Here is a 57,671-nt window from a genome sequence, read left to right as displayed (position 1 = left end):
GATGAATACGAATGAGCTGCATTCGGATATCGGACAGTTTGATGGTCTTTATTATTCGACTGAAGACGGGGCGCCGTTTGAACACTGGCTCGCTCTGAAGATGGAATTTGCGACTGGCTACGATTATGAAACGTACGAGTCGCTCCGTCCGATGAGTTTTACGAACTGGGTGACGACGGATCTGCTGGACCATCCGGCGGATTCTTCCGATATGGAAGATGTGGTGACGGTCGATCCGAATAAAATTCATCTTGAAGGTGTGATGGCGGATGTCGGGCAGTTCGCGTCTTATCATATATACCCGTATTATCCGGACTTTTTGAACTATGAACCGGAGTATGTGGAATTCGAGGACCACCGTGGTGAGAAGAATAACTATGCAGGGTATTTGCACGATCTGCATCAGGCGCATGATATGCCGGTGCTCGTGGCCGAGTTCGGACTGCCGGCGTCCCGCGGAATGACGCACAGAAATCCTTTCGGCTGGAATCAGGGCTTTATTTCCGAAACGGAGCAGGGTGAATATGTGACTGCGCTGTTTGAGGATATTCTGCATGAGGGGATGATGGGCGGCCTTGTGTTTACGTGGCAGGATGAATGGTTCAAGCGCACGTGGAACACGATGGATTATGATAATCCGGATGCCCGGCCGTACTGGTCGAATGCACAGACGAACGAGGAGCAGTTCGGGATACTCAGCTTTGATACGCATAAGATTGGTGTGGATGGTGACGCTGATGATTGGGAAGACGATGCGCTGTATGAAGGTGAGTCTGAGCTGAGGAATTTCATGATGGATTACGATGAGCGGTATATGTATTTCAAGGTGGAACATGACCCTGGGTTTGACGGGGAGATTGAGATATCGCTGGATATCGTGCCCGGGCAGGGGAATCATAATGTCGGCGACGTTGAAAGTATGGACGGCATCGATTTTGTGATTCGGATTAATGATGATACTTCCCGGGTTGTCGTTGATGATTATTATGATTTCTTTAAGGTCCAGTACGGCCATACGCTTGAGATGATTGATGTAGAAGGCGGTCAGCCAGAGAAGGACTCCGGTGAGTTCAATGAAATTCATTACGCTTTGAATAAAGCCCTCTATCTGCCCGATAGGGATGAGACGATTCCGTTTGAGTCGTATGAGACGGGATTATTGCGTGAAGGTGTGGCGAATCCTGAAGCGGAAGATTATGATTCATTGAACGACTATTATTGGAACCGTGAAGAAGGCGTGCTTGAAATTCGGATTCCGTGGATGCTGATTGGTGCAAGGGACCCGTCTGCGCGTGAATTCGTCGGAGATATTGTGGCGGACGGACTGGATTCGAGTGTGCATGTGGACGGTGTGAAGGCAGGCGTTTTGTTGACAGCGGACGGTAAGGTTGTGGACAGTTTTCCTGCAGTTGAGGACGGGAAGCTCGGTAGTTTGACCATGTATGAATGGGAAAAATGGGATCTCCCTGAATACGAGGAGCGCCTGAAGCAGTCTTACGATATATTTAAAGAAGCATTTGGCAAGGTGGAGTAATTGTTGGGCCCCCATTTCACTGCGGTGAAGTGGGGGATTTGATTTTCATCGGAGTTTGGATCGTGAATCGAAGCGGTGATAGAGTTTTAATGGAGCTTCGATTTGAATTCGAGGCGGTGATAATTCTTCCATCGCATGCTCGCGTGGTTTGCGACCATGTGTTAGTTGGAATCTTATAGGCACTCGTCGCGCCCGCGAGTTCCTGCAGCAACCAATTCGCCACTCCACGACTCAAATCAAAGCTTTCTCCAAACCATCCAGCCCATCTAATACATCAGATTATTCAGAAATGTAAGCCTTTTCATAAAATAGTATTTTATTTATATTACAAGTATGTTACAATAATTACGTTATACGGACATGAATATATATTATCTATCTAGGAGCAATAATTATGATTAACCGGAAAATAGTATGGTTAACTACACTGATATTTACTTTGATATTGGCCGGCTGCAGTGAGGCAGAAGGCGATGTTAAAATTTCTGAAAATAAAACCCATCAGACTTACGGTCATGATGTAAATAAAATAGCGGGTATCGCACTTGATGGCGATTCGGATGTACTGAAGATTGACGATGACAGTGCAGCGCCGGCAACAATGGAGTTCAACCCGGTCACAATAGTAAACGGGGAACAGGTCAATTCCAGTCAGAAAGTGGTCACTTTCATGGAAGAACTGAATTCAGCGAAAAGTGCTGTGGGAGAAATTTGGAACGAAGATTTCCCGAGTCTCTACACAAATTACCTCAATCATGCCTATATCATACAGAATGAAAATATGACATTGACCGAGGCACAGACTGAAGATATTGCCACACGGCTCGAAATTTTGCATAACGAATATGCGGAACTTGAGAAGCATCTGAAAGATCTGGAAGTGCCGAAGTCCATGGCGGAGAACAATATGAGTGATGTTGAAACGGTGATTGATGAAATTTCGAGGGCAGTGGAAAACCGTACGCTCGCCTTAATTGAATTCAAGTCAATTTACGAAGACGATGATTTCGGGAAACACGAGGAGTTGCTTTCAATCCACGTTGAAAACAGTGAAAAATATATTCACCGGGCAGATGAGAGCATCGATGATCTCATTACAGCCGTCAACGAAAAATAAAGAGCAAAGCTGTTCATTCAGCTTTGCTCTTTTATGTTTTAATTACTGTAAAAGGGTAATCCCGGTTACAGTGAATGAAAAACCGATATTTTATTTTTCGTCTTTTTTGTCGTCCTTCTTGTCTTTCTTATCGTCGTCATTGCCGCCTTTGTCAAATTTGTCTACAACACTGTCGCCTTTTTCTTTAATGTTGTCCCAATTTTCACCTGCGTTAGATGCTGCATCTTTCGCTTTGTCAAAAAATCCTTTGTCTGCCATAATAAAACTCTCCTTTTCAGTTAGTGTTTTATCTTGCTTACAGTGTCAATTTACCCAGCATATATAGGTATAAACATATAACGCACGAAATAATTTAAATTTCTTCACCTTTTGATAATCTGTCTGTATTTCAAAGGCATGATGATGTTTATTCGAATCATCAAAAGGGTAATCAGAATTATGTATCATAAAATAAGGAGAGATGTTTTGTGAGTAAAAAAGTAGCGGTTTTAATGGCTGACTATGTAGAAGAGATTGAATATACAAGTCCGAAAGAGGCAATCGAAGCGAAAGGCTATACAACAGAAGTCATTTCGCCGGACGGCAAAGAGATAAATGGTAAAAACGGTGACAAATTTACAGCGGATAAGAGCGTCGCAGATGCCAAAGCAGAAGATTACGCAGCAATTTTGATCCCGGGCGGATTTTCACCGGACGTACTGCGCGGCAATCCGGACAATGCTGAATTTGCCAAACACTTCCTTGAAAATAAAAAGCCGACATTCTCAATTTGTCACGGCCCGCAGTTCTTAGTCGACACTGAACTGTTGAGAGGTTACGACATCACAAGCGTTGCCAACGTCAAAAAAGACTTGGAAAACGCAGGCGCAATTTATCATGATGAGTCAGTAATCGTGTCCGATAACCTGATCACAAGCCGTACACCAAAAGACCTGGAAGACTTCAACAACGCAATCCAGGAAGCTTTAACTGAATAATAAAAACCGTCCCCTGTTCTTAGGAGCAGGGGATTTTCTGTGTGGAAAGAGATGTACTGGATTCCATCGGAGCCTGGATTCTGATTCGAAGCGGTGATGGAACTCTATCGGAGCCTGGATTCTGATTCGAAGCGTTGATAGATCTCCCTCGGAGCCTCGTTTCCCTTTCGAAGCGGTGATGGAACTCTATCGGAGCCTCGTTTCCCTTTCGAAGCGGTGATGGAACTCCATCGGAGCCTGGATTCTGATTCGAAGCGGTGTTGGGAAAAAATACATTTAAAAATGTTGTTATTAGAACGAAAACATTCCCAAATACACAAAAACCCCGATATCCTCACAAAAGGACATCGGGGTTTATTTTATGAAAACTATTGAACTGTGATGGTGCGGGCATGGGCATGCGGGTTTTCGAACTGGTCAAAGACGGCGTATGCGATCGTGTAATCGCCGGGCGACTCGGTGTCGACTTCGCCGGAAATGTAGGCGGTGTGTGTGATGTCGATGCCGTCCGTGTCGAGAATCTGGATGCCCTCCTTCGGATCGAACTCGGAGCCGGCGCTGATTGACGTGTCGTCCATGTTTTTGAACTGGACGCTGGTCGTCTCGCCGCTGCCGCTGTCGTCACCGGAAGATTCGCCGCTCAGCTGCTCTTCAGTCGGCGGTACGAGCGGGAGGGGGTCGGTCGGTGCATCGGAGACGGTGATTTGTCTCGTGTACTCGAACCAGCCGTTGCCGCTGTTTTCAACGCGATAATTGACGGTGTAGTTGCCGGGGTTCGAAGTGTCGACGTTGTTGTCGGACAACTGGATGTTATCCGTGATATTGCCGTCGGTATTATCCAGTGCGTAGACGCCGGCCATCGGATCGAAACTATCCCCGACCTGGATATTTATGCTGTCCATCCCTCTGATGGTCGGGGTGGAGCTGGAATACGCAGCGACTTCTTCTTCCATCGTCGGGCCGTCGTAGTCGGCATATTCCGGATCGCCCTGACCGCCGCCGTCCGCCTCGTCTGAAATGCCGGTTTCGTACGCCGGGTCATCTTCAAGCATATCCGATGTGATCGGTGCCACGGGCAACAGCCCTGCCATCAGTTTCACTATTAAACTTCCATTCATTGGCTCACCTCATTAGTGCTTTGGGTAGTATATCTAAAAGAGTGTATTGATCTAATGTGTTGATGTAGTTGTTCAATGCGTCATTTAAAACATACTGCAGTCCGCAGACCGGTGTCAGTACACATTCATTGTCGGGTCGGAAACATTCGGCGATATAGAAATTATCTTCCGTGTTTCTGACGATCTGTCCGACATTCAATTCTTCTGGTTTATATTTTAACATAATCCCTCCGCCGCGACCACGCACAGTATGGATGTAGTCGAGCTTCGCAAGGTTATGTACCACCTTGGTCAGGTGATTTCTCGATATATTATAATACTCGGATATTTCATCTATCTGAACTTTTTCATCAGGGTCTCTCGTGCCGAGATACATCAGCACTCTCAATGAATAATCAGTATACATTGTCAACTTCATTTTATTCACCTCATACTATATATATTACCATGAAACGGCCGGATTTCGAATCATTAATAAACTATGACATCTTTGTGAAAATTGTTACAATTGCTTGATATTCACACTTTTACCCTTTATCATTAAAGGTGTATTAAATATATATCTTAAACAAAGGAGCGTTTTCATGGAACCTCATAAAAAAGAGATTATTAAAGCGACGGTACCGGCGTTGGAGCAGCACGGTACAACAATTACAAAAGTTTTCTATCAGACAATGTTCAAAAAACATCCGGAATTACTGGATATGTTCAACCAGACGAACCAGAAAGTCGGCGACCAGCCGAAAGCACTTGCATTCACAGTACTGCAGGCGGCGCGTCACATTGACAATCTTGAAGCGATCGTACCGGCGGTCATCGGCATTGCGCACAAGCACCGCGCACTCAATGTCTTACCTGAACACTACCCGATCGTCGGTGAAAACCTGCTGATCGGTATCAAAGAAGTATTGGGCGACGCGGCAACACCTGAAATTATGGACGCATGGGAAGAGTACTACGGTGAAATTGCGCAGATCTTCATTGACGTTGAAAACGGCATGTACCAGACTGCCGACTGGGACGGATTCGTTCCGTTCGAAGTGGTGAAAAAAGATCATCTATCCGACGATATCGTCCGTTACACAGTGAAGAACGACACTGTTGAATACGATCTGCGGGCCGGTCAGTACATCACTGTTAAAGTGGACCCGACCGATTATCCGAACGAAGCGCTCCGCCACTATTCAATCTGCTCGATCAACACTGACGAAGGCCTTCAGTTTGCAGTCAAGAAAGAAGGTGCGGGCGAGAAGTCCGGCGTCGTTTCACACTATATGCATGACGATGTCAAAGTCGGCGACACGCTTGAACTGAGCGCACCGGCAGGGGACTTCCTGTTGAATCATGAAGCGGATAAATTCCTGTTCGTTGCAGGGGGCGTCGGCGCAACGCCTGTGATGGCGATGATCGAAGAGGCGATGGCTGCCGAAAAGGACTCGAAGTTTATTTACAGCGTACAGAATGAAGGCATGCACCCGTTCAAAGATGAGATGAAGGCTTTCGGTGAGGAAATTGATGTGAAAATAAAGTACTCGGATACTGAAGGTTACTTGACTCACGAGGATTTCGAAGGGCTTGAGGACCGCAGTGTCTATATTTGCGGATCGATGCACTTCATGAACGCGATGATCAAAGTGTTGTCGGAAGTCGGTTTCAAAGAGGAGAATATCCACTTCGAACCGTTCGGTCCGAAGATGAGTGTCATCGGCGAAACAGTTTCAGCATCAAATTAATATTATACAAGTTTTATATGTTTTGGCCCCGGGCAGACTTCATTCCGCCGAGGGGTCTTTTATTTTGTGTGAAATGGGGTATAGAAGGGGGAGACTTTACTTTGGAGGGGCTTCTATGACATACGTTTGGCTCGTGGCGGGGTTCGTGCTGCTGATAAAAGGTGCGGACTGGTTTGTGGACAGTGCCTCGACGATTGCTAAAAAATTGAGTATTTCACCGATTATTATCGGTTTGACCATAATTGCGTTCGGGACGAGTGCGCCTGAAGCGGTGGTCAGTATTATTGCGGCGCTTGAGGGCAACGGGGATATGGTTGCCGGTAATGTGGTCGGCAGTAACATTATTAATATTACTTTAGTGCTCGGCCTGACGGTGGTCGTCGCGCCGATTGTCGTTGAGAAGGAAGTGGCGAACAGGGATATTATATTTGCGCTTGGTGCATCTGTTTTGATGCTCCTTCTGATCAGTGAAAGATGGTTCGGCGCTGAAGGCGGCAGTGTCATCAGCCGTCTGGACGGTGTAATCATTCTCGGTGGACTTTTATTTTATATGTTCTACATATTTAAGAAAGCGAAGCGTGCGAAGTCGATTACGATGGATGACACGGCGAAATCCGATAGTACCGAGGAAGGTCAGAAGTTTGGCTGGACGAGATTGATTGTTGTTTTGATCATTGGACTCGTAGGCATTGTGCTCGGCGGGGAACTCGTCGTATCCAGCGCCACCGAAATCGCGGTTGCGCTCGGCATGAGTCAGGCGCTGGTCGGTCTGACCATCATCGCGCTCGGGACGTCGCTGCCGGAGCTCGTCACTTCAGTGATGGCCGCGTTCAAAGGTGAAACCGAAATGGCGATGGGCAACCTGATCGGCAGTAATATATTCAACATACTGCTTGTGACGGGACTTGCTTCTTCCATTATGCCTTTGGATGTGACCGGTGTGATTGTCTTTGATATCATCCTTATGATTCTGATTACGGTCATGCTGTTCATCTTTGCAAGAACCGGCTACCGTCTCAGACGTACGGAAGGTATTGTGCTTGTTGCGATTTACCTGGTTTATTTCGTTTATATTATATTGAGAGGGTAGGCGAGGTTTATTTAAATCCATCGTTGCTTGCGATAGATTCCGATTCTTTGACACTTGACAGTTAATTATTTAATTCAAGAAATTTAATAAACCTGACATGAGAAAAAATCAAATCTCCTGTTTTTCGGCATATATATATGAGGGGTTCTTTTTACCTTCTAAAATATATTGCCGGGACAGGAGGTTTTTATTTTGAGAAATAAAACTTTGGAACATCAGTGGCTGCATATATTGTGCGCGCGGGGCGGCGGTGATGATAAAGATGTGCAGAATTTGAAGCGTCTCGCCGCGGGTTATGCGGGGGAGTGTGAGTTCGACGACTGGCTGTCGAGCTACGGCCGCCCGCACTGGAAAATTTTCAAGGATATCTGGATCGACGCGGGCGGCACCACACAGATTGATACGCTGCTTGTGACGGGCGAGGGTGTGTATGTATTTGATGTGAAGAATTATTCGGGCGCGCTAGAGTATGTGGACGGGAAATGGTTCAGCGGCGGGAAGCGTCTGAATAAGGATATTTTTATTCAGCTGAAGCGGTCGATGGAGAAAGTGAACTTGATGCATTACCGCATGGGGCGGCCGGGCGGATTGCACAGTTCAATCGTATTTATCAATGAGCATAATGATGTGAAGATTGTGGATGAAGTCGATGTAGATGTGATGATGCGCAATGATATTAAACGGAAAATCCATAAAATTGCGGACGAGGAAAACTGGAATGGCAGTCTGGATATAGAACAGGTGGCTCGTGGTGTGGAGACGTTTATTATTCCATGTCCTTATAAACCACGGGAGCTTGAGGATGCTGAGTTTGAGCGGTTGCACGGTGGTATACGCTGCGTGAAATGTTCGGGATTTGATGTGGGGGTGCACCGGTATCACGTTCAGTGCGGGTGCGGCCATGTCGAGTCGAAGGAGAAGGCGGTGCTCCGGACCATTTGTGAGTACGGCGTGCTGCGGCATGATAGGGAGTTGAAGCTGGAAGGAGTATACCAGTTTTTGGGCGGGGTGATTTCAAAAAAGCATTTGAGTAAGGTTTTAAGAAGGTATTTCAAATTGATTTCCACTGGGCGTCATGCGAAATATGAAAATCCGCGTTCAGAATTTGATTTTGTATTTAATCAATATGATTTTTATTATGATCGTTTGATTTTAAAGAGGAATTGATTCTTAACGGAGCTTCGATTCTATTTCGAAGCGTTGTTGGGACTCTATCGGAGCTTCGATTCTATTTCGAAGCGGCGTTGGGACTCTATTGGAGTTTCGATTCCATATCGAGGCTCCGATAAGAAATAACACCTATAATAAAAACACATAACAACACCCTTAACCACACAAAAACCCCGGTCGCCTGACCGGGGTTACCTCTTACATATATTATTCGATGCCTTTATTCCATTTGGCAGCTAGCAGTGTGTTGTTCAGCACCATTGTGATTGTCAGTGGACCGACACCGCCTGGAACTGGTGTGATGTAGCTTGCGACTTTTTCTGCGGAGTCGTAGTCGACATCACCTTTCAGTTTACCGTCTACCATTGTGTTACCCACGTCGATAACGACTGCGCCTTCTTTCAGGTCGGAACCGGTGACGAGCCCCGGCTGGCCGACAGCTGAAACGACAACGTCGAAGTCTTTCAGTTTAGCAACCATGTCTTTTGTGCGTGAGTGCATCAATGTCACAGTTGCGTTCTGGTCTGTGAGTAATTTAGCGACCGGCTGGCCAACGATGTGTGAGCGGCCGATGACAGCAACTTCTTTACCTTCTAATGAACCAGTGTGCTTCAGAAGTTCCATGATTCCAAGTGGCGTACATGGAACGAATGTGCGCTGACCTGTGTACAGGCGACCGATGTTGATCGGGCTGAATCCGTCCACGTCTTTTTCCGGTGAGATTACTTCAAGTACTTTGTTCTCATCCACCTGATCCGGCAGTGGCACCTGTACAAGAATACCGTGTACATCGTCATCATTATTCAGACGTTCAACTTCAGCAAGCACCTCTTCTTCAGTCGCACTTTCTTCCATATGAACAATGCCTGAAGTCATGCCGACTTTTTCAGCCGCTTTGTTTTTAGATTTAACATAACTTAATGAAGCACCGTCGTTACCGACGATGACTACAGTCAAGTTTGGAGTGATTCCTTTTGATTTCAAATTCTCTACTTCTTCTGCAAGTCCTGCGCGATAATCTTTGGCGATTTCGCGGCCGTTTAAAATTTCAGCAGTCATAAAAATTTTCCTCCTAAGGTTTACTTTCTCTTCATGTATATTATGTACGATTGTGAGGAAAATTTCAATCAAATCAAATTCACGAACTTTCACCTTGATAAACACCAGTCATCGTTCGTATATACAAACATTAAAAATAAAAGTAATTAAAACGTTCGTGATTTATGTTGAATTTGAATACTTTAATTGATAAAATAAAAGAGAACATTCGACTTTAACAACTTTAACAGTATACAGGAGGATGAATGATGGTCGTTGGCATTATTATGGGCAGTTCTTCGGACTGGCCGACTATGAAACTTGCAGCAGAAATGCTGGACGAATTTGGTATTGAGTATGAAGCGAAAGTTGTCAGCGCACACCGCACACCGAAAGACATGATGAAGTACGCAGAGAACGCACAACAGAACGGAATAAAGGTCATCATCGCCGGCGCAGGCGGGGCCGCGCACCTGCCGGGCATGGTCGCGAGCATGACGAACGTCCCGGTCATCGGGGTTCCGATTGAATCGAAATCGCTGAAAGGGATGGATTCTTTATTATCCATCGTACAGATGCCGGGCGGTATCCCGGTCGCGACCGTTTCGATCGGGGACGCCGGCGCGAAAAATGCCGGCATTCTCGCAGCTAAAATGCTTGCAATTTCAAATGAAGATGTCAATCTGAAACTGACAGAATATACGAAATCATTAGAGGACAAAGTGGAGGCTATGCAGAATGACCTTAACTGACAGAATTTATCCGGATCAGACGATCGGCATCATCGGCGGCGGCCAGCTTGGTAAAATGCTGGCACAGTCGGCGCTCCGCATGGGCTACAAAGTGGCGGTGCTCGACCCGTCGACGGACGCACCGGCAAGTGCGACGAGCCATCTGTTCATCAATGCAGCATTCGATGACGAAGAGGCGCTGAAAGCACTCGGGGACGCATCGGATGTTATCACTTACGAATTTGAAAATATCGACGGCCCGCTGCTGAAAGAAATGGTCGACAAGTATTACGTGCCTCAGGGAGCGGACACATTGCTCACGCTGCAAAACCGTGAGGACGAAAAAGACGCCATCAGAAACTCGGGCGCAAAAGTCGTCCCGTTTGAAACAGTTGAAAACGACGAAGATGTCAAAACATTCGCAGCACACGAAAATTACCCGGTCATCGTGAAAACGGCCACCGGCGGCTATGACGGCAAGGGCCAGTATCTCATCGAGTCGGAAGCGGACCTCGAAAAAGAGACCATTCCATACGGCGACACGCAGTTTATTGCCGAGAAGTATTTGGACCTTGAGCGTGAAGTGTCACTGACGGTCGCGAGAAACGCCGGCGGAGACGAAGTCATCTTCCCGCTGCAGGAAAATCTGCACAGAAATCAGATTTTATACCGGACGATCGCACCGTCACGGGTCGACTACCAGAAACAGGCGGAAGAAGAAGTTTCCAGGATTATGAATAAACTTCATTTCACCGGCGTGTTCACAGTCGAATTTTTCATCGACAAAGCAGGCGGATTGTATGTCAACGAAATTGCACCGCGGCCGCATAACTCGGCGCACCATACGATCGAGTCATGCAACATTTCCCAGTTTGATGCGCATATTCTCGCAGTGACGAATCAGCCGCTGCCGGAAATCACGCAGCACAAGCCAGCGATCATGATGAATCTGCTCGGCCAGGACCTTGACCGACTGGATGACGATTTGTTCGACCATCCTGAGTGGAACGTGCATCTGTACGGCAAGACGGCAAGAAAGCCCGAACGTAAAATGGGGCATGTCACAATGCTCACCGACGATGTTGAAGCAGCTTTGATTCAATTAAAAATGGATTTTGAAAAGGAGTAGGCGACATGGAACTGCTATATGAAGGCAAATCGAAACGCATGTTTGAAGTCGAAGATCCTTTTGTTCTGAAAGTCGAGTACAAAGATGAAGTGACCGCAGCAGACGGCAGAAAACGTGAAGCGGCGCCGGGGAAAGGGCGCCTCAGCAACATCATTACATCAGAAATGTTTGTACGGCTTGAAAAGATGGGGATGCCTTCCCATTTTATCGAGCGCACCGGCGACACGACGCAGCTGGTCAGGAAAGTCGAAATTATTCCGCTGGAAGTGGTGGTACGCAACCTTGCTGCCGGCAACATTACAAAAAGACTCGGATTTGAAAAAGGCAGGGAGTTCGCACCGCCGTTACTCGAAATTTATTTGAAGGATGATGAACTGGGCGACCCGCTCATCAACCGTGCGCATGCGATTCAGATGGATATTGCGACCGACAAGGAAGTGAGCGAGCTCAAAAAACGGGCGCATCAGCTGAATGTCGCACTCATCGACATAATGGAAGAGATGGGGCTGCAGCTTGTGGATTTCAAAGTGGAGTTCGGCAGGGATACACGGGGCAACATTTTGCTGGCGGATGAAATTTCGCCGGATACGTGCCGCATATGGGACCCGAAAACCGGAGAGAATTTTGACAAGGACGTGTTCCGCGAAGGGACCGGCTCAGTAGTGGATACTTATAAGAAATTTTATGAAAAAATGGAGGCAGTAAAATAATGAATAAGTTTGTTGAACCGACGGAGCAGGACATTAAAACCGAGAAATTGTATCAGAGCATGGGACTTACGGACGCGGAGTACGAAAAAGTCAATGAAATCATGGGCAGAGCGCCGAACTACACGGAAACGGGCATTTTCGCCGCAATGTGGAGCGAGCACTGTTCATACAAACATTCAAAACCATTTTTAAAGCAGTTCCCGTCTGAAGGCAAGCAGGTACTGATGGGGCCGGGCGAAGGTGCGGGCGTTGTCGATATTGGTGACGATCAGGCGCTGGTATTCAAGGCGGAATCCCATAACCACCCGTCAGCTGTCGATCCGTACAACGGTGCAGCAACAGGGGTCGGCGGCATCGTCCGCGACATCGTCTCCATGGGTGCGAGACCGATCGGTCTCCTGAACTCACTGCGTTTCGGTGAGCTGACAAACCCGAACAACAGAAGATTATTAGAAGGTGTCCGCGCAGGCATGAGCGACTACGGCAACACAATCGGCATCCCGACGGTTTCCGGTGAAGCGGAATTCGATGGCCATTATGACGGCAACCCGCTCGTCAACGCAATGTGTGTCGGTCTGATCGACCATGACAAGATCCAAAAAGGGACGGCGAAAGGCGCTGGCAATAAAGTGATCTACGTCGGTTTAAAAACGGGCCGTGACGGGATTCTCGGCGCGTCATTCGCATCGGAAGAACTATCCGACGACTCAGATGTGGCCCCACCGTCCGCACAGATCGGTAATCCGGAAGCAGGTAAAAGGCTGATGGAAGCGACATTGGCTGCGATTGATATGCCTGAACTTGTCGGTATCCAGGATATGGGTGCAGCCGGCCTCACATCATCCAGTTCCGAAATGGCGGCAAAAGGCAACTCCGGCATTACGATGTATCTTGATAAAGTCCCGGTGACAGAATCGGACATTTCCCCTTATGAAATGATGCTTTCGGAAACGCAGGAGCGTATGCTTCTGGTCGTTGAAGACGGCAGTGAGCAGAAGTTTTTAGACCTGTTCGATGAGATGGAACTTCCGAACGCGGTCATCGGTGAAGTGACGGATTCCGACCGTCTCCTTCTATATTATAATGACGAACTGTATGCAGATATTCCGGTTCAGCCGTTATCAGAAGAAGCACCGGTCTACATCCTCGAAGGCGAGAAGCCGGAACAGGATGAAGCAAAAAATGACTATACCGATGAAAATCTGGAAGAAGCATTCAAATCACTATTGGAACACCCGACGCTTGCAGGAAAAGAATCCATTTACGAAGCATTTGATGCAGAGAAGAACGGCAATACGGTTCAAAAATCAGGCTTCGGCGCAGGGATCGTCCAGATTGAAGGGACGGACAAAGCGGTCACGATGACGATCGACGGCAAGAGCCGTTACGTTTACGCAGACCCTTACAACGGCGGCAAGGAAGTCGTGGCACAGGCCTACCGCAACATCATTGCAACAGGGGCCGAGCCGCTCGCGATGACGGACTGCCTGAACTACGGTTCGCCTGAAAAGCCTCAGATCTACAATCAGCTGGATGCATCGACGAAAGGGATGGCGGAAGCATGCCGTGCGCTCGGTACGCCGGTCGTTTCAGGTAACGTGAGTCTGTATAACGAAACGAAAACAGCAAGTGTACTGCCGACACCGGTCATCGGTATGGTCGGCCTGATCGAAGACATCAACAAAGTTAAAGAAGATAAAGTGGCTGAAGGCGACGCAGTGTATCTTGTCGGCGACCTGAAAGCGCAGTTCCAGGGTTCACAGCTTGAAAAACTGATCGACGGTAAAATCCGTCATGCAGAACGCGAAATCGACCTCGACACTGAATTCAAGCGCGGCAGCATGCTGAAAGATTTATATGTAAACGGCGAGATCCACAAAATAGCACCGCTTGGCCGGGGCGGTCTGATCGTGAAACTTGCACAGCTCGCAAGCTTCCATGACTTAGGCGCTGACATCGATATCGACGTGCGCGGAGATCTTCTTTTCTCTGAAAGTGCATCGAATTACATCGTCGTCGCACCGGCAGGCATGAATATCGACGGTGCAAAAGAGATCGGTAAACTCACAGGAAAAACTTTCAAAGTACAGGCACAGAACTTTAATGCACAATACGATATTGAAGAAATCAATGCGACTTTGAAGGGGGCAATTCCGGAATGCATGAATTCGACGGACTAAAGGAAGAGTGCGGGCTGTTCGGCATCTGGGGACACCCGGAGGCGAGCGAACTGACGTATATGGCGATGCACAGTCTGCAGCACCGCGGCCAGCAGGGCGCGGGCATCGTAAGTTCGAGCGGCGAGTACCTGTTCGGCGCACGCGGCATGGGATTACTGACTGAGGCACTATCCAAGGAACAGCTGGATTCGCTCAAGCCGTTCCCGTATGCCATCGGCCATACGCGTTACGCATCGAGCGGAGGCAGCGAACTTTCAAACGTCCAGCCGTTCCTGTTCAAAAGCCATACCGGTGACCTCGGTCTTGCGCATAATGGCAACCTGGTCAACGCGATGAATTTGCGTCGGGCACTCGAGGACCAGGGATCGATTTTCCAGACGACTTCGGACTCTGAAGTGTTCGCACATCTCCTCCGCCGTGAAAAAGGCGCGGGCGAAGAAGGGTTGGAAAAGCGTAAAAGTAGAATAAAGAAAACCTTGAAACAATTGAAAGGCGCCTTCGCTTTTATGATCATGCATGAGGACAGTCTCACGGTGGCGCTCGATGACCACGGTGTGCGTCCTCTGATGCTCGGTAAAAAGGACGGCTCATACTGCGTGGCGAGTGAAACGTGTGCGTTTACAGCAATCGGCGCGGAGTATATCCGCGATATCGAGGCGGGTGAGCTGATTACGATTACGGATGACGGCATCGACTTTGACTATTATACGGATCAAACGTATCCGCATATGTGCTCGATGGAATATATTTATTTCGCACGTGCGGATTCCGAGTTCAGAAATACGTCGACTTACCGGATCCGTAAGGAGCTTGGCCGTGCGCTGGCTGACGAGATGGATGTCGAGGCGGATATCGTCATCGGTGTGCCGGATTCCTCACTTGCTGCTGCGAAAGGGTTCAGCGAGAGAATCGGTATCCCGCAGGAGCAGGGGCTCTTAAAAAACCGTTACGTCGGTCGGACGTTTACGGCGCCCGGCCAGGAAGCGCGGGAACGTGCGGTGCGGATGAAGCTGTCACCGGTACGGGATATTGTTGAAGGCAAGCGGCTGATCGTCATCGATGATTCGATCGTGCGCGGCACGACGAGCCGTTTTATTGTGAAAGCGTTGAAAAAGGCGGGGGCTGCCGAAGTGCACATGGGTGTATCCTCACCGCCGCTTAAAAACCCGTGTTATTACGGGATCGACGTTTCGACGCATGCGGAAATCATCGCAAGCAGAAAATCGCGCGATGAGATCCGGGACGAAATCGGTGCGGACTCACTGACATATCTGTCTGTTGATAAAATGCATGACGTCTATCATCAGTTCGGCTCCAAAGGCCAGTGTGATGCATGCTTTACAGGTAATTATCCGATTGATATCGAAGAGGCGATACTGCCTCAGGAAAAAGATCTCAAACAAAAAGGAGTGTAGTGATGAGCGAGCAATATAAAAAGGCCGGTGTGGATATTGAAGCGGGCTATGCGGCAGTCGAGCAGATGAAAAGCCACGTCAAGAAGACGGTGCGTCCTGAAGTGCTGGGCGGTCTCGGCGGTTTCGGCGCGGGATTCGATCTGTCACAACTTGGTTTGAAACAGCCCGTGCTCGTGTCCGGCACCGACGGTGTCGGTACGAAGCTGAAACTGGCAATTGATCATGACAAACACGATACCATCGGTATCGATGCTGTTGCGATGTGTGTCAATGATATTTTGACGACGGGTGCGGAACCACTCTACTTCCTGGACTACATCGCAGTCGATAAAGTGGTGCCGGAACGTGTGGCGGATATCGTCAAAGGCGTGTCCGACGGCTGTATGGACGCAGGCTGCGCACTGATCGGCGGCGAGACGGCCGAGATGGGCAGCATGTACGGCGAAGGTGAATATGACATCGCAGGATTTGCGGTCGGTGCGGTCGAAAAGGATCTGTACATCGACGGTTCGACTGCAAAACCGGGTGATAAGATCATCGGCCTGCCGTCGAGCGGCGTGCACTCGAACGGCTACAGCCTTGTGCGCAAGCTGATTGCGGATAACAATATCGACGTTGAAGCGGAGACTCTGGACGGCGATAAGCTGATCGACCTGCTGCTTGAACCGACGCGTATATATGTGCGCCAGGTGCAGAGTCTGATGGAAAAGGTCGACGTCAGGGCGATGAGCCATATTACAGGCGGCGGTTTCATCGAAAACATTCCGCGTGCGCTTCCTGAAGCACTCGGCGCAGCAGTCACGACTGAAAACATCAAGCTGCCGAAAATCATCGATTGGCTGATGACGCTCGGCAACATAGAGGCCGAAGAAGCATACAATGTCTTCAATATGGGCATCGGTTTTATTCTTGTAGTGGATGCGTCGGATACAGACCAGGCGGTCAGCCATCTCCATTCGATCGGTGAGAAAGCGGTGCTGATCGGTGAAGTGACGGATAATAAAGGGATCACTATACATGACTAAGACGCGTGTGGCCGTGTTCGCGTCAGGCGGCGGCACAAATTTTGAAAATCTGGTGAACCAGCAGGAAGAGGCGGGCATTGAAATTGTTGTGCTCATTTCGGATTATAATCCTGCGTATGCCATTCAGCGTGCAATCAATAGAGGGATCGACTACATCGTTGTCGAGCGTGAAAAGTATGATTCGAGAGCGGATTTCGAGCAGGATATGTTGAGTGTTTTGAGGATGTACCGGGTCGAGTATATTCTGCTCGCGGGATATATGCGCATTTTGTCGGCGGACTTTATCAGCGAGTATCCGCAGCGGATCATCAATATTCACCCGTCGATGCTGCCGGATTTCAAAGGGGCAAACGGCATCGAGGATGCATTTAATGCAGGTGTCACTCAGACGGGTGTCACGGTGCATTTCGTGGATGCGGGCATCGATACGGGCGAGGTCATCGCGCAGGTGCCGGTGGATATTGACCCGGATGATACTTTGGCAGATCTGGAATATAAGATTCACAGTATAGAACATCAGCTTTATCCACAGGCAGTGAAAATGGTTTTAGTTAAAGCAGAGGAGGACAAACAGTGAAAGCATTGATCAGTGTTTCCAATAAGGCAGGTTTGGAGAATTTTGTTAAAGGTTTGATCGACGCAGGCTATGAAATTTATTCGACGGGCGGGACTTACGATAAGATTAAAAGTTTCGGCTATGAAGTGCGCGGTGTGAGCGATCTGACGCAGTTTGAGGAAATTATGGACGGGCGTGTGAAAACATTGCACCCGAAAGTGCACGGCGGCATATTGGCGGACCGTGATAACGCGTCGCACGTAAAAGATATGCAAGCGAATGATATCGAGGCGATCGATCTGGTTGTCGTGAACTTGTATCCATTCAAGGAGACGGTTGCGAAGGACGGTGTGACGGAAGCGGAAGCGGTGGAAAATATCGATATCGGCGGACCGACGATGCTCCGTGCGGCGGCGAAGAACTTCAAGCATGTGACGACTGTCGTCAATCCGCAGGATTACGATGAAGTGCTTGAGAAGATTGCGGCGGGGACGCTGGACCTTGAATACCGCCGTCAATTGAGTGTCAAGGTGTTCAAGCATACGGCTGAATACGATCACGCGATTGTGAGTTATTTTAAAGGCAGCGAACGTACTTTGCGCTACGGTGAAAACCCGCATCAGGATGCGAAACTTGTCAAGACGACAGATGACCGGAATACGATTTTGAACGCAGAAGTGCTGCAGGGCAAACAGCTCAGCTACAACAACCTGCGTGACGGCGACAGTGCATTCGGGCTCGCCAAGAAGTTCGATATTCCGGTCGCGGTTGCGGTGAAGCATATGAACCCGTGCGGCGTCGGTACAGGCGAGACGATGGTCGAAGCGTTCAACAATGCGTATGAAGCGGATGACCAGTCGATATTCGGCGGCATCATCGCGTGCAACCGTCCGGTGGACAGAGAAGCGGCGGAAGCGATGAGCAAGATTTTCCTTGAAGTGGTGATTGCACCATCTTACACGAACGGTGCGCTTGAAGTGTTTGATAATAAAGAAAACCTCCGCCTCCTTGCGGTCGACTTCACTGAAGACCTGGACGGTGATGAATTTGTCAGCGTGTCCGGTGGGTATTTGGTGCAGGACCGCGATACGGGTAAGTTGAATCCATCCGAAATCAATGTGGTGACTGAAGTGGAACCGACGGAAGATCAGATGAAGGCGCTGGCACTCGCATGGGAAGTTTCCAAACATGTGAAATCGAATGCGATCGTGCTCGCGAATGATAAGCAGACGGTCGGTATCGGTGCGGGTCAGATGAACCGTGTCGGTGCATTGAAGATTGCGGCGGAACGTGCAATCCAGCTGGATGAAAATGTGGTGCTGGCAAGTGACGGCTTCTTCCCGATGCCGGATTCTGTAGAACTTGCGCACGAACACGGCATCAAGGCAATCATCCAGCCGGGCGGCTCAAAGCGCGACCAGGAGTCGATCGACTACTGTAACAAACACGGCATGGCGATGGTATTTACTGGCATGCGTCATTTTAAACACTAGAAATTCACGAGTATTTTATTTTGTGATGGAGGCTAAAAAAATGAGAGTAGCAGTAATTGGCAGCGGCGGGCGTGAACATGCGATTGTGAAAAAACTGCATGAATCGCCGTCGGTCGAGGGCATCGTGGCGATTCCCGGCAACTATGCCATGAGAGATATCGCAACAGTCGTCAGCAAAGTCGGCATCACCGATTTCGAGGCCATCGCAGGCATCTGCATCGATGAAAACGTGGACTGGGTCATCGTTGGGCCGGAGGCGCCGTTGTCTGAAGGTCTGGCGGATTATCTTGAAGACGAGCACGATATAAAAGTATTCGGACCGCGTAAGCTGGAAGCTCAGCTTGAGTCATCGAAGGCATTTTCCAAGGACCTGATGGCAAAGTATAATATTCCGACGGCGAAATACGAGACGTTTGAGGATTATGAAGCGGCGGTGGCGTATGTTAAGCATGAAGGTGCACCGATCGTCATCAAGAAAGACGGCCTTGCCGCAGGCAAGGGCGTCGTCGTCGCGATGGATCTCGACACGGCGCTCGATGCATTGCATGAAATGCTTGTTGAGAACAGTGGCCAGGTAGTCGTCGAGGAGTTTCTGGACGGCGAAGAGTTCAGCCTGATGGTGCTTGTGAACGAGGCGTTCGTCTATCCGTTCGAAGTCATGGCGCAGGATCATAAACGCGCGTTCGATAACGACGACGGTCCGAACACAGGCGGCATGGGGGCTTATGCGCCGGTCACACATATCAGCGAAGATGTGCGGATGGAGGCGGTCCGTGAAATCGTCGAGCCGACAGCAAAGGCGATGGTGGATGAGGGCCTCAGCTACTTCGGCGTGATGTATCTCGGTGCCATCGTCACAGCTGACGGCGTCAAAGTCATCGAGTTCAACGCGAGGTTCGGAGACCCGGAGGCCCAGGTACTGATGAGTCTCCTTGAATCCGACCTCGGCGAAGTTTTAGAGAATATGTATAATAAAAAACCGTTCACCCTCGAGTGGCGCTCCGGTTTTGTCGCTGGTGTGATGCTCGCGAGTAAAGGATATCCGGGCGAATATGAGAAAGGCAGCTCAGTCCGCATTCCGGAAGATCTGGCTGCCCAGTGTTTCATCAGCGGTCTGAGCCAGGATGCATCAGAAGCAGTGATCACATCCGGCGGACGTGTTTTACTCGTCTCCGGACACGGTGAAACGATCAATGATGCAGTAGATGCAGCATATGATTGTGTGAACCAGATAGAGTACGAGACAGATACATTATTTTATAGAAAAGACATCGGCTTCAGAGCGATGAAATAGATGGCCACCCGCAATGAATTGCGGGTGTCTTTTTGTTGTGGCTGTTGAACTTTCTGTGAGCACTCGTGAGTGTTGCGAGTACCTGTTAAAAAGTTAGCGGAGCCTCGAATCGGAATCGAAGCGGTGATAGACTTCCAGCGGAGCTTCGAAATGGAATCGAAGCTCCGCTGAATCCAGATGAATCCAATAAAAATATTAGCACCCCGAAATCCACACAAAAATAAGACACCCTCCGCATAAGGGTGCCTTATTGCATAATGCCAAATCCTAAATCTGTGAAGCCAAATGCCTGAAACTTGAATCTTAAAGCCAAATCTTGGATCTAATGCTATTCAAAAGCGTCGTTAAGCTCTTCTTTCGTCTTTTCGACACCTTGTTCCTGTTTGTCATCTGAATCTTTGGATTTATCGTTTGAGTCGCGCTCTTTATCTCTTTCCTGTTCACGTTTTTCTTCTTCAAAAGCATCTTTTTTATCTTTATCGAACGTCATTTGAATCACTCTCCTAAGAGAATATCATTATATTATATTATCATCTGTACTCTATATATACCCAGCACTTTTTCATATAAACATTCAAAATATAATTATTGAAAATAAAATCCGACGGGCCGTAATATGAAATTTGAGCGGTTTCAATAATGCAATATTCGTGAATTTCAACTATAATAGTGAGGGACTGAGGTGAACACAATGTTAAAAAAATTGAGAAGCCAGAGTGAAGTACATATCAGCTTATTACTGGGCTTTTTCTTTGTAGTTTTAGGAGTTTTTATTTTATTCAATACGGGCAGGATCCGCGGCACGACTGCCGGCAGTCCTGTGGATGAGGGCAGTATCGATACGATACTCGACCTGATCAACGCATTTTTCCTTGAAGTGACGAATATGCTGTCAATCATCATTGGTGATTTCCCGATCATCGCCGGCATTCTTCTTATTCTGTTTGGTGTCTTTATGTTTAAAGTCGGGCAGACTGTAAGGGATACGACCAGATACGACGGTTTCCTGTCATTTTTCTTTATGGGATTATCATTGCTGCTTTTCGTCGTGACGACTGTTTTGATGATGCAGGTTTACGGCTGGTGGGCGATTTTATTTTTCATCGCATTTCTGGTCCACCTGCTTTACAACATATATAATGAATATTTGAACCCGAAACACCGTAAGGAACATTATATGATTATCATGTTTTGCTACGGTATCGCTTATTTCTTTACGCAGAACGCAGTGTACTCGAATATTGAGGAGTCGTTGAACCCGACGGATGTGCTCAGCATCAACATGTTCTTCGGCCTGATCTGGCTGTTGTCGTTATTGGCACTGTGGGTGGGTGTATTTCTTTCGAAATCCAAAAACCTGCTCAAAAAGCCGAAGACGAAAAGCGAGGAGGAGATGTCCCGTGCTTCAAAACGCGGCATCAACAAGCTGAATCCAAACCAGTACCTGGGATTCTCAGAAGAGATGTATCAGTTCAGGAATCGCCTTCTCAAAAAGGGCAAGGATTTTATTGAAATAGGTATTCCGTCCTGGCTGAAAATCAATTATTTGGAGCTGCTGCTCGGGTTTCTTGTACTGGTTTTCATTCTTGTCGAGTTCAACAACAGGCAGGGTGTATTTACGGAAGGGTATTTCAGAATTTCGCAGATGAGTTATATTTATGAGTGGATCAATCTTTTCCTTACGCTGTCGCTGGCTGTTTTATACATGATTTTCACAGTGATGAATACGTGGAGAAATGTCCACTACAACAGGCAGATGATTGTCATTGCCGGTTTATGGCTGAAGCTGACGGTCAGCCTGTACATCACCATTTTCAAAGATGTTGAATTGTCATTATTCATTTTACCGTTCAATATCGTGCTCGTGATTCTCACGACACCGCTATTATTGTTCAGTATTTTTAAAGAATTTAATGGAGGGACAACAATTGACAGAGATAAGAAAGCATAAGATGGACGCACGCATTGATAATCCGGATGTAAAAGAGCGCATCCACCAGGTCACTCACGATTACGACCAGAAGGCATCAACAGAGCCGGGCACGGTTTTCCTTGGATTCAGTTCAGATGAAGGTGTCAAGCGGAATAAAGGTCTCGCCGGCGCTTGGGAAGGCCCGTTCAGCGTGCGCGATAAACTGGCGGGGATGCCTTACACGGACACGCTCTATGATTACGGCACCGTGATGGGTACGAAAGACCTTGAATCTTCGCAGGAGGCGCTCGGCAGTGCAGTTGCAGATGTATTAAATGAAAAGGATTTTCCGCTCATCATCGGCGGCGGCCATGAAACATTGTACGGCCACTATTTGGGCGTGAGGAAAGCGCATCCCGATGCAAAGATCGCAGTGCTTAACTTTGATGCGCATTTTGATATGAGAATCGAACCGAGGGCGACGTCCGGCACAATGTTCTATCAGATTTTAACGAAAGATGCAGATGTCGATTATTTCGTCATGGGCATCCAGTACAGCGGCAACACCGGTACGCTGTTCGATACGGCGGATGCACTCGGGGTGAACTATGCGCTGATGGATGATATACGCGATTCGAAGAAGATTTCCGACTACATGTTCAAGGCGCTGGACAATTACGATTATGTATTTGCGACACTGTGCATGGACTCGATCGCAGAGTATGCGGCACCTGGTGTCAGTATGGCGACACCAAATGGATTTACACCGGTGGAAATACATGGCATGATTGAACGTCTGGCAAAGCTCGATAACCTGATCAGTTTTGATATCAGTGAAGTTGCGCCGGCACTCGATGAGGGTGACCGTACCAGCGCACTTGCGGCCAGCATTATACACAAGTTTTTAATTACAAAGGATGCGAATCAATGAATACAATACAATTAAAAAAAGGGGTCGAAAGACCCTTTTATCAAGGCAAGCTCAATATCGGCCAGGATGAGCTGAGTGATTCCGTCTTTTTAAAGGACGGCGAAGTGGTCAGACTGACCGATTATCTGGGCAAATTCATCGGTTACGCGATGATGAGCTTTGAGCAACGTACGTATGGCTGGATTTTAAGTACAGATGAAAATGTTGAGATCGGCGAGGACTTTATTCGCAGTCAGATCGTTACGGCGATCGGTGAACGGACGCCGCTGTACAATCAGAACGATACGAACGTTTTCAGACTGTTCAATGAAATCGGGGACGGCATCGGCGGATTGTCGATCGACAATTTCAACGGGCATCTGTTCATTACTTACTATTCGGCGGGAATTTATAAAATCCGTAATCTGGTCGTGCAGGTGCTGATTGAAGAATTGAAGCCTGAATCGATTACGGAACAGACGAGGTTTTCTATCGACGGCAAAATGCAGATTCAGAATAATCACGTGACCGGCAATCAGGCAGGGACGATTCAGGTGCTGGAAAGCGGCATGCGTTTCAACGTCAACTTGAACGACGGTCCGATGACGGGACTGTTTCTAGACCAGAGGGAAACGCGTAAATCCCTTCTTAAGGATAAACATTCGCACAACGAAACGTTTTTGAATCTGTTTGCATACAGCGGTTCATTTTCCGTTGCAGCGGCGCTGTCCGGCATGTCGACGACAAGTGTCGACCTTGCGGGCCGTACGACAGAGCTCATCACAGACAATTTCAACGTCAATAATTTGAAGACGGATAACCATACGATTCATATTATGGATACTTTCGATTACCTGAAATTCGCAGAGCGGAAAAATCATCAGTTTGATACGATTTTGATCGACCCGCCGAGCTTCAGCAGAAATAAGAAAAAAGTATTCAAGGTCGAACGGGATTATCCGAAACTGATCAAAGAATCCTTAAAAATTCTGAGCCCGGACGGCAAGCTGATTTTAAGCCAGAATCTGGAGACTTTTTCTTTGAACCAGTTTAAAAAACAGATTGATCAGACGATGAAGAACATGGGCATTGCATACACTTTGGAAGACGTCAAAGGGCTGCCGAAAGACTTCAAAACCGTCAAAGGATATAAGACGGGCAAGTATTTGAAAGTCGTGACGATTCAGCTCGGCAACGATTAAAATTCGGGATTACGGGTATTATAAACATTAGATAAACATTCAAAAAGAAAGTAGGGTTTACTAATGAACCAATATCCAGTAACTGCAGAGAATCTGAAGAATAAAGAGCGTAAAGCTAAAGAACTCGTCAAGAAAAAAGCGATGATTTCAAGTGTCGCTGCAGCCCTGCCGATTCCGTTGCTAGATGTCGGAACGGACATGAAACTGATGAATGATATTCACGGTGAGATTGAAGATATTTTTGAAATCGAGCATGATGATGTCTCTTCAACGAATGATGATCTGATGACCCGCGGCTGGGTCATGGCGACGAGTATCGGCAGTGATGTCGTCCGTTCAAGGCTGACGCCGTTTTTATTCAGAAGAATCAGCAAGAAGAAGAAATTCAGCCGATTCGGGCTGGTCAGCATCGTCGGCAGAGCGCTCGGCGCGGCAGTGAGCTACTTCTTAATGAAGAAACTCGGTAATGATCATATCGAACATTGCATGGCTTATTTAAAAGAAGAAACTGTTTAAATGATGAAAAGCTGACATCTCGTTGGCTTTTTATCTGTTAATAATGATAAAATCAAAGAAAGTAATCTTACTTTAAATAATAACTTTATTCTATGAGACGAAGGAGCAATCGGCAATGGAGCAAAAATCATATTTTATAACAGATGAAACAGGGATACATGCAAGACCTGCAACTATACTCGTACAGACAGCATCGAAGTTCGATTCTGAACTTCAGCTTGAATTCAACAGTAAAAAAGTGAACTTGAAATCAATCATGGGTGTCATGTCACTCGGCGTCGGCAAAGATTCCGAAGTGACTGTATACGCAGAAGGAAACGACGAACAAGAAGCACTGGAAGCAATTACAGAAACTCTGAGCAATGAAGGGCTGACTGACTAATGTCTAAAATACTAAAAGGGATTGGAGCAAGTGACGGCATTGCGATTTCTAAAGTGTACTCACTTGTCGAACCCGATTTAAATTTTACTGAAACTTCAATTGATGGCAGTGCATCTGCAGAAGAAGTTCAAAAGTTTAAAGACAGTATTCATAAAACTAAAGTGGAAATTACGAAAATACGCAATCATGCAGAAGAAGCTGTGGGTCCTGAACACGCAGCCATCTTCGATGCGCATCTTTTAGTGCTCGAGGATCCTGAAATGATCAATCCGATTGAGGAGAAAATCACCGGGCAGTCCTACAGTGCACCGCAGGCGCTCGTTGAAACACGTGATGAGTTTGTGACGATGTTCGAGAGCATGGACAACGAATATATGCGTGAACGCGCAGCCGACATCAAAGATGTGGGCAAACGCATACTCGCAAATCTTCTTGACCGTCCATTGCCGAACCCGGCAGCCATCGACGAGGAAGTCGTCATCGTTGCAGATGACCTGACGCCATCCGATACTGCACAGCTGGATAAGCAGTTTGTTAAAGGCTTTGTGACGAACATCGGTGGACGCACGTCCCATTCTGCAATCATGGCACGCACGCTTGAAATTCCGGCGGTCGTCGGAACAAAAGGTGTGACGGATGAAATCACGGAAGGCGATATGATCATCGTCGACGGTGAAAAAGGCGATGTCATTGTCGGCGCGACTGACAAAGAGATCAAAGCCTATGAAATCAAAGCAGAAGCACTCGATCAAGAGAGACAGGAATTACTTAAGATTAAAGATGATGAGACGAAGACGTCCGACGGCATCAAAGTCGAGCTCGGTGCGAACATCGGAACGCCTGAAGATGTTGAAATGGTGCTTGAAAACGGCGCGGAAGGCATCGGTTTATTCCGTACTGAATTCCTTTATATGGGCAGAAACGAACTGCCGACCGAAGACGAGCAGTACGAATCTTACAAAGCGGTGCTCGAGCGCATGGAAGATAAACCGGTTGTCGTCCGTACGATTGATATCGGCGGAGACAAAGAGCTGTCTTATCTCGATATGCCGAAAGAACTCAACCCATTTTTAGGCTACCGTGCCATCCGTATGGCTTTGGATAATAAAGATCTCTTCAGAACCCAGCTGCGTGCGTTACTGCGTGCAAGCGTTCACGGCAACTTGAAAGTGATGTTCCCGATGATCGCAACGATCGAAGAATTCGAAGAGGCGAAAGCACTCCTCATCGAATGCCGTGATGAACTGCAGGCGGACGGTGTGGACGTGAGCGATGATATCGAAGTCGGCATCATGGTTGAGATTCCATCCACTGCGGTACTTGCAGATGAGTTTGCGAAAGTCGTGGACTTCTTCAGCATCGGTACGAACGATCTGATCCAGTACACATTCGCAGCCGACCGCATGAATGAGAATGTATCTTATCTTTACCAGCCTTATCATCCGGCACTCTTGCGTCTGATTCATAATGTCATCAAAGCAGCACATGAAGAAGGCAAGTGCGCCGGCATGTGCGGCGAGATGGCGGGCGATAAAACTGCGATTCCATTACTCCTCGGCTTAGGCCTGGACGAGTTCTCAATGAGCGCAGGCAGCGTGCTGAAAGCAAGGCAGCAGATCGCTGACCTTAAGAAAACAGACATGGAGCAGCTGGCAGACGCAGCAATGCGTTCACCAAAATCAGACACAGTCACTGCCCTGGTCAAAGAATATACTGAACGTTCTTAATTGAAGGACACATGAATTTCACTTGGAAACAGTGTGATGTTCATGTGTCTTTTTTGAATGAATTGAGTGGTTGGGTGTGGAGGTGTTTGCTTGCAGGAACTCGTGGGTGTTGCGAATACCTGTTATCAGCGCTTCGAAATGGAAACGAGGCTCCGATGGAAGTCTATCAGCGCTTCGAAATGGAAACGAGGCTCCGATAGAATTTACTCCACATGCTCACGGCCCGCGCGACCATGTGATGGACACAAAACCCACCCCAACTCAATTCACAACAAACTGCAGCGATCATGATTATTTTGGAGGTCCATATGGAAAAGACACGTAAACCGCTGGCTCTGTTTTTATCTCTGCCGATTCTGGCATGGGCATTTTTCGACTTTGCAAATACGATCTTCTCAGCGAATATCGTCACATTGTTTTTCCCACAGTATATAACGGCAGTGGTGGGGGACAATCCGCAGCTTGAACAGATTGCATCGACAATCATCGCCTACGCCAATGCGGCTGCGGCGATTCTGCTCATACTATTTTCCCCGCTTTACGGGGTCGTCATGGACCGGACAGGCAGGCGGAAACGCTTTGTCATGATCTTTACACTCATCACGGTGACCGGCGCAATATTAATGGGCATATTCGGTGATATGAATACCGGGCTGTTATTCGGGCTGCCGAACGGCCTCGTCATCACGATCATCATTTTCGTCATCGCGAAATTCGGCTTCAGCTCCGGAAACGTCTTTTATGACGGCATGTTGTCGTCACTCGGCAGGAAAAAGGAAATCCCGCTCATCTCGGGATTCGGTGTGGCGCTCGGCTACCTCGGCACACTGTTCGGCATCATCACCGTCATGTACCTCGTCGGAGACGCAGGCATCCACAACACATTCTGGATGTCGGGGATTTTATTCCTCATATTTGCACTGCCGCTGTTTTTCATCAACAAAGACAAACACGTCAAAAAATCGACGTCTTCATCGAAGTCTTTCCTTAAAGGCTACAAAGATATTTACCACACCTTCAAGGAGGCACGGAGTTATCCGTCGATATTCTTTTTCATGATTGCGTACTTTTTCGTCAATGACGCGCTCGCAACCGCCATCGCGATGATGCAGCCGTACGCGACGACCGTCGTCGGATTCAGCCCGTCGGATTTCCTCGTCGTTTTCATGGTGGCGACCGGATTCAGCATCGTCGGCGCACTCGTGTTCGGTTTTGTAAATAAAGCCCTCGGCTCCAAGAAAACATTTTTAATCATATCCATTTTACTCGGAGCCGCGATTACGGTCGCCGCCGTGCCGCTGCCGATGTGGACGTTCTGGATTGCCGCATCGATGTTCGGCATCGCCATGGGGTCGGTGTGGGTAGTCTCAAGAACGATGATCATCGAACTGTCACCGCCCGGACGGGAAGGGCAGTTTTTCGGACTGTTCGCATTCAGTGCGAAAATGAGTGCCATCATCGGCCCGTTCATATACGGTACGATCACGCTCGCACTCAGCCAGTACGGGCCGCTCGCTTCACGGATTGCGATTACGAGTCTGCTCGTCATGGTGATTATTGGAATTATATTTCATACATTTGTCAAAGAAGCGTCAGAAGGCGATGAAATGAGCGTTGAGTAGTTTATTTGCACAATTTTTCACAATATTGTCATTGGCTATCAATTGAAATCGACACATTTGAATATATAATTAAAGGTACGCATATAAGGAGTGATTTAAGTGGATGAGGTTCTTTTAGGACGTATAATAACAGCAAGTACACTGGGTTTCCACATAATCTTTGCGACTATTGGTGTCGGTATACCGATTGTTATTATGGTCATGGAGTTTTTAGGCATCAGGAAAAAAGACTCCCAATATCTTACGATGGCAAGAAGGATTGCCAAAGGGTTTACGGTAACTATCGCAGTGGGGGTAGTGACGGGGACCATCATCGGGCTTCAGTTATCATTGATATGGCCTGATTTTATGAGGCTCGGCGGACAGATCATCGCGCTGCCTCTGTTTATGGAAGTTTTCGCGTTTTTCTTTGAAGCTATATTTTTAGGTATTTTCTTATATACATGGAATCGTTTCAAAAATCCTTGGCACCACTGGCTTTTGAACATCCCGATCGTTATCGGTTCAACACTGTCTGCGGTATTCATCACATCGGTGAACTCATTTATGAACACACCGTCTGGGTTTGAACTGTCGGAGGAAATGTTCGTCAACATTGACCCGATCGCGGCGATGCTGAACCCGTCCGTTTACGTGCGTGTGTTCCACGTTGTGGCGACGGCATACATGACGGCTGCATTCATACTCGGTTCCATCGCGGCATTCAAACTCATTAAAAATAAATTCCAGAAAGATGCTGAATATCACAAGAAGGCATTGAAAGTGACGATGTCGATCGGTATCGTTACAGCGCTGCTGACAATTCTTGCAGGCGACTTCTCGGCTAAATTCCTGCACAACGAACAGCCTGAAAAACTGGCGGCGATGGAATGGCATTATGAGACGGAAGAGCGGGCGGACCTGGTTTTATTCGGCCTGCTGGATGAGGAGAACCAGGAAGTGAACTACGCACTCAGAATTCCGTGGGCGCTCAGCTTCCTGTCGGGCAACTCATTCGACACGGAAGTGACGGGCCTAAACGACATACCGGAGGATGAACATCCGCCTCTTGTGATACACTACTTCTTTGACCTGATGGTCGTCTTCGGCATGTACGCCTTCGGCGTCGCGCTGCTGTACTTCATCATCAAGAAGTTCACCAAGTTTAATGAACACCATCCGGCGCTGTTATACCTCTATTTCCTGGCTGGTCCATTGTCCATGATGGCAATCGAAGCGGGCTGGTTCTTAGCGGAAATGGGACGACAGCCGTGGATCATCCGGGGGTACATGCGGGTGTCAGAAGCCGTAACCAACGCCGAGGGACTCGGTATCGTGCTGGTGTCCTTCATCGTACTGTACGCAGTGCTGGGCTTCACATGTTCGTACGTACTGGTCAAAATGTTCAACAACAGTTCTGCTGAATCTTCACGCGAGGAATATTACGGTGAAGGGGTGGATGAAAAATGATGGATCTGAATTATGAAATGATTGGTATTACGGTACTCTGGACATTTCTGTACGGCTACGTGATTGTGGCCGCGATTGATTTCGGCGCCGGATTCTTCAACTATTATGCGATGGAAACCGGCCAGCACCAGAAAGTCAGTCATATCATCCAGCGCTACTTGAGCCCGGTATGGGAAACGACGAACGTGTTCTTCGTGTTCTTCTTCGTCGGCATCGTCGGGTTCTATCCCGACACGGCGTACTATCTCGGAACGAGCCTGCTCATTCCGGGGAGCATCGCGCTCATACTGCTGTCGATCCGGGGAAGCTATTACGCGTTCAACTCGAGTACGACAAAGCCGCGTAAATCATGGGCATTCCTGTACGGTGTGACGGGGCTACTGATTCCGGCATCACTGTCGATCGTGCTGGTGATTTCAGAGGGCGGCTATATATATGAGGAAGCGGGCGGCGTCCAGCTGCACCTTGAGGAACTGCTGTTCAGTTCATATGCATGGACGGTCGTCTTCCTGGCCATCATCCTGGTGCTCTATGTGTCCAGCGGTTTCCTCACGTATTACGCATCGAAAGCGAAAAATAAAAGTGCGATGGAAACGTTCAGGAAGTGGTTTTTGATCTGGTCGCTGCCGATGATCGTCATCAGCCAGTTCACGTTCCTGAGCCTCCGGGAACATAACTTTGAACACTTCCAGTCCGCACAGGATTACTGGTATTTATTCGGCCTGAGCCTGTTGGCAATGCTGATCGCGATTTTCCTGATCTGGAAGCGACGCAACTTCGGACTTGCATTCATCATGATCATGCTGCAGATCGCATTCGCATTCTACGGCTACGGCATCAGTAAACTGCCGTACATTCTGTATCCGTATATCGATATCAACACGAGTGTCGTCAACGAGTCGATGGCATTTGCACTGACGATCGTCTTCATACTCGGACTGCTGCTGCTCATACCAAGCCTGATTCTTCTGCTCAGACTGTTCATCTTCGATAAAGATTATGTTGAGGGCAAAGAAGAAGAAGGGTATTAATAAAACGAAAGCCGATGCCTGTTTGCGGGCGCCCGGCACCATGCTGTTTGGAGCGTTGACTCTGAAGGGTGAGGTGCCGCTCTCGCAAGGGGACGGCTTTTTTTTACATAAAATATGTGAAATTTCGGCTGAATAGGTTTATCATAGGGATTGTATATTTTTGAGTTTAATTTGAATCGGAGTTGAGGTATGTGAAAAAGGAATTTGCAGTGATAGGGCTCGGCAGGTTCGGCGGCAGTATCGTCGATGAGCTGAGGGAACTCGATGTGGACGTGCTCGCCATCGATATTCATTCGGAGCGGGTGAAGGATTTTCAGGATATCGCGACAGAGTCGGTGATTGCGGATACGACGGAGGAACAGGTCTTGAACGACCTCGGCCTCAGAAATTTCGACCATGTGGTGGTCGCGATCGGGGACAATATCCAGTCGAGCATCCTGACGACGTTACTGCTGAAAGATATCGGTGTGAAAAAGGTGACGGTGAAGGCGCAGAGTTCATACCATGCGCGTGTGCTTGAGAAAATCGGTGCGGATTTCGTCGTCCATCCGGAGCGTGATATGGGCCGGAGAATCGCGCATAAACTCGTTTCAAATTCAGTTCTGGATTATTTGGAACTCGGCGGAGAATACTCGGTCGTCGAATATCTCGCCAGTGAAAAATTGATCGGGCGCTCGATACTCGCACTGGATATCCGCGCGGAATTCGGTATCAGCATCATCGCCATCAAACGGGATGACGATATTATCGTGTCTCCGGATCCTACTTTGAAAATACTTGCCGCCGACGTTTTGATTACGATTGGCAGTGAAGATGATTTAACAAATTTCGAAAAGAAAATGATGGACTAGCCGGACGCATTGCCGCGTCCGGTTTTTTGGTGTGTGCCAGGCATGGCATCTATCTAGGTGGTGAAAGTCCACTGTGGGGGTTCGCATCTACCAACCACTAAGGAAGCGCAAGGCATCTGCCGTGAGGCAGGGGCTGGAGGCAGCGTGGAATAAAATCTTGGCTCGACGAATAGAAATCTGATACCAAGACTCTGTAGAGGGATAAGGCTCCAACACAAGTCAAAGTCCAAATAAGATCTACGTACTCTATGCAGTAAATCAGACGAGTAAAAGAGGAAAGATGGATGCCTTACCCTGGGAGGTCTTGCGGAAGTACAATGTGTACAGTCGAAAACGGTTAGTCGCAAGAAGTCAGCAGAAGCCATAGTAATGAGTCATCTCATGAAGGGCGGAATAATTTGTAGTGTTTCAACGCCACGAATGCGTAGATGTCCAACTCCGAATGTGTTAATGGTGAACGTATGAGCGTTACTCAGAGGATAGCCAAAATGGGAGATGACATCTATCACGTGAATGGAAGGAGAAACGAGTGTGACACTTTTAGAAGAAATACTAAATAATCGGAATATGAATGATGCCTACTTGCGCGTGTATAGAAACAAAGGCGCAGGTGGCGTGAATGGTGTGAAGATAGAGGCACTCAAGCAATACCTGAAGGACAATAAAGATGAACTGCGTCAGCGCATCCGAACGAGACAATACCGGCCACAGGCTGCCTTACGAGTGGAAATCCCAAAAGAGAATGGCAAGATGCGCAAATTGGGCATACCAACAGTCGTGGACCGGGTCGTTCAACAAGCCATTCATCAAGTCCTCAGCCCGATATTTGAACGGCAGTTCAGCGACTTCAGTTATGGGTTCAGACCGGGCAGAAGTTGTGAAATGGCCATCATCCAGAGTCTTGAATTTATAAATGCAGGCTATAAGTGGGTGATTGATATCGACCTTGAACGTTTCTTCGACACCGTCCACCACGATAAACTCATGCGAATCATCTCGAATACGATTGATGACGGCGATGTGATTTCACTGATCCGTAAATATCTGGTCAGCGGTGTGATGGTCGATGGCAAGTATGAGGCAACACGGGTTGGGACACCCCAAGGGGGTAACCTGAGTCCACTTCTAAGCAACATCATGTTGAATAAGTTGGACAAAGAACTGGAAAATCGGGGACTGCGATTCGTCCGATATGCCGATGACGCTTTGATATTTGTCAAAAGTGAGAAAGCCGCCCATCGGGTGATGGCATCCGTGACAAAATTCATAGAGCATACACTCGGTCTCATCGTCAATAGTGAGAAGCGCCGCATTGTTCGTCCGACCGCACTAAAATTTCTCGGGTTTGGATATTTCTATGATACCCGGAATCGGCGTTATGCCGTCAGACCGCATGAAGACTCTGTCCAGAAATTCCAAAGACGACTCAAACAACTCACTAAACGCAGTTGGAGTATACCCTTGGATTATCGGATACTCAAATTGAAGCAGGTGATTTACGGATGGGTCAATTACTTCAGGCTGGCACATATGAAGAAGAAGACAGAACAAATAGATTCGAAACTGCGTGCGAGAATACGGGTGATTATCTGGAAACAGTGGAAAGACGCCAAGAAACAAATCCAGTCGCTCGTCCAGCTCGGTGTTCCCAAAGAAGAGGCCAAAGGTCTGACCTACTGCCGTAAAGGCTATCGCTACATCGGTTTGTCTAAAGTCATTCACAGAGCGATTTCAAACAAACGGCTGAGACAGAGGGAATCCCCTCTGTCTCAGCCTACTATCTAAAAGTACACACTGTAATATAAATTGAAACGCCGTATACGTGACCCGTATGTACGGTGTTGTGAGAGGGACGAAAATAATTCTATTATTTTCTCTCTACTCGATTTGGAGCGGTGCAGATGCGCCGGGATTTGAAGCTGACTGAACGCAGAAAGGTGGGTGGGGTGCAGATAGGCTGAAATTTACCGCGAACTTAAACAGCTGCCTCCTACTATTAATGAAAATAAAAACCGATGGCTGCGCGTTTGGCAATAAAAATCATGCTAAGTGAGCAGCTCGGGAAGAAATCTGCTCACCCGGCATCGAAAAAGCACCTAAGTGAGCAGGCCCACGACTATCCCAGACACAAAAAACCGCCCGGGACATATTGTCCTCAAGGGGCGGTTTCAAACTTCTCAAGATTTTATTTTTTCTTCTGAAGCTTTTCGTCGTTGATTCTCATGATCATTGGGAGAATCATCGGGCTGCGTTTTGTTTTTCTGTACAGGTGCTGGCTGAGTTCTTCGATGATCAGCTGTTTGACGTTGAACCATTCAACTTTGTCTTTCGAGTTCAGAAGGTTGTTCACGTCGTCCTTGATTTTCTTCTCGGCGCTTCTGATGAGGCCATAGGATTCACGCATGTAGACGAATCCGCGTGAAATGATGTCGGGGCCGCTCAAAAGCTGCTTCGTCTTGAAGTCGATGGATACGACAACAATCGCAAGGCCTTCTTCGGATAGATCTTTACGGTCGCGGAGGACGATATTGCCGATGTCTCCGATACCGATGCCGTCAACGAACACCGTGCCTGCCTGAACGCGGTGGCTCATGCGCGCCGAGTCGCTCTTCAGTGCGAGGACGTCGCCGATTTCCATGAGGAAGACGTTATCTTCTTCAACACCTGTTGAAATGGCCATCTGCTTATGCAGATCCAGCATGCGGTATTCACCGTGGATCGGCATGAAGTATTTCGGTCGGATCAGGCGGAGCATCAGTTTCTGCTCTTCCTGTGAGCCGTGTCCGGATGTATGAATGTTGGACAGGCGGCCGTGAATCACGTCAGCGCCCGCTTTGAACAGAGAGTTGATTGTGCGGTTCACACTTAAAGTGTTCCCCGGAATCGGTGATGAACTGAAGATGACAGTGTCATCGGGAATGATGCTGATCTGACGGTGCGTGCCGTTTGCAATTCTTGACAGTGCAGCCATCGGCTCACCCTGTGACCCTGTGCAAAGTATCATCACTTTGTGCTTTTCGATTTTGTTGATCATTTTCGGTTCAATGAACGTCTCAGGCGGTGCTTTGATGTAGCCAAGCTCCGTTCCGATTTTGATATTGTTTTCCATGCTGCGTCCGAAAATACAGATTTTACGGTCGAACTTCACTGCAGCCTCGATGGCCTGCTGTACGCGGTAGATGTTCGATGCGAATGTCGCAAAGATGATTCTGCCTGTACATTTCCTGAAGATGTCCTCAACGTTCTGTCCGACTGACTTTTCACTGATTGTGAAGTTCGGGATCGTCGCGTTCGTCGAATCCGACAACAGACAGAGTACGCCTTCTTCACCGAGCTGTGCCATTTTCGCAAGGTTCGCCGGTTCACCGACCGGTGTGAAGTCGAACTTGAAGTCGCCCGTGTGGACGATGTTGCCTTCCGGCGTTCTCACAACGACGCCGTACGCTTCCGGGATGGAGTGTGTCACTAAGAAGAAATCGACACTCAGGTTGCCGAAGTTCAACACACTGTCCTCGTGGATTTCGTGCAATTCCGCCGTACGCAGCAAACGATGCTCGTCCAATTTGTTGCGTATCAACCCAAGTGCAAGCGGGCCGGAATATATCGGTACGTTAATCTCTTTCAGTAAATACGGGATGCCGCCGATATGGTCTTCGTGACCATGCGTGACGACAACGGCCTTTATTTTAGACTGGTTTTCAATTAAATAGCTGTAGTCCGGTATGACGTAATCGATACCGAGCTGCTCATCGTCGGGAAACTTGATGCCCGCATCGATGATGACTATTTCGTCTTTGTATTCCACGCAGTACATGTTCTTGCCGATTTCACCAAGACCGCCCAGCGCGTATACGCCAACTTCCTGTTTTTCAAGTGACATTATAAATTCTCCACCTTAAAATCGACATTGTTTTCTTTTTCGTAGTTCAGATGAGCATCGCTGAGCTTTTCCACGAATTCAATATTGTATCCTGCATCTTTTAATTCCTGACGGACCTCTGTCTCTGATTCCGCCTCGAAATATTTTGTTTGCGTATCTTCACGGATGATACGGTCCGTTAGATTTTGTTGATAAAACACTTTAAATACTGCCATGTTAATATCTCCTTTATAGTTATAATTATTATTTTTTTCAGGTTTTATTTATCAATATCATTAAAAAAATTGTGCTTAAAAACGTTCAAGCACAATTTCCGGATTAATCTTTCCTCAAGAATTCATTGCCTAATAAACCTTTTCTGCCGAGAATGCGTCTAGAGTTTCTGCTTCCATCTTTGACGTAACCGTCTGAGCATATTGACCACATCCCATATATACTTAATTTTATTTTACAATATAGACGGCCGGCATGCAAAGACTTTATAATAGAAGTGATTGGAGGGAAGCTTGTGAAAGCACAAAATCTATTATCTCAGATATTACTGGAAAAAGAACGTGAAGACCGCAATTTTACCGGTCTTGAGTTCAATGTGCGAGACAAAGGGGTTGTCATGAATTATAAATATGACGATGACGCGAGTGCCGGGGATGTCCACCGGCCGCGCTATGACAAAGATCCCGAAGTTTTAAACCTTGATACTTTTGAAGAATTAAAACCGTTGCTGTATGAAAAAAACGTTCCATTTAAAGAACGTCGTGATGATTTTATGTAAAACCCGTGAATCCACGGGTTTTTTATTATTCCAGCGGCTGTGCGCCGATTTTCGGGTCGTTCGGGAAATCTTTATCGATACGGTCATAAAACATGATGCCATCCAGATGGTCGATTTCGTGCTGCAGAACGACTGCGAGCATGCCTTTTGCTTTCAGTTCCAGCTGTTTGCCGTCGATTGTCGTCGCTGAAATGCGGATTCTTTTGTAGCGGTGGACGAGGCCTTCGATGTCTTCATCGACACTGAGGCACCCTTCACCTGACGGCAGATAAGTTTCTGCGACTGAATGACTTTTTATTTTCGGATTGATCAGCATGTAGTCATATTCGACTTCGCCTTCGGTGTTTTCAATATAGACGGCGAGCATGCGTTTGTCGAGACCGATCTGCGGTGCGGCAAGGCCGACACCTGACCTCAATTTATATTTTTCTGCTGTTTCCTCATTTTGTGAGTTTTTAAGATACTCTCTCATACTTTTTAATTGTGAGATTGTTTCTTCGTCAATCTCACTCACTTCCGCAGCCTTATTCCTTAATATAGGGGCCGGGTCGCGGACGATATCTTTCATTGTTAACAAGGTAAACCCTCCTGTTTTTGTGTAAGAATATTTATAGTATACTATAAGTGGTTGATATATATCAGTACCAGGATTACATAAATTTTGATGTTGCGGAGGATTTTTATTCATGAGAAGAATTTCGGCTTTAATGTTGGGGCTGGTTTTTATTTTAACCGCCTGTAATGACGAGATCGATGAATTGGAAACATTTTATGTGAAGTTCCAGGAGACGCTGGATGTCGAATCTGAAATCAGTGATATCAGCGAGGACTTCAACAGACTTGAAAACAGACGCGGACAGATTCAGGAAGACCTGTCGACTGCTGAACGCAGTGAGCTGAGTGACATGAGCGAGTCACTTGCTGAAAATACTGCCGAGCGTCTTGAGCTGATCAATCAGGAGGAATCTGTAATGGAAGAATCCAGGGCGGTTGCTGAAGCGTCCGAAGCGCTTGTTGAAGATATCAGCAATGAGGACTACCGCCAGCAGGCAGAAGCGTTGATTTCTGCAGCGGATGACCGTTACGCAAAACACGAGGAACTGATGGAAGCTTTCAAAAGTGTGTTAAGCGGTGAGGAAGAGTTATTCGAATACTTGCAGGATGAAGATTTGAATCAGGATGATATCGATGACCATATCAATACGCTGAATGAGGAATATGAGGGGCTGTCCGTGCTGCAGGAAGAATATACGACAGCGACGGATCGTTTGAATGAAGTGAAGAACGAAGTGTATGCAATCCTGGATGAATCTTAAAGTGTACTACAACAGATTTTTCTGTTTCAATAAAATAACGTTGTAATATCAACGATTAAAGCAGTCTGTTTCACAACTGCTGAATTTACTGTTGTAACAGACTGTGATAAAATTATTAACAAGAGCTACAAAATATACATTAAAAAATGTGAAAGGTTCGGTGAACATTCAATGGCACCTAAAAAGGGATTCGATCCAGTCGAAACACTGGAAGAAATCGAAAACAAATTTGAGATGTACCAGATTTTGAACGAAAAAGGGGAAGTAGTAAACAAGGGCGACATGCCTGACCTGTCAGACGACGAATTAGTGGAACTGATGACTCGCATGGTTTGGACACGTGTTCTGGATCAGCGTTCAATCTCACTTAACAGACAGGGGCGTCTCGGTTTCTATGCACCGACTGCCGGGCAGGAAGCTTCACAGCTTGCCAGTCAGTATGCACTTGAAAAAGATGACTATATTTTACCGGGTTACCGTGATGTGCCTCAATTGATCTGGCATGGACTGCCGCTGACACAGGCATTCTTATTTTCACGCGGACACTTTAAAGGGAATCAGTTCCCGGAAGGTGTAAACGCTTTAAGTCCGCAGATTATTATCGGTGCATCATTTGTGCAGACTGCGGGTGTCGCTTTAGGTATTAAAAAACGCGGCAAGGACGCAGTGGCAATCACTTACACAGGTGACGGCGGTTCCTCGCAGGGGGACTTCTATGAAGGCATCAACTTTGCGAGTGCGTATTTAGCACCTGCAATTTTCGTTGTCCAAAACAACAACTACGCAATCTCTACACCGCGTGAACTGCAGACGAATGCAAAAACACTTGCACAAAAAGCAGTGGCGGTTGGTATTCCGGGCGTTCTTGTGGACGGCATGGATCCTCTTGCTGTATATAAAGTGACGAAAGATGCACGTGATCGTGCAGTGGCGGGCGATGGTCCGACACTGATCGAAACACTGTGCTACCGTTACGGTCCGCATACGATGGCAGGGGACGACCCGACACGCTACCGTACTTCGGATGAAGACTCAGACTGGGAGAAAAAAGACCCATTAGTACGTTTCCGCAAGTTCCTTGAAGACAAAGATCTGTGGAGCGAAGATAAAGAGAATGAAATTATGGAACAGGCTAAAGAAGATGTCAAAAAAGCAATCAAAGAAGCAGACGGTACTGATAAGCAGTCTGTGACACAGCTGATGGAAATCATGTATGACGATATGCCTTCAAACCTGGAAGAGCAGTATGAAGACTACAAAGAAAAGGAGTCGAAATAAACAATGGCTGAAAAGACAATGATTCAGGCGATCACAGAAGCGATGGCCACTGAACTCAAAAATGATGAAAATGTCCTGGTCTTTGGGGAGGACGTCGGTGTCAACGGTGGTGTCTTCCGTGCGACTGAGGGCTTACAGAAAGAATTCGGCGAAGAGCGCGTATTCGACACGCCGCTTGCAGAAAGCGGACTTGTATCACTTGGACTCGGCCTGACACTTGAAGGCTACCGCCCGGTAATGGAAATCCAGTTCTTCGGGTTTTTATTCGAAGCAATGGACGGGGTAGCGGGTCAGATCGCAAGACACCGGTTCCGTTCCGGTGCTTCAAAACCGATGCCGGTCGTTATCCGTGCGCCATTCGGCGGCGGTGTTCACACGCCTGAAATGCACGCGGACTCATTGGAAGGGCTGATGGCTCAGACGCCTGGTCTGAAAGTGGTCATTCCTTCAAACCCTGCGGATGCGAAAGGTCTTCTGATCGAAGCCATCCGTTCAAATGATCCGGTTGTATTCCTTGAGCACATGAAACTTTACCGCTCATTCCGTGAAGAAGTGCCTGAAGAGGACTACACGGTTGAAATCGGCAAAGCGAATGTTAAAAGAGAAGGTACGGACGTCACACTGATCGCATACGGTGCGATGGTGCAGGAATCAATCAAAGCGGCAGAAGCGCTTGAAGAAGACGGCATCTCTGCAGAAGTGGTCGACCTTAGAACTGTATCTCCGGTGGATTACGATACACTGATTGAATCTGTCGAAAAGACAAACCGCGCGGTCGTTGTCCAGGAAGCACAGCGCCAGGCAGGTATCGCAGCAAACGTTGCGGCTGAACTGTCAGAGCGTGTCATTTTAAGCCTGGAAGCACCGATCAAGCGTGTGACGGCTCCGGACACTGTATATCCGTTCACTCAGGCAGAAGAAGTATGGCTGCCGAACAAAGATGATATTATTGAAAAAGCAAAAGAAGTATATAATTTCTAAAATAAAGATCATATAAAAGGAGGAATTACAGTGGCTTTTGAATTTAAACTGCCGGATATCGGTGAAGGTATCCACGAAGGTGAAATCGCTAAATGGATGGTCGAAGAAGGCGATGAAATCAAAGAAGATGACGTTCTGGTTGAAATCCAGAATGATAAAGCAATGGTGGAAATCCCGTCCCAGGTCGACGGTACAGTGGCAAAAATTCACGTCCCTGAAGGGGAAGTGACAACTGTCGGTACAGTGATCGTAACAATCGATGACGGTTCTGAAGACAACGGCGAATCTGAAGGGGAATCAGAAAAAGAAGAATCCAAAGACGAAGAGAAAAAAGAAGAAAAGTCCGAAGATGAATCAAAAGATGATTCCAAAGAAGATGACTCCAAAGATGAAAAGAAAGACGATTCCAAAGAAGACAAAGAAGCGTCCGAGTCTGAATACAAGAAAGAGAAAAAAACTTCCGGCGGCCGTGTAATTGCTATGCCGTCCGTGCGCAAATTTGCACGTGAAGAAGATGTCGATATCAATGAAGTGACAGGGTCAGGCAAAAACGGCCGTGTTACAAAAGAAGATATTGAAGCATTCAAGAGCGGCGATGCGCCGGCAGCATCAGAATCTGAAGAAGCGGCTTCCGAAGAAGAAACTCAGGAAGAGAGCCAGGTTGCTGCAAGTGCTTCACAAGGTTCACGCGAAACAAGAGAGAAAATGTCCGGCATGAGAAAAGCGATCGCAAAAGCGATGGTAAACTCCAAGCAGACATCACCTCACGTGACGCACATGGACGAAGTCGTTGTCGACGAACTTTGGAATCACCGCAAGAAGTTCAAGGAAATCGCTGCGGAGCAGGGCGTTAAATTGACGTTCCTTCCATACGTAGTTAAGACAATTGTGTCAACATTGAAGAAATTCCCTGAACTGAATGCATCAATCGACAATGAAACGATGGAAATAATTCAGAAACATTACTATAATGTAGGTATTGCTGCAGACACTGAGCGTGGTCTGGTTGTACCAGTCATCAAAGATGCCGATACGAAATCAATGTTCGAAATTTCAAATGAAATTAACGCGCTTGCTGAAAAAGCACGTGACGGCAAATTGTCAGGTGACGAAATGAAAGGCGGATCAATGTCCATTTCCAACCTGGGCTCTGCCGGCGGTGCGCATTTCACACCGGTAATCAACCAGCCTGAAGTTGCAATACTCGGTATCGGCCGCATTGAAGAAAAAGCAATTGTAAGAGATGGACAAGTTGTCCCGGCACGTGTTCTTGCGTTATCATTGAGCTATGATCACAGACAGGTTGATGGCATGAAAGCTCAAACTGCATTAAATCATATGAAGAGATTATTAAATAATCCGGAATTATTACTGATGGAGGGATAAGTAGAATGGTAGTTGGAGATTTTCCTATTGAAACAGATACAATTGTAGTTGGTGCAGGTCCTGGTGGGTATGTTGCGGCAATCCGTGCAGCTCAGACAGGTCAGAAAGTGACAATCGTAGAAAAAGAAGCATGGGGTGGCGTGTGTCTGAACGTCGGATGTATTCCGTCCAAAGCAGTCATCTCATCATCACACCGTTACCAGGAAGCACTTAATTCTGAGGAAATGGGTGTTAAAACTGAAGGTGTCAGCCTTGATTTCTCTAAAGTACAATCATTCAAAGAGAGCGTTGTTGACAAATTAGTCGGCGGTGTCGAAGGTCTTCTTAAAGGAAACAAAGTAGACATGGTCAAAGGTGAAGCTTACTTCGTCGATAACAACACGATGAAAGTGATGGATGAAAAGCAGTCACAGACTTACAAATTCAAAAACGCAATCATCGCAACAGGTTCACGCCCGATTGAAATCCCAGGATTCAAATTCGGCAAGCGTATCCTTGACTCCACTGGTGCACTTGCACTTGAAGAGAAGCCTGAAAAACTGATCGTTATCGGCGGTGGTTATATCGGTACTGAGCTTGGTACTGCGTACGCTAACTTCGGTACTGAAGTGACGATTCTTGAAGGCCAGAAAGATATTCTTGGCGGATTCGAAAAGCGCATGACTTCACTGGTTAAACGTAACCTTAAGAAAAAAGACGCGACAATCGTTACAAAAGCGATGGCTAAATCAGCTGAGGAAACTGAAAACGGTGTGAAAGTCACGTATGAAGCAAAAGGTGAAACACACGAAGTTGAAGCGGACTACGTACTTGTTACAGTCGGCCGTAAACCGAACACTGAAGAAATCGGTCTGGAAGAGCTCGGCATCAAAAAAGATGACCGCGGCCTGATCGAAGTGGACAAGCAGTCCAGAACTTCAATCGACAACATTTTCGCAATCGGCGATATTGTTCACGGACTTCCACTTGCTCATAAAGCAAGCTACGAAGGTAAAATTGCTGCAGAAGCAATCGCTGGTGAAAAATCAGAAGTTGATTACATCGGTATGCCAGCAGTATGTTTCACAGAGCCTGAACTGGCAACTGTCGGATTCAACGAAACAGATGCTAAAGAAGAAGGCTACGAAGTTGTTACAGGACAGTTCCCGTTCGGTGCTAACGGACGTGCGCTCGGTCTGAACAAAACTGACGGGTTCGTTAAAGTCGTTGCTCGTAAAGAAGACGGGCTTGTACTTGGCGCTCAAATCGCAGGTGACGGTGCTTCAGACATCATTGCTGAACTCGGACTTGCTGTTGAGACGGGCATCACTTTAGAAGATATTGCCCTGACAATCCATGCGCACCCTACTTTAGGTGAAATCCCTATGGAAGCGGCTGAAGTTGCATTAGGCCGTCCAGTCCACTCTATGTAATATAATATCTAAGGCGTCTTTATGACGCCTTTTATTTTTGAATTATATATGTGTGAGGTGAATAAAAGTGAACGAGGGATTCAGCTATCCACTGGATGAAGACTGGTCGACTGAAGAGATAGTCGCGGTCGTCGAATTTTTTGAAGCGGTTGAAACCGGTTATGAGGAAGGCATCCCGGGCGGAGCGCTTAAAGGACACTACAAAAACTTTAAGCAGGTCGTACCGACGAAAAGTGAAGAGAAAACATTGTTTAAAGAGTTTAAGGAAAGAAGCGGTTTTGAACCTTTCACTTTGACTAGACAATTGAAAGACTCGGGAGATGGAGACATCTTAAAACCATGATTACTTGCGGGATTCAGCTCCTGCATTTTTAAATTAAGATATATAATAATGATTATTGTGATTAATATTATATGAATCAGGGTAATATTTAAAAGAGGACACACAAAAAAGACATAATTACAGGAGGTCCCTATGGCTAGACGAGAATACACTCAGACTATACGGCCGGTCCGCCGGATCGCAGAAAAAATATTTGGCTGGCTGGCATGGCTTGGATTACTTTTAACTGCTGGTTACTTATTATTTATTTCATTTGTACAACTTAATGATCAAGATATTAGGAACCAAATTGAAGCAATTAATCAGCAAACTGGTCAAGATATGAATCTTGACCAGGCAGCAATAGATGAAATGTCAAATATAATGATGAGCGTTTTAGAGTTCTTTTGGGTTATCCCATTATATCTATTGCTCCCCTTAATTTTAGGTCTCTTTGGATTATTGACAATGAAGAGACGCATCTTATCAGGATTCCTGATGCTGCTTGCAGGTATACTGTCAGCACCATTGGTAATTGGTGTCATCACTGGTCTGATTCCTTTATTCTTCATCATCTCGGCAATACTGCTATTTGTCAGAAAAGATGAAGTAATCATGGATCCGGTTGACCCGATGGACCGTGGCGGAGTAAGAGACCGCGAGGATGATCCGAATGCTGGACCTGTCGGACGTGAGCGTGACTTGGATCGCGAGAACGACTTTGAGCGCAGACAACAGCTTGAGCGCGACCGTGAATTCGAAAGAGAGCGCGGCGTCGGTGTCACAGCACCGCTCGATGATGATGTACGCACCGACCGTGATTACAGAGATGACGGCCGCCGTGATGCACATCGCGACGATGATATTGAAGCGACACGAAAGTTCAGCAAGATTGATGAAAATGACTACAGAGATTCCGACAGACGTGATAACTATGTGGATGGCAACATTGATTCATCTGATGCGGTTGAACCTGTTACAGATGAAGAGTACAACCGTACACACGGCATGGAAGTCGAAAATGAACGCCATTCCGGTTCATCACGAGAGCGTGGAAGAAGACGCGACAGAGACAAGGCACCTAACTTTGACGCACGAGAAGAAGTCGACCGTGAAGGTAAGAGCTATGGCTACGAAAGTGACGCGACATCAGAACGCCGTCAGAACGTAGACCGTCGCAACAATGATGATCTATAAAATATTAATTTGAAACCCACACAAATGTGTGGGCTTTTTTGTTGGATTTGTGCGGGGGAGGGGGTGTGCTGCAGGCACTCGTGGATGTGGCGAGTACCTGCAAAATGTGGTTAACGAATGCCCGTGCACCTCACGAACATGCGATGAAAGCTAACACTGCCTCAGCATCATCCAACTCCAGATTGACTCCCGACTAAACTCAATCAAATCAGCCTTCAGTGCAAAAAGTTACAATTTTTTCAAAGTATATTTGTAATCGTTACCAATGTGATGATGTCGGCATCGAACCATGATATACAATTAATTGAAACGTGACAAGATTCTAAAAATTAAAAAATAAAGCTATTGACCCGCGTGTAAATCTGATAATATAAGTTCTATTAAATAAAATTACATAGATTGGGGTCTTGTTTATGAATGCTTTAATTCGTTTCAGCCAGTTTGTGGGTAGCACATTCGCAGTTTGGGCATTGCTCTTTGCTGTTCTGGCATTTGTATTTCCATCCGGATTCAGTTGGATTGCGCCTTATATTTCGATCCTTCTCGGAATCATTATGTTTGGAATGGGGCTGACTTTGAAACTCAGCGATTTCAAAGAGGTTGTTAAGGCTCCGAAAGCTGTTCTGTTTACAGTGGCTGCACAGTATATCGTCATGCCGCTCATTTCGGTATTGCTTGTATGGGTGTTCCAATTACCGGCAGAAATCGCGATTGGTGTAATTCTGGTCGGGTGTACACCGGGCGGTACTTCATCCAACGTTATGACGTTCCTTGCAAAAGGTAACGTGGCGGTTTCCATCGCGGCTACTTCGATTGCAACACTCCTTGCGCCGGTCATTACGCCGATGCTTACTTTATTACTGGCAAGCGCACTGCTTCCTGTATCATTTATCGATATGTTCATTTCAATCGTTCAGATTGTATTGATTCCGGTAGTTGCAGGGGTAGTCGTCAACTATCTGCTCGGTGGTGAAAGAGTGGAAAAAGTGGTTGGCGTTTTACCATTGGTGTCAGTTGTTGGTATAATCAGTGTAATCGCAGCTGTCGTTTCCACGAATGTTCAAAATATCATCGAGACGGGGCTGTTGATCTTTGCAGTGGTGATTCTTCATAACCTGCTGGGTTACGGTGTCGGATTCCTGATCGGCAGACTGCTCAATTTCAAAGTTCAGGATCAGAAGGCGATATCAATCGAAGTCGGAATGCAGAACTCAGGGCTCGCTGCGACGCTTGCGACCGCGCATTTCTCACCGATTGCAGCTGTGCCCGGGGCGATATTCTCGGTATGGCACAATATTTCAGGCTCGCTTGTGGCGAACTGGATGAGTAAGATAAAGAATGACGGCGATAATGATGTGAAAGAGACGGAAGAAGAGACAGGTCAGACGGAAAAAATAATCACTTAAAAGGCGGGAGAATTTATGGCAGAGAAAAAAGATCTTAGAATTAACAGTAAAGTGTACTCAGAAAGTAACGTCAAGGCACCAAACCGTGCGATGCTCCGTGCGGTCGGTTTTACTGATGAAAAGTTTCAGATGCCGCAGATCGGTGTTGCAAGTAACTGGGCGGAGACGACGCCATGTAACATTCACCTGAACGACCTTGCGCAGTTTGCGAAAGAAGGTGTGAGCAAGGCGGGCGGTGTGCCGATCCAGTTCAACACGATCACAGTTGCTGACGGTATCGCAATGGGTACTCAGGGCATGCGTTTTTCACTGCCTTCAAGAGATATCATCGCAGATTCCATCGAAACGATGGTCGGCGGACAGAACCTGGATGCACTCGTTGCGATCGGGGGCTGTGATAAAAACATGCCGGGCTGTGCGATTGCAATGGCGAACTTGAACGTCCCTGCTGTATTCGTATACGGCGGTACGATTTCACCGGGCAGACATAAGGGCGAAGATATCGACCTTGTCAGTGTGTTCGAAGGTGTCGGCAAATGGAATAATGGCGAAATCGATGATGAAGAATTAAAAGGCATCGAATGTAACGGTTGTCCGGGCCCTGGCGGCTGCGGCGGTATGTACACGGCGAACTCTATGGCTGCAGCGCTTGAAGCGATGGGCATGAGTCTTCCGGGATCTGCATCCAACCCTGCAGTGTCGAAAGATAAAGAGCAGGATGTATATGAAGCGGGGCAGGCTGTATTGAATCTGCTTGAAAAAGATATCTATCCGAAAGATATCCTTACTAAAGAAGCGTTTGAAAATGCGATTACCGTTGTCTACGCGCTTGGCGGTTCGACGAACGCGATTCTTCACCTGCTGGCCATTGCGCACGCAGCTGAAGTGGAACTGACCATCGACGACTTCAACGTGATGCAGGAAAAAGTACCGCACCTGGCTGACCTCAAGCCGAGCGGAAAGTATGTATTCCAGGATCTTTACAACGTCGGCGGTGTGCAGGGTGTCATGAAGTATCTTTATGAGAACGGTCTGATCCATGGCGGGTGTCTGACAGTTACAGGCAAGACGATTGCTGAAAACCTTGAAGAGGTTGAGCATCTGATAGAAGGACAGGATGTTGTCATGCCGCTTGACAATCCTAAACGTGTTGACGGTCCATTAATCGTCCTTAAAGGCAACCTTGCACCGCTTGGTGCAGTCGCAAAAGTGTCCGGTGTGAAAGTCCGCCGCCATGAAGGGACTGCGAAAGTGTTCGATACCGAGCAGGAAGCGATTGATGCAGTCCTTGAAAACGAAATCGTCAAAGGCGACGTCGTCATCGTACGCTACGTCGGACCGAAAGGCGGACCAGGCATGCCTGAGATGCTGTCACTGTCCAGCCTGATTTCAGGTAAAGGGCTGGGTGAAGATGTTGCCCTCCTTACAGACGGCAGATTCTCCGGTGGTACACGCGGACTTGTCGTCGGCCATATCGCACCTGAAGCACAAGAAGGCGGACCGGTGGCGCTCGTTCAGACGGGTGACACGGTAACGATCGACCAGGACACTAAAGAAATCACTATGCATGTGTCCAACGAAGAGATGAAGGCACGTGCAGATAAACTCAATCTGCCGCCTCTTTATAAGAAAGGTGTACTCGGAAAATATGCGCACATCGTATCCAACTCATCACTCGGCGCAGTGACCGACTTCTTTAACAGGGATGACCTGTATCAAAAGTAATGAAAATAAAAACCCGGACGATAATTGAATCGTTCGGGATTTTTTATGTCTATATTCGTTATCTGGGCAATACAATACCATAAAATACGAAAAATCTTAAAAAAACTTAAAAAAACCGAACAATGCATTATGAAAGGATTGTAATCGTTTTCAATAACTAAAAATTTAGATAATTTAAAAATATTTGATAAAAAGAGTTGATTTCTCTGCCGAAACGCTGTAATATAACTCTCAACATCATATTACAGAAATATCAGACGAATTCAGAACTGAATATTCTCTAAAAAGCTTTGAAGGGAATTTAAAGTTACCAATGTTGATTTAAAGAGAATGGGGCACGGCTGAAAACCCAGATCAATGTTAACTTTATGCTCATCCCTGAGCGTTGTGCTGAAAGGTATTTACTTATTAGGCACAGCCGGGTGGTAGCCACTCGTTAAGTAAACGGACTACATGGAGTAAGTCATAAATTAAATGGAATGACCGCCATAAATTAACTCCTTATTAACATTTACCTCTTCTTACACATGTAGTCCATAAGGTTGCTGCCGTGAGGCAGTGACAAACTTGGGTGGTACCGTGAGCAAATGAACTCTTTTCTCCCCATTGTTACTTTGTAGCAGTGTGAGAAAAGAGTTTTTTTATTAAAATATTATGTGATTGAATGAGGAGGTTTTTCAATGAAGACAGAATTAGCAATAAAAGAAGCGCAGTTGAACAGTAGAATTGAAGAAGATTTTATAACGGGTGCGGATGTCTTAATTGAAGCATTAGTTAATCAAAATGTTGATACAGTTTTTGGCTATCCTGGAGGTGCTGTGTTACCGATTTATGATGCACTCCATAAGAGCGATGCATCATTCAATCATATTTTATGCAGACACGAACAAGGTTTGATACACGCAGCTGAAGGATATGCAAGAACAACCGGCAAAGCCGGCGTCGTCATTGCAACAAGCGGTCCGGGTGCAACAAACTTAATCACCGGTATTACGGATGCAATGATGGACTCATTGCCGGTCGTATGTTTCACCGGTCAGGTGTCATCAGCAGTCATCGGTACAGACGCTTTCCAGGAGGCGGATGTGATAGGTCTGACAACTCCTATTACGAAATATAACTACCAGGTATCAGATATAAAAGATCTACCAAGAATAGTAAGAGAAGCATTCCACATCGCAACGACAGGCAGACCGGGTCCGGTAGTCGTTGATATACCGAAGAACATTGCACAGGAAGTCGTTACAGAAACTTTCGATACAGACTTCCATCTTCCGGGATATCAGCCGACAGTCAATCCGAATCCATTGCAGATCAAACGCGTGATGAATGCATTGAAAACAGCAAAAAGACCAGTAATCTTAGCCGGAGCGGGCATACAGTTCGCTGGGGGCAGTGAAGAATTAAGAGCGTTCGCTGAAAAGCACAAAGTTCCGGTAACGACAACGCTTCTGGGTCTTGGGACTTTCCCGGGCACTCATGAACAGTCACTCGGCATGGCTGGCATGCACGGTTCATATGCAGCGAACATGGCAATATACGAATCAGATTTCCTGATCAACATCGGTGCGCGTTTCGACGACAGGCTGACAGGGGCGATCAAACACTTTGCACCTGATGCGAAAGTCGCTCACATCGATATCGATCCGGCAGAAATAGGCAAGAACATCGAAACACACATCCCGGTAGTCGGCGATGCAAAAGAAGCATTGAAGCGCATGATGAATTCACCGGTTGAATGTGACGACCACAGCGAATGGTACCAGAAAGTGATGGACAACAAAGCAGATTCACCATTCTGGTATGAACGCAGTGATGATTTAATTTCACCACAGTGGCTGATCGAACAGATATATGAAGAAACCAACGGTGAAGCGATTGTTACAACAGACGTGGGACAGCATCAGATGTGGGCAGCCCAGTTCTATAAGCTGGACCAGCCAAACCGCTTCGTCACAAGCGGCGGCCTTGGCACAATGGGCTTCGGCCTGCCGGCGGCACTTGGCGCCCAGCTTGGTGACAGGGATGCCACTGTCGTTGCAATCGTCGGAGACGGCGGTTTCCAGATGACAATGCAGGAAATGCAGACATTGAAGCATTACAACCTGCCTGTCAAAGTGGTTATCGTGAACAACGAGGCCCTCGGCATGGTCAGACAGTGGCAGGAAGAGTTTTATGAAGAGCGTTATTCAGAATCACTTCTGGATCAGAACCCTGACTTCGTAAAACTGGCTGAAGCGTTCGGTGCTGAAGCTTTCCAGGTGAAAGAAGAAAGCAAAGTAAGAGAAACTTTGAAAAGTGCATTTGAACATGACGGTCCGGCACTGATCGATGCAAGAATCGTCAAATTGGACCTTGTATTTCCAATGGTTGCACCAGGTAAAGGAAATCACGAAATGATAGGGGTGAAACCATGCGAAGAATAATTACAGCAACAGTGCAAAACTCCAGCGGGGTTTTGAACCGTGTGACAGGACTCCTGTCACGCCGCGGTTTCAACATTGAAAGTATCACTGTCGGGGAGACGGAGATTGAAGGAATTTCGAAAATCACATTTGTTGTGGACGTTGAGGAAGCACAGAAGATTGAACAGCTGACAAAACAGCTCCACAAACAGATTGATGTCCTGAAAGTGAATGACATCACCGACACGAACAAAGTGGCGCGTGAACTGTGCCTGATCAAAGTGGTTGCCACACCTCAGAGCCGTTCGGAAATCAACGGCATCGTGGAACCGTTCAGAGCACGCATTCTTGATATTTCGAAAGATTCGTTAATTGTTGAAGTTACCGGCAAACCGGATAAGATTGAAGCAATTATAGATTTACTGACACCATACGGCATCAAAGAGCTTTCGCGCACAGGCATTACAGCCTTCACAAGAGGCAAGCAGCAAAAACAAGTTTCAGACTATCAAACATTAATAGTATAAATTCTTAAGGAATGAAAGGGAGAAAATTATTATGACAAAAGTATTTTATGACAAAGATCTTGACCAAGCAGTATTAAGCGGGAAAAAAATTGCCATCATTGGTTATGGTTCGCAGGGACACGCTCACGCACAAAACTTAAGAGATTCAGGTAACGAAGTTGTTATCGGCTTAAGAGAAGGTAAATCTTTTGATAAGGCAAAAGAGGACGGCTTTGAAGTTAAAGCTGTAAGTGAAGCGGTTAAAGATGCGGATGTCACAATGGTTTTACTTCCGGACGAACATCAGCCAAAAGTATACAACGAAAGCATCAAAGATAACTTGAAGCCGAACAGTGCTCTCGCTTTCGCACACGGATTCAACGTACATTTCACTCAGATTGTACCGAGAGAAGATGTGGATGTATTTTTAGTTGCACCGAAAGGACCGGGGCACCTGGTGCGTCGTACGTTTGAAGAAGAAGCGGGCGTTCCGGCATTATACGGTGTATACCAGGATGTTACAGGTCAGGCGACTAAGATCGCCATGGCATATGCAGGCGGCGTCGGTGCCGGCCGGGCAGGTATCCTTGAAACAACTTTCCAGGAAGAGACTGAAACGGATCTGTTCGGTGAGCAGGCAGTATTATGCGGCGGTATGACTTCACTCGTTAAAGCAGGTTTTGAAACATTGACGGATGCAGGATACCAGCCGGAAGTTGCATACTTCGAGTGTCTGCATGAATTGAAATTAATCGTTGATTTAATGTATGAAGGCGGACTTGAAAACATGCGCTACTCAATTTCCGATACAGCTCAGTGGGGCGACTTCGTCAGCGGGCCTAGAGTTGTCAACGATGAGACTAAAGAGCGTATGCAGGATATCCTAAGAGAAATCCAGGACGGTTCTTTCGCAAAAGACTGGGTACTTGAAAACCAGGCAGGACGTCCTAGATACAACGCAATCAATAATCAGGAATACAACCACCCGATCACTCAGGTTGGTAAAGACCTTCGCGAATTAATGCCGTTTGTTGGAGAAGCTGTGAATAAATAATGAAAGGATGATTGGCAATGGCTGATATTCAAATTTTTGATACTACACTGAGAGACGGTGAGCAGTCACCGGGAGTCAATCTAAATAAAAGTGAGAAACTGGAAATCGCTAAGCAGCTTGAACGCTTAGGTGTAGATATTATAGAGGCAGGTTTCCCTGCAGCATCCGATGGGGATTTCGAAGCGGTAAAGCTCATTGCAGACACTGTCAAAGATTCTTCAGTGACTGCGCTTGCCCGGACGCATCATAAAGATATCGACCGTGCATATGAAGCATTGAAAAACACTGCAAAACCGAGGATCCACATTTTCCTCGCAACGTCTCCGATTCATATGGAATATAAATTGAAGATGACGGAAGACGAAGTGTTGGCCAAATCCGTTGAAATGGTGACATATGCAAAGACGATGTTCCCTGAAGTTGAATTTTCAGCTGAAGATGCGACACGTACGGATATCGATTTCCTGACGAAGCTCATTGAAAAGGTTATCGATGCTGGTGCGACAGTCATCAACTTACCGGACACTGTAGGATTCACAACACCTCAGGAATACGGCCAGATGTTCAAAACGATCGCAGAAAACGTCCCGAACATCGATAAAGTCAATCTTTCATGTCATTGCCACGACGATCTCGGCATGGCAGTTGCCAACTCCATCGCTGCTGTTGAAAACGGTGCGACTCAAGTCGAGTGCGCCGTCAACGGCATCGGCGAACGGGCGGGGAATGCGGCGCTTGAAGAAATTGCCGTGGCACTTGAAATCCGCAAGGACTTCTACCCGTACGAAACATCACTTGTCCTAAAAGAAATCAAACGGACAAGCGATATCGTGAGCAAGCTGTCAGGCATGTACATCCAGGCGAACAAGGCAGTCATCGGACGCAACGCCTACGCACACGAATCAGGCATTCATCAGGACGGCGTACTTAAAAACGCTGAGACTTATGAAATCATCACCCCTGAACTTGTCGGCGTATCCGAGAATACTTTATTCCTTGGAAAACATTCCGGGCGCCATGCATTCAAAGATAAAGTGGCAGAGTTCAAACTTGAACTTTCAGAAGATGAAATCACCACCGCATTCAAGAAATTCAAACTTCTTACTGATCAGAAGAAAGAAGTCACAGAAGATGATATATATACGATATTAATGGAAATAAAAACCGAGGACGCAGATATTCCTATGTATAGGATGGAGAACTTCCAGGTGAATTACGGTCCGGAAAACGGCACGGAAAGTGAAGTATCACTCAGAACGCCTGCAGGAGAAACCATCTCAAATACGACAGTCGGTAACGGCAGCGTCGATGCGCTTTACGGTACGATCAAGAGTCTGATCGATATGGAACTGAACCTCATCGACTATCAGTTGAACTCAGTCGGCCGCGGTAAAGATGCACTCGCAGAAGCACACGTACAGCTGAAAGTGGACGGGCAGGTCATGAACGGCCGCGGTACAGCCCAGGACGTGATCGAAGCTTCAGCCAATGCATACATCAACGCAGTGAACCGTTATCTGATCAAGAATACACAGGAAAAATCGATTTCCATCAGCAGCTGACGAAAAGGAGCCCATAGAAATGAAAAAACATATACTGACACTTCCGGGCGACGGCGTCGGGCCAGAAGTCATGGCAGGTGCCAAAGAAGTTTTAAAAAAGATCGCAGAAAAATACAATCATGAATTCACTTTTGAAGAAGGTCTCATCGGCGGCGCTGCGTGTGATGCGAATGGCACGCCGCTCGATGATAAGACTTTGGACCGGGCAAAAAATGCCGATGCGATTCTGCTCGGTGCGGTCGGCGGACCGGCATGGGACAATGTTGATAAAGCATTAAGGCCCGAGCAGGGACTGCTTAAGATCCGTAAGGCACTTGAGCTGTTTTCCAACCTCCGTCCGATAAAAGTCTTCGACAAGCTGATCCCTGCTTCCCCGTTAAAGGAAGCGATCGTCGGCGGTACGGATATTTTATTCGTACGTGAACTGACGGGCGGTCTTTATTTTGGAAAGCCGAGTGAACGGAGAGACGGGGGCAATTCAGTCGTCGATACACTCCAGTACACGCGGGAAGAGATTGAACGCATTGTCGAGTACGGTTTTCAGGCTGCGACACTGCGCGGCAACAAGCTGACTTCAGTGGATAAGGCGAATGTTTTGGAATCCAGCCGCATGTGGCGTGAAATTGTGGATGAGAAAAGCGCCGACTATCCCGATGTTGAAGTCGAGCATGCGCTTGTCGATTCGACAGCGATGAAACTGATTACGAACCCGAACCATTTTGACGTGGTTGTCACAGAAAATCTTTTCGGAGATATTTTGAGTGACGAGGCGTCGGTAATTACAGGATCGATTGGACTCCTGCCCTCGGCGAGTTTAAACAGTACTGGTTTTGGATTATATGAACCGGTTCACGGATCAGCGCCGGACATTGCCGGTGAAAATAAAGTGAATCCGCTCGCGATGATTCTGTCGGCAGCGATGATGTTGAAATATACATTCCATCTGTCCGAGGAATCGGAAGCAATCGAGAACAGTGTGGATGCCGCATTGAAGTCGGGCTATCATACGATGGACCTGAATATCGAGGGCGGAAAAACTGTCACGACTGAAGAGATGGTTGAAGTTGTTTTAGGCAATATTAAATAAAATGGATAAGTGAGTTGATATGAGGAATGGCTGAGAAAAAGACTATTATTGAGAAAATCTGGGAAGACCATGTTGTTCATAGAGATGAGGGACAGCCGGATTTAATATACATTGATCAACATTTAGTTCACGAAGTCACTTCTCCTCAAGCATTTGAAGGGTTGCGGCTTGCCGGACGAGAAGTTCGCCGGCCGGACTTAACTTTCGCAACTATGGACCACAACGTCCCGACTAAGAACCGTGAAAATGTAAAAGATGAAATTTCGGCTAAACAGATGGATGCACTGAAGAAAAACTGTGCAGACTTCGGTGTGAAGCTTGCAGATATGTTCCACCCCGACCAGGGGATTGTCCACATCATCGGCCCACAGCTCGGACTGACGCAGCCCGGCAAGACGATCGTCTGCGGAGACAGTCATACATCTACGCACGGTGCTTTCGGTGCACTGGCGTTCGGTATCGGTACGAGTGAAGTCGAGCATGTCCTTGCGACGCAGACCTTATACGGCGACCGGCCGAAAACGATGAATGTCAAAGTGAACGGACCACTCGGTGCAGGCGTTACCGCAAAAGACCTGATTCTTGCGATCATCGCAAAGTTCGGTGTCAAGTTTGGTGCAGGCTACGTTGTAGAGTATACAGGTGAAGCGGTCCGCGATCTGTCAATGGAAGGCCGTATGACGGTATGTAACATGTCCATTGAAGGCGGCGCGAGAGCCGGGCTTATTTCTCCGGACCAGAAAACGGTCGATTTCCTGACAGGACGCCGTTACGTTCCGAAGGAAGAAGAGGAATTCAAGGCATTGAGTGAAAAATGGCTGGCATATGCAACCGATGAAGGTGCAACTTATGATGAGACCATTGAAATTGATGCGACTGAAATCGAACCTCAGGTTTCATGGGGGACGAACCCGGGAATGGTCGTACCAATCAGCGGTGCGACACCATCCGTTGAAGGCGTGGACAACAAAGATGAAATTACACGTGCACTGACTTATATGGATCTGACAGAGAACCAGCCGATCACATCGATCGAAATCGACCATGTGTTCATCGGTTCCTGTACGAACTCGAGAGTTCCGGATCTCGAGAGTGCAGCGAATATCATCAAAGGCAGGAAAGTGAAAGACGGCATCAAGGCGATTGTCGTTCCCGGCTCCTTTTTAGTGAAGTCGGAAGCGGAAGAACTTGGTCTGGATAAGATCTTCAAAGATGCAGGATTTGAATGGCGCGACGCAGGATGCAGTGCATGCCTGGGTATGAACGATGACATCATACCGGCCGGCGGCCGCTGTGCATCAACGTCAAACCGTAACTTTGAAGGCCGCCAGGGGAACGGCGCAAGAACGCATCTGGTCAGCCCTGAAATGGCTGCAGCAGCTGCAATCGAAGGCCGTTTCGTAGACGTCCGCAGTTACACGCCGGAAGAGAAAATTTCTTAAGAGGAGGATATTACATGGAAGCAGTAGAGCAACATACAGGTAAGGTATATCCTCTGAACAGAGATAATGTGGATACCGACCAAATCATTCCAAAGCAATTTTTAAAGCGTATCGAAAGAACAGGTTTCGGAGAGTTTTTATTTTATAACTGGCGCTTCGATGATGAAGGCAGCCTGAGACAGGATTTTGACCTGGACAATGAAAAATATGAAGGTGCATCTGTCATGGTGGCAGGCGAGAACTTCGGCTGCGGCTCATCAAGGGAACACGCACCGTGGTCCTTACTGGACTACGGTTTCAAAGTGATCATCGCACCGAGTTTTGCAGACATCTTCTACAGTAATGCTTTTAAAAACGGCATTATCGTCATTGAAGCAGACAAGGACAAAGTCGATGAATGGCAGGACAAAGCACAAAGTGGAGACTTCCAACTGTCAGTTGATCTGGTGGAACAAACAGTGACTGCTGACGGTGAAGTATATAAATTTGACATCCCGTCATACCATAAGGAAAAACTTATCAATGGCTGGGATGACATATCATTAACATTGCAGTTGGAAGATAAAATTAATCAATATGAGGAGCGTGGTCGCATGGGGATTTCTTAACCAGTGGATTAGTCCAGAATGCCTGGGAGGTACTCGGACAGAAAATCCACAATACGCCTTTAGTCACATCGAATACTACGAACTTACGTACAAACAGAGAAGTTTATTTGAAGATGGAGAATCAACAGAAGACGGGCGCATTCAAATTCAGAGGCGCAAGCTACAAGTTGATGAAATTATCTGCTGAGGAGTTATCCAAAGGAGTGTTGACCGCATCTGCCGGCAATCACGCCCAGGGCGTGGCACTTGCTGCGTCCCAGCTCGGTGCACAGGCGACAATCTTCATGTCGGAAGCAACACCGACGAACAAGGTTGAAGCGACACGGGGCTACGGCGCGGAAGTAATTCTGGTGGGAGAGAGCTTTCAGGAAGCATATGAAGCATCTCTTGAATACCAGCAGGAAACAGGTGCGACTTATATACACCCGTTTGATGACTACGATATTATGGCAGGTCAGGGAACGATTGCAGTTGAAATGTTATCACAACAACCAGATCTTGATACATTGATTGTTCCTATTGGTGGAGGCGGCTTGATCAGCGGAATTGCCGTCGCTGCGAAAAGCATAAATCCTGACATCCGCGTGATTGGTGTGCAAACTGACAGAGCACCATCAATGTTTAACGCTTATCATCAAGGACTAGTGGAACGACTACAAAATGTATCAACGATCGCAGAAGGGATTGCAGTCAAAGAACCAGGTCAGTTGACATTGCCTATAATCAATAAGTATGTAGACGATGTAATTTGCGTATCGGAACCAGAAATCGCTGATGCGATGATCTACCTTTTAGAAAGAAGCAAAACATTAGTTGAAGGCGCAGGTGCAGCGGCACTTGCTTGCCTGCTCAGCCACCATGACGATATCGATTCCGATAAAACCGGAGTGGTCGTCAGCGGCGGCAATATCGACATCTCGAAAATGCCCGACATCCAGAGCCTGGCATCAGAACTCCGCAAAGAAGCGGGTTTGGCTGAAAAAGCTTTTGATGCACGCTCAGGTTCAAGAGTGAGAGATGGCGAAAGAGAGCGGGAAAAATCAGGAGTATTAAGATGAAAGTCATAGAGTATTGAGGCTCTACGTCAAATCAGGTTGATGGGCATTGAGATCCTTGAGTCTAGCTCGCTTTATGCGAGCTAGACTCTTTTTTTATTTGTGGTCGGTATAACCGGGTCATTAATAATATACGATCTCTGAAATGCGCAAAGTTACGATAGCCAAAAGCCACGCGTTTTAATGTTTTGATACTGTTATTGATGCCTTCCAGCGGGCCATTTGTGAGTGTTGGATAGGCCAGTGTGTTCTGGATATACGGACTGTACTTTTTAAACGTACGCAACACCCTGCGCATCCCCGAGGACAGTGGGTGTTCCGATGATGTGTGAATCAAGTGATTAAATCGCTCCATATTGCCGGTT

General features: G+C 47.1%; 53 protein-coding genes (1 of these 53 running past the window's edge). 44 read left to right on the top strand and 9 right to left on the bottom strand.

What is annotated here, in order from left to right:
- Together BO48_RS13240 and BO48_RS13235 are read left to right on the top strand one after the other, a co-directional pair.
- Positions 1-1,534, top strand: partial view of a hypothetical protein gene (locus BO48_RS13240; protein WP_496368054.1) — the 3' portion only. 602 nt of this gene lie to the left of the window's left edge; only the last 1,534 of its 2,136 coding nucleotides appear in the window; its start codon lies off the left edge, out of view; its stop codon occupies positions 1,532-1,534.
- A gap of 394 nt (positions 1,535-1,928) precedes the next feature.
- Positions 1,929-2,651: a hypothetical protein gene (locus BO48_RS13235; RefSeq protein WP_496368052.1), complete on the top strand. Its 723-nt coding sequence runs from the start codon at positions 1,929-1,931 to the stop codon at positions 2,649-2,651.
- A 90-nt stretch (positions 2,652-2,741) separates the two neighbouring features.
- Here the strand turns inward: BO48_RS13235 and BO48_RS13230 are convergent, their stop codons facing one another.
- Positions 2,742-2,909, bottom strand: a complete 168-nt coding sequence (locus BO48_RS13230) for an SAS049 family protein (protein WP_496368050.1) — start codon at positions 2,907-2,909, stop codon at positions 2,742-2,744.
- Between the two features lie 209 nt (positions 2,910-3,118).
- Here BO48_RS13230 and BO48_RS13225 point away from each other — a divergent pair, with 209 nt between their 5' ends.
- Positions 3,119-3,628 carry a type 1 glutamine amidotransferase domain-containing protein gene (locus BO48_RS13225; RefSeq protein WP_496368048.1) on the top strand — a complete coding sequence of 170 codons (510 nt, stop codon included), beginning with the start codon at positions 3,119-3,121 and terminating at the stop codon, positions 3,626-3,628.
- Between the two features lie 368 nt (positions 3,629-3,996).
- Here the strand turns inward: BO48_RS13225 and BO48_RS13220 are convergent, their stop codons facing one another.
- Complete coding sequence (locus BO48_RS13220) at positions 3,997-4,719, bottom strand: immunoglobulin-like domain-containing protein (protein WP_496368086.1); 723 nt, start codon at positions 4,717-4,719, stop codon at positions 3,997-3,999.
- 31 nt (positions 4,720-4,750) lie between these two features.
- Positions 4,751-5,164, bottom strand: a complete 414-nt coding sequence (locus tag BO48_RS13215; RefSeq protein ID WP_496368046.1) for an RrF2 family transcriptional regulator — start codon at positions 5,162-5,164, stop codon at positions 4,751-4,753.
- Between the two features lie 166 nt (positions 5,165-5,330).
- Here BO48_RS13215 and BO48_RS13210 point away from each other — a divergent pair, with 166 nt between their 5' ends.
- The 3 genes from BO48_RS13210 to BO48_RS13200 all read left to right on the top strand — a co-directional run bounded on the left by BO48_RS13210 (position 5,331) and on the right by BO48_RS13200 (position 8,736).
- Entirely contained in the window at positions 5,331-6,479 is a 1,149-nt protein-coding gene (locus BO48_RS13210) for a globin domain-containing protein (RefSeq protein WP_496368044.1), read from the top strand.
- 115 nt (positions 6,480-6,594) lie between these two features.
- A complete protein-coding gene (locus BO48_RS13205) occupies positions 6,595-7,569 on the top strand; it encodes a calcium/sodium antiporter (protein ID WP_496368042.1) in 975 nt (324 codons plus the stop codon).
- Between the two features lie 192 nt (positions 7,570-7,761).
- Positions 7,762-8,736, top strand: a complete 975-nt coding sequence (locus BO48_RS13200; RefSeq protein ID WP_496368040.1) for a nuclease-related domain-containing protein — start codon at positions 7,762-7,764, stop codon at positions 8,734-8,736.
- 210 nt (positions 8,737-8,946) lie between these two features.
- On the opposite strand, the gene folD is transcribed toward BO48_RS13200, so the two are convergent.
- The gene (gene folD / locus BO48_RS13195; RefSeq protein ID WP_496368038.1) at positions 8,947-9,798 is read right to left on the bottom strand and encodes a bifunctional methylenetetrahydrofolate dehydrogenase/methenyltetrahydrofolate cyclohydrolase FolD; all 852 of its coding nucleotides are present in this window, start codon (positions 9,796-9,798) and stop codon (positions 8,947-8,949) included.
- A 248-nt stretch (positions 9,799-10,046) separates the two neighbouring features.
- Here folD and purE point away from each other — a divergent pair, with 248 nt between their 5' ends.
- The 9 genes from purE to purD are packed head-to-tail and all read left to right on the top strand — an operon-like array spanning position 10,047 to position 20,310.
- Positions 10,047-10,529 carry a 5-(carboxyamino)imidazole ribonucleotide mutase gene (purE, locus tag BO48_RS13190; RefSeq protein ID WP_496368036.1) on the top strand — a complete coding sequence of 161 codons (483 nt, stop codon included), beginning with the start codon at positions 10,047-10,049 and terminating at the stop codon, positions 10,527-10,529.
- Positions 10,516-11,637, top strand: a complete 1,122-nt coding sequence (purK, locus tag BO48_RS13185) for a 5-(carboxyamino)imidazole ribonucleotide synthase (RefSeq protein WP_496368034.1) — start codon at positions 10,516-10,518, stop codon at positions 11,635-11,637. Before purE ends, purK begins: the two co-directional genes overlap by 14 nt.
- A gap of 5 nt (positions 11,638-11,642) precedes the next feature.
- A complete protein-coding gene (purC, locus tag BO48_RS13180; protein ID WP_496368032.1) occupies positions 11,643-12,347 on the top strand; it encodes a phosphoribosylaminoimidazolesuccinocarboxamide synthase in 705 nt (234 codons plus the stop codon).
- Entirely contained in the window at positions 12,347-14,527 is a 2,181-nt protein-coding gene (gene purL, locus BO48_RS13175) for a phosphoribosylformylglycinamidine synthase subunit PurL (RefSeq protein ID WP_496368030.1), read from the top strand. The genes purC and purL overlap by 1 nt, the downstream gene beginning before the upstream one ends.
- Complete coding sequence (gene purF / locus BO48_RS13170; protein ID WP_496368028.1) at positions 14,506-15,942, top strand: amidophosphoribosyltransferase; 1,437 nt, start codon at positions 14,506-14,508, stop codon at positions 15,940-15,942. The genes purL and purF overlap by 22 nt, the downstream gene beginning before the upstream one ends.
- 2 nt (positions 15,943-15,944) lie before the next feature.
- A complete protein-coding gene (purM, locus tag BO48_RS13165) occupies positions 15,945-16,967 on the top strand; it encodes a phosphoribosylformylglycinamidine cyclo-ligase (protein ID WP_496368026.1) in 1,023 nt (340 codons plus the stop codon).
- Entirely contained in the window at positions 16,960-17,544 is a 585-nt protein-coding gene (gene purN / locus BO48_RS13160) for a phosphoribosylglycinamide formyltransferase (protein WP_496368024.1), read from the top strand. Before purM ends, purN begins: the two co-directional genes overlap by 8 nt.
- Positions 17,541-19,016: a bifunctional phosphoribosylaminoimidazolecarboxamide formyltransferase/IMP cyclohydrolase gene (gene purH, locus BO48_RS13155; RefSeq protein ID WP_496368022.1), complete on the top strand. Its 1,476-nt coding sequence runs from the start codon at positions 17,541-17,543 to the stop codon at positions 19,014-19,016. Before purN ends, purH begins: the two co-directional genes overlap by 4 nt.
- A 40-nt stretch (positions 19,017-19,056) precedes the next feature.
- Positions 19,057-20,310: a phosphoribosylamine--glycine ligase gene (gene purD, locus BO48_RS13150; RefSeq protein WP_496368020.1), complete on the top strand. Its 1,254-nt coding sequence runs from the start codon at positions 19,057-19,059 to the stop codon at positions 20,308-20,310.
- 328 nt (positions 20,311-20,638) lie between these two features.
- On the opposite strand, the gene BO48_RS13145 is transcribed toward purD, so the two are convergent.
- Positions 20,639-20,800 (bottom strand): glycopeptide resistance-associated protein GraF, encoded by a 162-nt coding sequence (locus BO48_RS13145; RefSeq protein ID WP_496368018.1) that lies wholly within the window; start codon positions 20,798-20,800, stop codon positions 20,639-20,641.
- Between the two features lie 201 nt (positions 20,801-21,001).
- Here BO48_RS13145 and auxA point away from each other — a divergent pair, with 201 nt between their 5' ends.
- The 11 genes from auxA to ltrA all read left to right on the top strand — a co-directional run bounded on the left by auxA (position 21,002) and on the right by ltrA (position 33,697).
- Positions 21,002-22,261: a lipoteichoic acid stability factor AuxA gene (gene auxA, locus BO48_RS13140; RefSeq protein WP_496368016.1), complete on the top strand. Its 1,260-nt coding sequence runs from the start codon at positions 21,002-21,004 to the stop codon at positions 22,259-22,261.
- A complete protein-coding gene (gene hutG / locus BO48_RS13135; RefSeq protein WP_496368014.1) occupies positions 22,239-23,153 on the top strand; it encodes a formimidoylglutamase in 915 nt (304 codons plus the stop codon). The genes auxA and hutG overlap by 23 nt, the downstream gene beginning before the upstream one ends.
- Positions 23,150-24,334, top strand: a complete 1,185-nt coding sequence (locus BO48_RS13130) for a class I SAM-dependent rRNA methyltransferase (protein WP_496368012.1) — start codon at positions 23,150-23,152, stop codon at positions 24,332-24,334. The genes hutG and BO48_RS13130 overlap by 4 nt, the downstream gene beginning before the upstream one ends.
- Before the next feature lie 63 nt (positions 24,335-24,397).
- Complete coding sequence (locus BO48_RS13125; RefSeq protein WP_496368010.1) at positions 24,398-24,850, top strand: hypothetical protein; 453 nt, start codon at positions 24,398-24,400, stop codon at positions 24,848-24,850.
- A 115-nt stretch (positions 24,851-24,965) separates the two neighbouring features.
- Complete coding sequence (locus tag BO48_RS13120; protein WP_496368008.1) at positions 24,966-25,232, top strand: phosphocarrier protein HPr; 267 nt, start codon at positions 24,966-24,968, stop codon at positions 25,230-25,232.
- Positions 25,232-26,959 (top strand): phosphoenolpyruvate--protein phosphotransferase, encoded by a 1,728-nt coding sequence (gene ptsP, locus BO48_RS13115; RefSeq protein WP_496368006.1) that lies wholly within the window; start codon positions 25,232-25,234, stop codon positions 26,957-26,959. Before BO48_RS13120 ends, ptsP begins: the two co-directional genes overlap by 1 nt.
- A 308-nt stretch (positions 26,960-27,267) precedes the next feature.
- A complete protein-coding gene (locus BO48_RS13110; RefSeq protein ID WP_496368004.1) occupies positions 27,268-28,581 on the top strand; it encodes an MFS transporter in 1,314 nt (437 codons plus the stop codon).
- 99 nt (positions 28,582-28,680) lie between these two features.
- A complete protein-coding gene (locus tag BO48_RS13105; protein WP_496368002.1) occupies positions 28,681-30,030 on the top strand; it encodes a cytochrome ubiquinol oxidase subunit I in 1,350 nt (449 codons plus the stop codon).
- 5 nt (positions 30,031-30,035) lie between these two features.
- Positions 30,036-31,061 carry a cytochrome d ubiquinol oxidase subunit II gene (locus tag BO48_RS13100; RefSeq protein WP_496368084.1) on the top strand — a complete coding sequence of 342 codons (1,026 nt, stop codon included), beginning with the start codon at positions 30,036-30,038 and terminating at the stop codon, positions 31,059-31,061.
- Positions 31,062-31,252: 191 nt separating this feature from the next.
- On the top strand, positions 31,253-31,912 hold the full coding sequence (locus BO48_RS13095) for a potassium channel family protein (RefSeq protein ID WP_496368000.1): 660 nt from the start codon (positions 31,253-31,255) through the stop codon (positions 31,910-31,912).
- A 531-nt stretch (positions 31,913-32,443) separates the two neighbouring features.
- Positions 32,444-33,697 carry a group II intron reverse transcriptase/maturase gene (gene ltrA, locus BO48_RS13090; RefSeq protein WP_496367998.1) on the top strand — a complete coding sequence of 418 codons (1,254 nt, stop codon included), beginning with the start codon at positions 32,444-32,446 and terminating at the stop codon, positions 33,695-33,697.
- Between the two features lie 400 nt (positions 33,698-34,097).
- Here the strand turns inward: ltrA and rnjA are convergent, their stop codons facing one another.
- Positions 34,098-35,795 carry a ribonuclease J1 gene (rnjA, locus tag BO48_RS13085; RefSeq protein WP_496368082.1) on the bottom strand — a complete coding sequence of 566 codons (1,698 nt, stop codon included), beginning with the start codon at positions 35,793-35,795 and terminating at the stop codon, positions 34,098-34,100.
- Entirely contained in the window at positions 35,792-36,007 is a 216-nt protein-coding gene (locus tag BO48_RS13080; RefSeq protein ID WP_496367996.1) for a DNA-dependent RNA polymerase subunit epsilon, read from the bottom strand. The genes rnjA and BO48_RS13080 overlap by 4 nt, the downstream gene beginning before the upstream one ends.
- Positions 36,008-36,300: 293 nt before the next feature.
- Here BO48_RS13080 and BO48_RS13075 point away from each other — a divergent pair, with 293 nt between their 5' ends.
- Complete coding sequence (locus tag BO48_RS13075; protein WP_496367994.1) at positions 36,301-36,564, top strand: hypothetical protein; 264 nt, start codon at positions 36,301-36,303, stop codon at positions 36,562-36,564.
- Between the two features lie 25 nt (positions 36,565-36,589).
- On the opposite strand, the gene def is transcribed toward BO48_RS13075, so the two are convergent.
- A complete protein-coding gene (gene def / locus BO48_RS13070) occupies positions 36,590-37,141 on the bottom strand; it encodes a peptide deformylase (RefSeq protein WP_496367992.1) in 552 nt (183 codons plus the stop codon).
- Between the two features lie 109 nt (positions 37,142-37,250).
- Between def and BO48_RS13065 the strand changes: the two genes are divergently transcribed.
- From BO48_RS13065 to ilvA, 17 genes are all read left to right on the top strand, one after another.
- Entirely contained in the window at positions 37,251-37,880 is a 630-nt protein-coding gene (locus tag BO48_RS13065) for a YkyA family protein (RefSeq protein ID WP_496367990.1), read from the top strand.
- Positions 37,881-38,051: 171 nt separating this feature from the next.
- A complete protein-coding gene (gene pdhA / locus BO48_RS13060; RefSeq protein ID WP_496367988.1) occupies positions 38,052-39,158 on the top strand; it encodes a pyruvate dehydrogenase (acetyl-transferring) E1 component subunit alpha in 1,107 nt (368 codons plus the stop codon).
- 3 nt (positions 39,159-39,161) lie between these two features.
- Positions 39,162-40,139 (top strand): alpha-ketoacid dehydrogenase subunit beta, encoded by a 978-nt coding sequence (locus BO48_RS13055; RefSeq protein WP_496367986.1) that lies wholly within the window; start codon positions 39,162-39,164, stop codon positions 40,137-40,139.
- A gap of 30 nt (positions 40,140-40,169) precedes the next feature.
- Positions 40,170-41,525: a dihydrolipoamide acetyltransferase family protein gene (locus BO48_RS13050; RefSeq protein ID WP_496367984.1), complete on the top strand. Its 1,356-nt coding sequence runs from the start codon at positions 40,170-40,172 to the stop codon at positions 41,523-41,525.
- 5 nt (positions 41,526-41,530) lie between these two features.
- Positions 41,531-42,937: a dihydrolipoyl dehydrogenase gene (gene lpdA, locus BO48_RS13045; protein ID WP_496367982.1), complete on the top strand. Its 1,407-nt coding sequence runs from the start codon at positions 41,531-41,533 to the stop codon at positions 42,935-42,937.
- 67 nt (positions 42,938-43,004) lie between these two features.
- On the top strand, positions 43,005-43,280 hold the full coding sequence (locus tag BO48_RS13040) for a UPF0223 family protein (RefSeq protein WP_496367980.1): 276 nt from the start codon (positions 43,005-43,007) through the stop codon (positions 43,278-43,280).
- A gap of 132 nt (positions 43,281-43,412) precedes the next feature.
- A complete protein-coding gene (locus tag BO48_RS13035; RefSeq protein WP_496367978.1) occupies positions 43,413-44,456 on the top strand; it encodes a DUF4064 domain-containing protein in 1,044 nt (347 codons plus the stop codon).
- A gap of 413 nt (positions 44,457-44,869) precedes the next feature.
- Positions 44,870-45,862: a bile acid:sodium symporter family protein gene (locus BO48_RS13030; RefSeq protein ID WP_496367976.1), complete on the top strand. Its 993-nt coding sequence runs from the start codon at positions 44,870-44,872 to the stop codon at positions 45,860-45,862.
- A 15-nt stretch (positions 45,863-45,877) separates the two neighbouring features.
- Entirely contained in the window at positions 45,878-47,587 is a 1,710-nt protein-coding gene (gene ilvD, locus BO48_RS13025; protein WP_496367974.1) for a dihydroxy-acid dehydratase, read from the top strand.
- Between the two features lie 680 nt (positions 47,588-48,267).
- Complete coding sequence (ilvB, locus tag BO48_RS13020) at positions 48,268-50,013, top strand: biosynthetic-type acetolactate synthase large subunit (protein ID WP_496367972.1); 1,746 nt, start codon at positions 48,268-48,270, stop codon at positions 50,011-50,013.
- A complete protein-coding gene (gene ilvN, locus BO48_RS13015; protein WP_496367970.1) occupies positions 50,001-50,519 on the top strand; it encodes an acetolactate synthase small subunit in 519 nt (172 codons plus the stop codon). The genes ilvB and ilvN overlap by 13 nt, the downstream gene beginning before the upstream one ends.
- Before the next feature lie 31 nt (positions 50,520-50,550).
- Positions 50,551-51,552 carry a ketol-acid reductoisomerase gene (gene ilvC, locus BO48_RS13010; protein ID WP_496367968.1) on the top strand — a complete coding sequence of 334 codons (1,002 nt, stop codon included), beginning with the start codon at positions 50,551-50,553 and terminating at the stop codon, positions 51,550-51,552.
- A 17-nt stretch (positions 51,553-51,569) separates the two neighbouring features.
- Positions 51,570-53,114, top strand: coding sequence for a 2-isopropylmalate synthase (locus BO48_RS13005; RefSeq protein WP_496367966.1), 1,545 nt, complete (start codon positions 51,570-51,572; stop codon positions 53,112-53,114).
- A gap of 19 nt (positions 53,115-53,133) precedes the next feature.
- On the top strand, positions 53,134-54,201 hold the full coding sequence (leuB, locus tag BO48_RS13000; protein ID WP_496367964.1) for a 3-isopropylmalate dehydrogenase: 1,068 nt from the start codon (positions 53,134-53,136) through the stop codon (positions 54,199-54,201).
- Positions 54,202-54,227: 26 nt separating this feature from the next.
- The gene (gene leuC, locus BO48_RS12995; RefSeq protein WP_496367962.1) at positions 54,228-55,643 is read left to right on the top strand and encodes a 3-isopropylmalate dehydratase large subunit; all 1,416 of its coding nucleotides are present in this window, start codon (positions 54,228-54,230) and stop codon (positions 55,641-55,643) included.
- Between the two features lie 14 nt (positions 55,644-55,657).
- Positions 55,658-56,251 carry a 3-isopropylmalate dehydratase small subunit gene (leuD, locus tag BO48_RS12990; protein ID WP_496367960.1) on the top strand — a complete coding sequence of 198 codons (594 nt, stop codon included), beginning with the start codon at positions 55,658-55,660 and terminating at the stop codon, positions 56,249-56,251.
- 44 nt (positions 56,252-56,295) lie between these two features.
- Positions 56,296-57,309: a threonine ammonia-lyase gene (gene ilvA, locus BO48_RS12985; protein ID WP_496368080.1), complete on the top strand. Its 1,014-nt coding sequence runs from the start codon at positions 56,296-56,298 to the stop codon at positions 57,307-57,309.
- 61 nt (positions 57,310-57,370) lie between these two features.
- Here ilvA and BO48_RS12980 read toward each other — a convergent pair.
- On the bottom strand, positions 57,371-57,671 hold a 301-nt coding region (locus BO48_RS12980; RefSeq protein ID WP_496367374.1), incomplete at its 5' end, for a transposase.

It is taken from the genome of Lacicoccus kunmingensis DSM 17847 (assembly GCF_059568765.1).
This window is presented reverse-complemented; position numbering and strand designations above follow the sequence as displayed.

Coding starts and splice junctions, on each gene's coding strand:
- purD (WP_496368020.1), top strand. CDS start 19,057: ATGAGAGTAGCAGTAATTGGCAGCGGCGGGCGTGAACATGCGATTGTG.
- BO48_RS13030 (WP_496367976.1), top strand. CDS start 44,870: ATGAATGCTTTAATTCGTTTCAGCCAGTTTGTGGGTAGCACATTCGCA.
- BO48_RS13080 (WP_496367996.1), bottom strand. CDS start 36,007: ATGGCAGTATTTAAAGTGTTTTATCAACAAAATCTAACGGACCGTATC.
- lpdA (WP_496367982.1), top strand. CDS start 41,531: ATGGTAGTTGGAGATTTTCCTATTGAAACAGATACAATTGTAGTTGGT.
- BO48_RS13210 (WP_496368044.1), top strand. CDS start 5,331: ATGGAACCTCATAAAAAAGAGATTATTAAAGCGACGGTACCGGCGTTG.
- ilvC (WP_496367968.1), top strand. CDS start 50,551: ATGACAAAAGTATTTTATGACAAAGATCTTGACCAAGCAGTATTAAGC.
- BO48_RS13065 (WP_496367990.1), top strand. CDS start 37,251: ATGAGAAGAATTTCGGCTTTAATGTTGGGGCTGGTTTTTATTTTAACC.
- BO48_RS13235 (WP_496368052.1), top strand. CDS start 1,929: ATGATTAACCGGAAAATAGTATGGTTAACTACACTGATATTTACTTTG.
- BO48_RS13005 (WP_496367966.1), top strand. CDS start 51,570: ATGGCTGATATTCAAATTTTTGATACTACACTGAGAGACGGTGAGCAG.
- purF (WP_496368028.1), top strand. CDS start 14,506: ATGCATGAATTCGACGGACTAAAGGAAGAGTGCGGGCTGTTCGGCATC.
- leuB (WP_496367964.1), top strand. CDS start 53,134: ATGAAAAAACATATACTGACACTTCCGGGCGACGGCGTCGGGCCAGAA.
- pdhA (WP_496367988.1), top strand. CDS start 38,052: ATGGCACCTAAAAAGGGATTCGATCCAGTCGAAACACTGGAAGAAATC.
- BO48_RS13220 (WP_496368086.1), bottom strand. CDS start 4,719: ATGGCAGGGCTGTTGCCCGTGGCACCGATCACATCGGATATGCTTGAA.
- BO48_RS13205 (WP_496368042.1), top strand. CDS start 6,595: ATGACATACGTTTGGCTCGTGGCGGGGTTCGTGCTGCTGATAAAAGGT.
- purM (WP_496368026.1), top strand. CDS start 15,945: ATGAGCGAGCAATATAAAAAGGCCGGTGTGGATATTGAAGCGGGCTAT.
- BO48_RS13215 (WP_496368046.1), bottom strand. CDS start 5,164: ATGAAGTTGACAATGTATACTGATTATTCATTGAGAGTGCTGATGTAT.
- BO48_RS13145 (WP_496368018.1), bottom strand. CDS start 20,800: ATGACGTTCGATAAAGATAAAAAAGATGCTTTTGAAGAAGAAAAACGT.
- leuD (WP_496367960.1), top strand. CDS start 55,658: ATGGAAGCAGTAGAGCAACATACAGGTAAGGTATATCCTCTGAACAGA.
- ilvN (WP_496367970.1), top strand. CDS start 50,001: ATGCGAAGAATAATTACAGCAACAGTGCAAAACTCCAGCGGGGTTTTG.
- BO48_RS13125 (WP_496368010.1), top strand. CDS start 24,398: ATGAACCAATATCCAGTAACTGCAGAGAATCTGAAGAATAAAGAGCGT.
- folD (WP_496368038.1), bottom strand. CDS start 9,798: ATGACTGCTGAAATTTTAAACGGCCGCGAAATCGCCAAAGATTATCGC.
- purC (WP_496368032.1), top strand. CDS start 11,643: ATGGAACTGCTATATGAAGGCAAATCGAAACGCATGTTTGAAGTCGAA.
- ilvD (WP_496367974.1), top strand. CDS start 45,878: ATGGCAGAGAAAAAAGATCTTAGAATTAACAGTAAAGTGTACTCAGAA.
- BO48_RS13110 (WP_496368004.1), top strand. CDS start 27,268: ATGGAAAAGACACGTAAACCGCTGGCTCTGTTTTTATCTCTGCCGATT.
- leuC (WP_496367962.1), top strand. CDS start 54,228: ATGGCTGAGAAAAAGACTATTATTGAGAAAATCTGGGAAGACCATGTT.
- BO48_RS13055 (WP_496367986.1), top strand. CDS start 39,162: ATGGCTGAAAAGACAATGATTCAGGCGATCACAGAAGCGATGGCCACT.
- BO48_RS13120 (WP_496368008.1), top strand. CDS start 24,966: ATGGAGCAAAAATCATATTTTATAACAGATGAAACAGGGATACATGCA.
- purL (WP_496368030.1), top strand. CDS start 12,347: ATGAATAAGTTTGTTGAACCGACGGAGCAGGACATTAAAACCGAGAAA.
- purN (WP_496368024.1), top strand. CDS start 16,960: ATGACTAAGACGCGTGTGGCCGTGTTCGCGTCAGGCGGCGGCACAAAT.
- ptsP (WP_496368006.1), top strand. CDS start 25,232: ATGTCTAAAATACTAAAAGGGATTGGAGCAAGTGACGGCATTGCGATT.
- BO48_RS13130 (WP_496368012.1), top strand. CDS start 23,150: ATGAATACAATACAATTAAAAAAAGGGGTCGAAAGACCCTTTTATCAA.
- purK (WP_496368034.1), top strand. CDS start 10,516: ATGACCTTAACTGACAGAATTTATCCGGATCAGACGATCGGCATCATC.
- BO48_RS13230 (WP_496368050.1), bottom strand. CDS start 2,909: ATGGCAGACAAAGGATTTTTTGACAAAGCGAAAGATGCAGCATCTAAC.
- purE (WP_496368036.1), top strand. CDS start 10,047: ATGGTCGTTGGCATTATTATGGGCAGTTCTTCGGACTGGCCGACTATG.
- auxA (WP_496368016.1), top strand. CDS start 21,002: ATGTTAAAAAAATTGAGAAGCCAGAGTGAAGTACATATCAGCTTATTA.
- BO48_RS13035 (WP_496367978.1), top strand. CDS start 43,413: ATGGCTAGACGAGAATACACTCAGACTATACGGCCGGTCCGCCGGATC.
- ilvB (WP_496367972.1), top strand. CDS start 48,268: ATGAAGACAGAATTAGCAATAAAAGAAGCGCAGTTGAACAGTAGAATT.